This window comes from Promicromonospora sp. NPDC110617, from assembly GCF_055598465.1.
Window position 1 is genome coordinate 114,197 of sequence record NZ_JBVKBM010000007.1, and the last position, 56,049, is coordinate 170,245.

Consider the following 56,049-nt stretch of genomic DNA (forward strand, 5'->3'; position numbering starts at 1 on the left):
GCGCCCGGGTGACGGCCGTGGACCGCGGGGACAAGGCCGGCCACCTGCTCCGGCTCGGCGCCGACGACACCATCGCGTACGAGCGCTGCGACTGGGCCGACCAGCGCGACCGGTACGACCGCGTGGTGGACCTGGTCGCCTCCCGCTCGCCGTACCGGGTGCACGGGGCGCTGCGGACCGGCGGCTCCTATCTCATGGTCGGCGGCAGCACCCGCGTGCTGCTGGCGACGTTCGCCGCCGCCCCCGTGCTCCGCGGTACCACCGGCAAGCGGGTGGGCGTGCTGATGGTGCCCCAGTCGCGCGCCGACCTGGAGGAGGTCACCGCGCTGGTGGCCGACGGCGCCGTCGTGCCCGCGATCGACGCGGTCTGCCCGCTGGAGGAGGCGCCCGCCGCGTTCGCGCGGCTGGCGGCGGGGGACAACCTGGGCAAGCTCGTCGTCGAGGTGCCCTGACCGGCGTCGGCAGGCCGGCCGCCGGCCTACAGCAGGTCGGCGTCCGACAGGTCCTCGACCCCGGACGGGACCGTACCCTCGAACAGCACGCCGATCCCGTACGGGTCCGCCATGGCGAGGCCGGACTCGGCGAACCGCAGCAGCCAGGTCCCGTCGGCCCAGACCACGGCCGCCGGCTCGGCGAACGGCGGCGCGGCGGCGTCCAGCACCGCGAGCTCGGTGCCGCTCAGGCCGAAGGCCGGTTCCCGGAGCCGTCGCCGCAGGTAGTCGGCGCCGAGCTCGGCGAACTCGTCGAACCGGGCCAGGACGACCGCGGCCAGGCCTGACGCCCGCCGGTCCGGCGCGGCGGCCGGCTCCGTCACGACGCTCACGGGCGGAGGGTCACCGGCGGCGTCGGGCCCTGCGGTCGCCGTCCAGCAGGCGATCGTCCCGGGCGACTCGACGCGCGCGAACGCGGTCCCCGCGATCTCCAGCCGGTCGGGCAGGGCCGCCGCCCGGCTCACAGGTGCAGCTTTCCCTCGGCCACGACGATCCCGGAACCGCTGATCGTGACGAGCGGCCCGTCGACGCCAAGGGTGATCAGGCTGGGGCGACCGAGCTTGCGGCCCTGCTCGACGACGATCCGCGCGGGGTCGGCCGCGAGCCCGTCGCGCACCAGGACGGCGGCGAGCGGACCGGCGGCGGTGCCCGTCGCCGGGTCCTCGGCGATGCCCACGGTCGGGTTGAAGAACCGGGCGTAGGCGCTGACTCCGGCCGTGCCGTCGGCCACGGTGTACAGGTAGCAGCCCTCGGCGCCGGCGTCGGCCAGCAGGGCGCGCAGCCCGGCCGTGTCCGGCTGGGCTGCGTCGACCGCGGCCGCGTTCCGCAGGGGCACGAGCAGGTGCTCCGCGCCGGTGGAGACCACCTCGGCGACCCGGTCGGCGTCGAGGTCCTCGGTGCCCAGCCCCAGGACGGCGGCCAGCGCGGTGTGGTCCTCGACGCTGCCCAGGAACTGCGGGGCTGACTGCTCCATCGAGACCTCGACGCCCGACTGCGGCCGCCCGGACACCCGCACGTTCAGCAGGTCGTCGCCGATCTGCTGCACGAACGTGTCCCGGTCCGGGTCCAGCCGGCCGGACAGGGCGAGCCAGATCCAGGCGCCCATCGCGTTGTGCCCCGCGCCGAAGACCTCGACGCCGCCGGGCGTGAACGAGCGCAGGCGCTGGTCCGCGCCGGGGCGGTCGGGCCGCACCAGGAAGGTCGTCTCCGACTGGTTGAGCTCCCGCGCGATCGCGCCCATCGTGCGCTCCGGCAGGGCGTCCGCGTCGGGGACGAGGGCGAGCGGGTTGCCGGTCAGCGGCGTGGCCGCGAACACGTCGACCCAGAAGAACGGGACGTCCATGGAGGGCTCCTTGTCGGCGGCGACGATCAGTGGCCACATGCTAGGGCGCGCTCGGCCCCCGTGACACAAGTCACGGGTCGCGGGTGACAACTTCCCAGGAGCCGGTGACGTCCCGTCACTGTGGCGCGTACCGGGCCCGCGCCGAGACTGGTCGGACCGACCTCGGGGGCTGGTCGACCTGCACTGACGGCTGCTCCCGGAGGTGAAGCCGCTCCGCAGGAGGAAGGGTCACGATGCCAGACCACGCGAAGCCGTCCCGAACCGAGGACGAGCCCGCCACACCTGTACCGGACGAGTCCGGGTCCCGGCGCCCGAGGCGGCGCCGACCGTCGCGCGGGATCGCCGTACTGCTGACGGTGGGCCTGACCGCCTCGGTGAGCGCCGCCGCGGGCCTGCCCGCCATGGCCGAGGACCGGCCGGCCACGACGGCGCAGGCGCCCACCCCGGCGCCGGCGGAGTGGGGCGAGTGCCCCGCCGACGTCGCCGTGGCGGCCCTCCCTTACGTGCTGGAGTGCGCGACCGTCCAGGTGCCCCTGGACTACGCCGCGCCCGACGGCCGGCAGATCGACCTGATGATCTCCCGGATGGCCAGCACCAACCCGGAGAAGCGTCGCGGGATCCTGCTGCTGAACCCGGGCGGCCCGTCCGGGTCCGGGCTCACGCTGTCCACCGTGCTGGCGGCCAAGGGTCTGCCCAAGAGCGTGCGGGACGCCTACGACATCATCGCGATGGACACCCGCGGCATCGGGCACTCGACGGCCGCGCGCTGCGGGTTCACCGCGGAGACCCCCCACTTCGGCAACCTCCCGCCGTACGCGGTGGACGACGCCGCCGTGGACGCGCAGGCGAAGATCGTCCAGGACATCGCCGAGCAGTGTGCCGCGTCGCCCGACGCCGAGCTGCTGCAGCATCTGAACACGCCCAGCACGGCGCGCGACCTCGACCAGATCCGCGTCGCGCTGGGCGAGGAGAAGGCCAGCTACCTGGGCTACTCCTACGGCAGCGGGCTGGGTGCCACGTACGACGCGATGTTCCCCGAGCGGGCGGACCGCGTGGTGCTGGACAGCAACATCGGGGACACGCACCTGAACCAGGACGTCATCCGGTTGTTCGGTCCCGGCATGGAGGAGACGTTCCCCGACTTCGCGAGGTGGGCCGCGAAGCGGCACGGCACCTACGGGTTCGGCCGCACACCGGCCCAGGTGCGGGCCACCTTCTTCGAGCTGGCGGAGCGGCTCCACGAGGAGCCGCTGGCCGGGGTGGACGGCACGATCTTCCGGATGGGCACCTTCGGGTTCCTCTACAGCCCGGCGGGGTACCCCAAGATCGCCGAGCTCTGGGAGTCGGTCCTGACCGGCGACGAGGCTGCGGTCGCGGAACGGCTGGCAGCGGGTGTGCCGGCCGGTGCGCTGCCGGGCGTTCCGGCCGTCGCGGCCGACGTCGAGGAGCCCTGGGAGTTCGACAACGCCCTGACGGTGTTCCTCTCGGTGAGCTGCAACGACTCCGAGTGGGCCGAGGACGTGCGGCACTACCAGGACACCACGGCCGCGGACCGCGCGGAGTTCCCGATGTTCGGTGCCGCGGGGGCCAACATCACGCCGTGCGCCTACTGGCCGTACGAGCCTGCCGAGCAGGCGGAGATCTCGCAGGAGGGCAGGCGGAACATCCTGATCGTGCAGAACGAGCGGGACCCGGCCACGCCGCTTCGTGGTGGTGAGCTCATGCGGGAGCAGTTCGGCGACCGGTCGCGCCTGGTGACCGTCGACAACAGCGGGCACGGCGCCTACGTGCTGCACGACAACGCCTGTGCCCTGGAGACCACCACGAACTTCCTCGTGGACGGCACCTTCCCGAGGCGGGACGTGTCGTGCCGGGCCGGCTGATGTCGCTCTGAGCACGCGGGGCCCGCGGCCGCCGGCCACGGGCCCCGCGTGGTCACACCGCGCGTCTCACTGCACGCCGCGGACCGTGCCGCCGTCGACGCGCAGGGACGCGCCGCTGATGTAGTCGGCCAGCGGGCCGCACAGGTAGGCGACGGCGCCGGCGATCTCGTCGGGGCGGCCGAACCGGTCGGTGTCGTTCGGCACGAGCTCGCGCACCGAGGCGGCCTCGATCTCGGGCCAGGTCTCGCCCCACCCGCGCTCGGCGGCGATGCCGGTCAGCAGCTCCCGGACTGCCGGCACGAGGATTGCCCCGGGCGCCACCACGTTCGAGGTGACGCCGGTGCCCCGGAGCTCGCGGGCGAGCGAGACGGCGAGGTTGTGCCGGGCCGCGAGGGTGGCGTTGTACTGCGGGTGGCTGTTCATCGGCTGGCCGCCCAGCCCGCCGCCGATGGTGATGACGCGGCCCCAGCCCCGCTCCCGCATCGCGGGGACGAGGCGCTGGATCATCCGGACGCCGGAGATCACGTTCTGGTCGTAGGTGACCGCCCAGTCCTCCGGCGAGGCGTCCGCCCAGCTCAGGTGCTCGTAGGCGCCCGCGTTGTTGACCAGCACGTCGACCGGCCCGCCCGCGAGGGCGGCCTCGGCGACCGCGTCGGCTCCCTCGTCGGTGGTCAGGTCCCCGACGGCCACGGACGCGCGGCCTCCGCCGCGGATGATGTCGTCCGCGATCGCCCGGGCCCGCCCGGCGTCGCGACCGTGCACGACGACGGCCGCACCCTCCGCCGCGAGCATCCGGGCGGTCGCCTCGCCCAGGCCCGACGTCGAGCCGGTGACCAGTGCGCGTCGTTCTGCGAGGTGCAGATCCATGAGTTCGTTCCTTTCCCCGTATGTCTACGCTCGTAGACTTACGCTTCGAGTATACACACGTAGACTTGGCGCATGGACACGAGCCCCGCACGCTCCCGCAATGCCGCCGCCACCCGCCAGGCGATCCTGTCGTCCGCCCTCGTCGCGTTCACCCGCCGCGGGTACGACGGCGTGGGCGTCCGGGAGATCGCCGCCGACGCCGGGGTCACGGCGATGCTGGTGAACCGGTACTTCGGGTCCAAGGAGGGGCTGTTCACGGAGGTCGTCGAGGCCGCCTTCGAGCCGGCGACGATGGTCCCGGCCGACGCCGGGCGACCCGCCGACCTGGCCCGGGCCACGGCCGAGGCACTGGTCGAGCGAACCGGCCCCGGGGCCGAGCACCTCGGCCCGTTCGAGCTGATGCTCCGCTCGGCCGCCAACCCGCGGGCCGCCGAGATCGTCCGTGCCGGCATCGAACGCCACGTCGGCGCCCGCTTCGCGGGTGCGCTCCAGGGGCCGGACGCCGACGAGCGGGCCGAGCTCGGCCTCGCGCTCCTGGCCGGCGTCTGGCTGATGCGCACGGTCCTCACCACGCCCGCGCTGCGGGACGCGCCGCCGGCCCTGCTCGCCGAGCAGGTCACCGCGATGCTCTCGGTCGTCGTCGAGCCCTGAGCCCGCCCGGCCCGGGACCAACGCCGCCGGGTGGCGGGACCTTCGGCTCGTGCCCACCGGCGGCGGCCCGGCGGAGACTGGGTGCAGGACGGGCTCGGCACAGCGTGGGCCCGACGGAGGTGAGGGCCGTGCAGGACGAGACGCTCGTGATCATCCTCTGGCTGGTCTGCGGGGCCGCGACCGTCGTCGCCGGCCTGCTGGCGTACCGGAGCGCGGTGGCCCGGTACGTGGGGCGCGGCGCCGTCGGCGTCCTGTTCCTCCTGGGCGGCGCGGTCGTGCACCTGGTCAACCTCGTCACCGGCGTCGACTACGCCGACTTCGCGGACCCGGCCTTCTTCGGCTGGGTGACCGACACGTGGCACCAGGTCGTGGCGCCCGACCAGGTCCTGTTCATCGGCCTGCTGGCGGCGTTCGAGGCGGTGGTCGGGGTGCTGGCGATGTGCGGCGGCCGGTTGACCCGGTTCGCGTACGGGTGCGTGATCGTCTTCTACCTCGCCCTGTGGCTCTTCGGGTGGATGGAGCTGGCGTGGGTGCTGCTCATGCTCCCGCCGATGTTCCTGCTGCTGCGGGCGGAACGGTGGGCGGCCGCCGAACCCGCCCGGGCCGGCTGAGCGCCGGGGCTCGGCCGGTCCGGGTGCCGGTCCTAGGCGCGCGCCACCGCGATGTTGGTGTTCCCGCGCTGGCCGGCCTCGTAGAACATGTACAGCCGGCCGCCCTCCTCGGCGAAGCTGGGGGCGGCGGCCCGCGTGGCCACCGGCTCGGTGTAGAGCACCCCGAGGTGGTTCTCCCGGTCGAAGCTCGTGCCGACGTCGGCCACGTGCATGCTGCCGGAACCACCGTGGTAGACCACGTGCCCGCCCCCGTTGCGCGACCAGTAGTGCGCGCCGGAGAGCTGACCGCCCTCGCCCGCAGCCGGGGAGATCAGCGGTTCGGGCTTGAACTGCCAGCCCGAGGCGAGCCGGTTGGACCAGCCGACGAAGATCTTGCGGGTCCCGGCCTGCATGCCCATGAAGAGCATGATCTGCGTGTCGGACTTCGTGGGGTGCGGGAACACCCGCGCGTAGGACGTCTCGGTGACGTTCGACGGCATCATCGCGGTGGTCAGCACCGTGCTCTCGTAGGTGAAGCTGCGCCCGTCGGCCGAGGAGGCGACGCGGGTGGTCGTGTTCTCCCCGTGGAAGTACAGGTAGAGGCGGCCGTCGGCGGCGTTCCAGACGGCGTGCGGGCTGGAGACGTGGCTCACCGAGTAGTGCGGTGACCAGGTGCGGGAGATGACCGGGTTGCCCGAGTACTCCGGCCACGGGCCGTCGAGGGAGTCGGCGTAGGCCAGGCAGATCCCGCCGGGCGCGTCGTGCGGCGCGTAGTACATGTACCAGCTGCCCAGGGGGTTCTGGACCCGGCCGGCGACGTTGCGGATCGACGGGAAGATGAGCTCGCCGGTCGGGTTGTAGGCCAGCGCCGACTTGTCCAGCGCGGCGCCGACCCGGTTGAAGGTGGGGAAGCCCGGTATCGCCGCGGCCGCGCGGGGCGGCGCCGTGACGCCGAGGGCGGCCGCCGAGCCGAGCACCGCCGAACCCACGAGCAGGCTGCGCCGGTCGAGCACGAGCTTTCGGTCCGATGCCATGGTGACTCCGCTCAGGCCCGGCGGTCGCCGCGCTCCGGTGCGCGGCGGCGCGGATGCCGCCCGGGCCGTTCGGGGTCGAATCTCGTGCGTGCGCCGTGCGGGGGTCAAGGTGATCATGCGACCTATCAACCCGGGCGGCGTTCACCTCGCGGCCACGGCCCGGCCACGCATGCCTCGTAGCGTCGCGGCCGCACCGATTTCCGACCCGGGGAGAAGAACCGATGTCATCCGCACCCGTACCCCTTCGACGGTTGCTCGCTGCCGTCGCCGCCGGCGCGACGGCAGCCGCGACGCTCGCCGCGCTGGCCGCCGCACCCGTGGCCGCCGCGGCCGAGCCGGGGCTCACCCTCGACCGGGCCGCCATCGCGGTCGACGAGTCCGTCTCGATCACGTTCGACGCCGGCGACGCCGTGCACGACCGCAACTGGATCGGCATCTACCGCGACGGCGCGACGCCGGGCGGCCCGGCGTCGCTGGACTGGCGGTACGTGCCCGACGCGACCGGCACGGTCGCCTGGGGCCCCGCGGACCGCGCCGGCTGGACGCACAACGCGGCCTCGATCGGTGCGGGGGAGTACGACGTCTACCTGCTGGAGGACGACGGCTACGACGTGCTCGCCGGACCGGTCGACCTCACCGTCACGGGCGGCGAGACCGTGCCGCCCGCGGAGCCCAAGCCCGAGGTGGACGGCGTGAGCGAGCTGAACGTGCTCACGTTCAACGTGTGGCACGGCGGCACCCAGGTCGACGACGGCGCGCGCGAGATCGCCGACATCCTGCAGGAGACCGACGCCGACGTGACGTTCCTGCCGGAGCAGGGCGACGCCCCGCGCCAGGTCGCCGCGCTGCTCGGCTACGACCACGTGATCGCGACCGACACCGGCATCGTCTCGCGGTACCCGATCCTGGAGACCAGCACCGTGGACCGCTGGTGGACCAAGGCCGTGCTCGACGTGAACGGCACCGAGGTCGTGGCCTACGGCGGCCACCTGGAGTACCGCTGGTACGCGACGTACCTGCCGCGCGGCTACGGCGGCGCCGTCCAGGGCGACTGGCCCGACGGCTGGGACACGTGGGACAAGCTGCCCGGCGGCCCGGTCACCGACGTGGACGCGATCCTGGAGGCCAACCGGCAGTCCGGCCGCCCGGCCACGGCCGCCGCGCTGGTCGAGGACGTTCAGGCCGAGCGCGCGGCGGGCCGCATCGCCGTCGTCGGTGGCGACTTCAACGAGCCGTCGGTGCAGGACTGGACCGCGGCGACCGCCGACCTGCAGGACCACAACGGCCTCGTGATCCCGTGGCAGTCGACGCAGACGCTGCTCGACGGCGGGCTCGTCGACGCGTTCCGCGAGGTCCACCCCGACCCGGTCGCGAACCCGGGTGTCACGTGGCCGTCCGACAACCCGCTGTTCCCGACGACGGACCTCACCTGGGCGCCCGAGGCCGACGAGCGCGACCGCATCGACTACGTGTTCGTGACGCCCGACGAGCGGGTCTCGATCGACGCCGCCGCCGTGGTCGGGCCGCAGTCGACGATCGTCCGCAACGAGCGGGTCGACGACGACAGCGCCGACGAGATCCTCACCCCGGACGCCGTCTGGCCGTCCGACCACAAGGCCGTGCTGGCCTCGTTCAGCGTGTGCGACGACGGCTGCGCGCCGGCCGCGCCCGCCTGGGACGCGTCCGCGGTCTACACCGCGGACGACGAGATCGCGTACGACGGCTCGACGTGGCGGGCGGCCTGGTGGACGCGGGGCCAGGAGCCGGGCGCCCCCTACGGGCCGTGGCAGCAGATCGTCGAGCGGGACGGCGTGGCGGGGTGGACGCCGTCGCGCATCTTCGAGGCCGGGTCCGTGGCCGTGCACGACGGCCAGACGTACGAGGCGCAGTGGTGGACCCGCAACGAGAAGCCCGGGACGCCATGGGGGCCGTGGCGGGCGCAGGGGTAGCCGCTCTTCGGTGACAAAATTGTCAACAAGATTGTTGATGGACTACGGTGCCGGGACACGCCTCATGGAGGAGGAGCGCAGTGACCGCCACCGATGGCCCGTCCCACCGCCGTGCCCGCACGACGGGATCGCAGACCGCCGTGCCCGCCCTCGTCATGCGGGGCGGCACCTCGCGCGGCCTGTTCTTCGACGCCCGGACGCTGCCCGCCGACACCGCCGCGCGTGACGCGGTGCTGCTGGCGGCCATGGGCTCGCCCGACGCCCGCCAGATCGACGGCCTGGGCGGCGCGCACCCCCTGACCAGCAAGGTGGGGATCGTGTCGCCCGGGTCCGGCGACGTGGACGTCGAGTGGACGTTCGCGCAGCTCCAGCCGGCGTCGGACACCGTGGACACCACGCCGAACTGCGGCAACATGCTCGCCGCGGTGCTGCCGTTCGCGATCGAGACGGGCCTGCTGACGCCGGACGGCGAGACGACCACCGCCCGGGTGCTGACCCGCAACACCGGCGCGGTCGCCGAGATCACCGTGCCCACGCCGGCCGGGCCCGACGGCGTCCGGTACGTCGAGTACGCGGGCGACGCCCGGATCGACGGCGTGCCGGGTACGGCCGCCCCCGTGCGCATCGCGTTCCTCGACACGGCCGGCTCCGTGACCGGCAGCCTGCTGCCCACCGGCAACGTGCGCGACACCGTCGTCGTGCCGGGCCTCGGCGACGTCGAGGTGACCCTCATCGACAACGGCCAGCCGCTCGTGATCGTGCGCGCGGAGCGGCTCGGCGCGCGTGGCGACGAGACCCCCGTCGAGATCGACGGCGACGCCGACCTCAAGGACCGCGTCGAGCGCCTGCGCCTGGTCTGCGGTCAGGCCATGGGGCTCGGCGACGTGACCGCGAGGAACTACCCCAAGATGACCCTCGTGTCGGCGCCCCGGGCGGGCGGAGGCATCACCACCCGCTCGCTCATCCCGCACGTGGCCCACCAGTCGATCGGGGTGCTCGCGGCCGTCACGGTCGCGACGGCGTGCGTGCTGCCCGGGAGCGTGGCGCACGAGGTCGCGGGCGGCGACGGCCCCGGCGGCGACGGCGCCCGCGAGGTCACCGTCTCCGTGGAGCACCCGTCGGGCGAGTTCTCCGTGACGCTCGGGCTGGAGGCCGGCGACCCGCCCGCCGTCGTCCGCTCCGCGCTGCTGCGCACCGCCCGCCTGCTCATGACGGGCGAGGTGCTGGTGCCGCGCGCCGTCTGGGACCCGACCGAACACCAGCCCGAGGACCAGAACGAGGAGGCCACCGCGTGATCATCGACGTGCACGGCCACTACACGACCGCCCCCGAACCGCTCGGTGCCTGGCGCGACGCGCAGGTCGCCGCCCTGGCCGACCCGGGCCTGGCCCCCGACCCGGCCGGCCCGCGCATCAGCGACGACCAGATCCGCGAGACCCTGGAGGCGCACCAGCTGCGGCAGATGGACGAGCGCGGCATCGACGTCACCGTCTTCTCGCCCCGCGCGTCGTACATGGCCCACCACGTGGGCGACCTCGCCACCTCCACCGCCTGGGCGCGGATCTGCAACGACCTGTGCGCCCGCGTGGCCGGCCTCTACCCGGACCGGTTCGCGGCGGGCGCCATGCTGCCGCAGTCGCCCGGCGCCGACCCGACGACATCGGTCCCCGAGCTCGAGCGCGCCGTGACCGAGCTGGGCGCCGTCACCGTGAACCTCAACCCGGACCCGGCCGGCGGGCACTGGACCGCGCCGCCTCTGACCGACCGCTCCTGGTACCCCGTGTACGAGAAGCTGGTCGAGCTGGACGTGCCCGCGATGGTGCACGTCTCCACGAGCTGCAACCCCGCCTTCCACACCACCGGCGCGCACTACCTGAACGCCGACACCACCGTGTTCATGCAGCTCCTGCAGGGCGACCTGTTCGCCGATTTCCCGGACCTGCGGCTCGTGGTCCCGCACGGCGGGGGAGCGGTGCCCTACCACTGGGGCCGGTTCCGGGGCCTCGCCCAGGCCCTCGGCAAGCCGGAGCCGGAGGAGATGCTCGGCACCAACGTCTTCTTCGACACCTGCGTCTACCACCAGCCCGGCGCCGACCTGCTGCTCGACGTCATCCCGCGCGACGGCGTGCTGTTCGCCTCGGAGATGATCGGCGCCGTGCGCGGCATCGACCCGCGCACCGGCCACCACTTCGACGACACCCGGCGCTACGTCGAGTCCCACGCCGCCACCCGCGGGCTCGACGCCGCCGCCGTGCACGCCCTGTTCGAGGGCAACGCCCGCCGCGTCTACCCGCGGCTCGACCAGCGCCTGACCGAGAGGGGGCTGACCCGTGTCTGAGCTCGGAGTCGTCCACACCCAGATCCACCGCGCCGACCCGGCCGCCGTCGAGGCGCTGTCCCGCTTCGGCGTGGCCACCGTGCACGAGGCCCTCGGCCGCCTCGGCCTCATGCGCCCCTACCTGCGCCCTGTCTACGAGGGCGCCGCGCTGTGCGGCACCGCCGTCACCGTGCTGCTCCAGCCCGGCGACAACTGGATGCTGCACGTCGCCGCCGAGCAGGTGCGCCCCGGCGACGTGGTCGTCGCCGCCTGCACCACCGAGAGCGAGGACGGCTTCTTCGGCGACCTGCTCGCCACCTCGATGAAGGCGCGCGGCGCTCGCGGCCTGGTGATCGACGGCGGCTGCCGCGACGTCGACACGCTGCGCGCCATGGACTTCCCCGTGTTCTCCCGCGCGGTCAACGCCAAGGGCACCGTCAAGGCGACGCTCGGCTCGGTCAACGTGCCGGTCGTGTGCGCCAACGCGCTGGTCACCCCCGGTGACGTGGTGGTGGCGGACGCCGACGGCGTCGTCGTCGTGCCCGCCGCCCGGGCCGCGGAGGTGGCCGAGGCCGCCCGCCGGCGCGAGGTGAACGAGGCCGCCAAGCGGGAGCGGTTCGCCGCCGGCGAGCTCGGCCTGGACCTGTACGACATGCGCCCCCGGCTGGCCGAGCTCGGCCTGACCTACACGGACTGAGGACTCACGACATGACCGACAAGGACGTCACCCCCGGCTGGCTGCACTGGTACCAGGGACCGACCAAGCCCACCTTCACGCTGCCCGACGGCGCCGTGGACGCGCACTGCCACGTGTTCGGCCCGGCGGAGCGGTTCCCGTTCGCACCCGAGCGCAAGTACACGCCCGTCGACGCCTCGGCACAGCAGCTCTTCGACCTGCGTGACCACCTGGGTGTGAGCCGCAACGTCATCGTGCAGGCCACGTGCCACGGCGCGGACAACAGCGCCCTGGTCGACGCCCTGGAACGGTCCGAGGGCCGCGCCCGCGGCGTGGCGACCGTCCGCGCCGACGTCACCGACGGCGAGCTGCGTCGCCTGCACGACGCCGGGGTGCGCGGGGTGCGGTTCAACTTCGTCAGGCGGCTGGTCGACGCCGTCCCGACCGCGGCGCTGGCGGCTATCGCCGCGAAGATCGCGCCGCTGGGCTGGCACGTCGTCGTCTACTTCGAGGCCGCCGACCTGCCCGGCCTGAAGGACTTCTTCGCGACCCTCCCGGTGCCGCTCGTGGTGGACCACATGGGCCGCCCCGACGTCACGACGGACCCGGACGGGCCGGAGTTCGCGGAGTTCCTCGACTTCGTGGCCGCGAACGACGTGTGGGTCAAGGTCTCCTGCCCGGAGCGACTGACCGTCACCGGCCCGGCCGCCCTGGACGGCGAACGTCACGCGTACACCGACGTCGTGCCGTTCGCGCGCAAGGTCGTCGAGCGGTTCCCCGACCGCGTCCTGTGGGGCACCGACTGGCCCCACCCCAACCTCAAGCACCACATGCCCGACGACGGGCTGCTGGTGGACCACATCCCGCACATCGCACCCACCCCCGAGCTGCAGCAGGCCCTGCTCGTGGACAACCCCCGCCGCCTGTACTGGCCGACGGAGGCCTGATCACCCCGGGCGACGACGCCCGCGGAAACAGAGGAGTTCCCGCAGTGACGACCCAGACCAACGCGGCCAACCGGATCGACCGGCTGCCGATCTCGAGATTCCACAAGACCACGATGGCCGCCCTGGCCTTCACCTACTTCTTCGAGTTCGCGGACATCAACACGTTCGCGATCACGGCGCCCGTCATCCGCGAGCAGTGGGGGGCGAGCGTCAACCACGTGGCGTACGTGACGTCCCTGTCGTTCGTCGGCATGTTCATCGGGTCGATCGTGGCCGGCGGGCTCGCCGACCGCCTCGGCCGCAAGCGCACGCTGGTGGCGACCACCGTGTGGTTCAGCGTGTGGTCGTTCGCCACGATCTTCGCCTGGGACATCTTCTCGATGGGGCTGTTCCGCGTCATGACCAGCGCGGGCCTGTCCGCGATGACGGTCGTGGCCGTGGTGTACATCAACGAGCTGTTCCCCCGCGCCAAGCGCGGCAAGTACCAGGCGTACGTGATCATGATCGGCATCTGCGGCACGCCCGCCACCAACCTGATCGCCTCGTTCGTGGTGCCGATCAACGACTGGTCGTGGCGGCTGGTCTACCTGTGGGGCTCGCTCGGCGTCCTCTTCCTGTTCTTCGTGCGCCGGCTCGCCGAGTCCCCGCAGTGGCTGGAGTCCCGCGGCCGGCACGACGAGGCGGACGCGGTGCTGCGCGACCTGGAGGCGCAGGCGACCGCCCAGCACGGCACGCTGCCCGACGTCGCGGCGCCCGTCGAGACCGGTCCCGCCACCCGGGCCGGGCTGGCCATGCTCAAGGACAAGAAGTTCCTCTACCCGACCATCCTGCTGTCGGTGCTGTGGATCACCCAGACCATCGGCTTCTTCGGGTTCTCGTCCTGGGCGCCCACGCTCCTGGCCGCCGAGGGGATCAGCGTCGAGGACTCCATCTTCTTCGTCGCCCTGACGACCGTGGGCGCGCCGCTGGGCTCGTTCCTCGCCGCGCAGGTCACCGACCGGTTCGAGCGCAAGTGGTGCCTGGTTGTGTTCGCCCTGGTCATCGCCGGGTCGGGCCTGCTGTACGGGCTCACGTTCACGCCCGTGCTGATCGTCGTGTTCGGGTTCCTGGTCAACCTGTTCGAGCGCGGCTACACGGCGCTGGCCTACGCGTACTCGCCGGAGCTGTACGACACCAAGGGCCGCTCGCTCGGCACCTCGGTCTCGTACGGGCTCGGCCGCCTGTCCAACGCCGTCGGGCCGCTGATCATCGCCGGCCTGTACAGCGGGCACGGGTACCAGACCGTCTTCTACTTCATCGCGGGCACCTGGGTGGTGGGGGCGCTGGCCCTGGCGATCTTCGGTCCCGCGACGCGCAAGGCCCGCCTGGCGGCCCAGGCCGCGGCGGAGGTGGGCGTGGCCGGTACGCGCTGACGCGACGCCGCAGGTCCCGACGGTCCGCGGCACCCATCGGGTGCCGCGGACCACGGCGTTCGGCGGGTACGCTGCTCATATTGTTGACAATCGCTTCGCGCCCGGGGGCGGCGGACGACGACGCTGAGAGGGACGTGATGGTGGACGACGCCCAGGTGCGGGACGAGCTGCGAGCGGCGATCCTGCGGGGTGACTTCTCGCCCCGTCAACGGCTCGTCGAGGCCGACCTGTGCGAGCAGTTCGGCGCGCGGCGTTTCGCGGTGCGCGCCGCGCTCCAGGACCTCGTGGCCGAGGGGCTGGTCGAACGCCAGCCGAACCGGGGCGCGCGGATCCGCGAGATCAGCCTGGACGAGGCCATCGAGATCAGCGAGATCCGCCGTGTCGTCGAAGGGCTGGTCGCCGCCCGGGCCGCCGAGCGGCTCACCGCCGCGGACGAGACCCGGCTCACGGAGATCGGACGCCGGATGCGCGAGGCCGTCGACGGGGGCGAGGCGGCCGTGTACAGCGACCTCAATGCGGAGCTGCACGCCACGCTGCGCGAGATCGCCCGGCACGAGACCGCCAACCGGATCGTGGCGCAGCTCCACGGTCAGATGGTGCGCCACCAGTTCGCGCTCTCGCGCGTGCCCGGCCGGTCGGCGGTCTCGCTGGCTCAGCACGAGGCGGTCATCAAGTCCGTCGTCGCGCGCGAGCCCGAGGCGGCCGAGGCCGCGATGCGCGAGCACATCACCTCCGTCATCGAGGCGCTGCGCTCGCTCGGCTGAAGCGTCGGACCAGGGCCGTCACCGAGAACCGCGTCGCGACCAGGGGGCAGGCGAGCAGCAGGGCGCCCAGGGCGACCATGACCGGGTACGACGCCGTGAGCTGGTCCGCCGACCAGTAGGTCATCAGGGTCAGCACGCCCGCCAGCGCCGCGGGCAGGGTCAGCACCCCGACGATCAGGGCGACGCCGAGGCCGGTCTCCAGCAGCGGCATCAGCACCCCGAACAGACCGGGCGCCGCGCCCAGCACGTGCTCGGCGAAGACCTGGAAGAAGCCCGGCACCCTGCTGTTCGCGGCGGCGCCGTCCACGACGAGCTGGATGTCCGCGGCCCCGAAGCCCGCCCGGTACTTGATCAGGCCCTCGTTCAGCCACAGGACGCCGAGGGCGACCCGCGCCGCCGTCAGGACGACGGCGGCGAGGGTGCTGGCGGCGGGGAGCCGGGTGTCGGGGAGGCTCATGCCAGGGGCGCGGCGCCGAAGACCGCCTTGGCCTTGTCGCAGTGGATGACGACGGTGTCGTAGTCCGCCACCTCGACGCCGTCCAGCGAGAAGGTCTGGGACGCCTCGTCGAACGCGACGACGTCGATCTCGGTGCCCGCGGCGACCGCGGCCTCGTCCGTGCCGTTGGTGAGGTAGACGTGCAGGTCGGGGCCCTCGTCGGAGGAGTAGCCCGACAGGACCAGCTCGGTGTCGCTCACCTCGACCGTGCCGGCGACGGCCTTGTCGTTGAGGCCCTCGAACGTCCCGGTGCGGGCCACCATGTCCATGTCGTCGGCCATGTCGTCCGGCTCCTCGGACATGTCGTCCGTCATGTCGTCGGTCATGTCCTCGGACTGCTCCTGCGACGAGGCGGTCTGGTCCGACATCGCGTCGTCCGACCCGGCGTCGGAGGTGCCGCAGGCCGTGAGCATCAGGGTGGCGGTCAGGATCGCCGCGCCGGCGAGTGCTGTCGTGCGCATGAGAAGTGCCTCTCTGTCGGGTTCGTCGGAGCCGTCGGCGGCGGGTGTCGCCGACGTCGTCGAACCTAGGCAGGGCGGGCTCGCGGACGCGGGAGTCTTGCAGAGGCGTAACAACTCGACCGGGCCGCGCGCGGTTACGCTGCCGGACATGGGAGCACGCGTCGAGGTCATGATCGTCGAGGACGACGAGACCGTCCTGGCCGTGGTCTCCGACTACCTGGGTGGCCGCGGGTACGCCGTCACGGCCCTCAGCGACGGGCTCGTGGCCCGCGACGCGCTGCGCACGGCGCGGCCCGACGTGCTGGTCCTGGACCGGATGCTGCCCGGCGTCAGCGGCGACGAGCTGTGCCGGCAGGTCCGCGCGGCCGCGCCGCGCACGCCGATCATCATGCTCACCGCCCTGGACGCCGTCGAGCAGCGCATCGACGGGCTGGAGCACGGCGCCGACGACTACGTGGTCAAGCCGTTCGCGCTGCGGGAGCTCCAGCTCCGGATCGACGCCCTGGTCCGGCGCAGCCGCGGGCTGCACGTGGCGCCGTCGCCGTTCACGCTGGGGCCGTTCCGCGTCGACCCCGCGCACCGCCGCATCTGGGCGGCCGACGCCGAGATGACGCTCACGTCCCGGGAGTACGAGCTGTTCCTCTTCCTGCTGCAGAACCCGGACCGCACCCTGACGCGGGACGACCTGCTGCGCGAGGTGTGGGGCTGGAACTTCGGCGAGGTGTCCACCGTGACCGTGCACGTGCGGCGGCTGCGCGAGAAGATCGAGCCCGAGCCGCGGTTCCCGCGCTACCTGCTCACCGAGTGGGGACGCGGATACCGCTTCACCGTCGGGGCCGCCGCATGATGCTCACCCTGGTCGACCTGCTGCTCATCCTCGCGACCGCGGCGGTGTGCACGGCGGCGATCACGCTGGTCGCGCTCCTCGTCCTGCGCCGCCGCCGGCAGCGCTCGGTCACCGCGCCGTTCGTGGTCCTCGTGGTCGCGGCGATCGCGTCGATCGTCTGCTCGACCCTCGCGATCGCGGCGCTGATGTACCTCTCGCTGCACGACCTGCAGGTGCTCCTGTGGGTGGTCGGCCTGTCCGCGGTCCTGAGCCTGACCGCGACCCTGCTCACCGCCCGTGCCGTGAGCCGGTCGTTCGCCCACCTGGGGGAGGCGGTCGAGCGCGTGGGCCGCGGCGCCGTCGTCGGACCGGAGGCGTACGCGGGCCGGGAGCTCGCCGACCTGTCCGCGCAGCTCGCCGTGGCGTCGGAGCGGCTCGCCGCGGCCCGCGCCGAGATCGAGCAGCTCGACGCCGCGCGCCGCCAGTTCTTCGCCTGGATCTCGCACGACCTGCGCACCCCGCTGACCGGTGTCAGCGCCCTCGCCGAGGCGCTGGACGACGGCGCCGTCGCGGACCCGGCCGACTATGTGCGGCGCATCCGGGTGCAGGTCGCCACGATGAACCGGCTGGTCGACGACCTGTTCGAGCTGTCGCAGATCCAGAGCGGTGCGCTGCGGCTCCGCCGGGAGGACGTCGCGCTGCTGGACGTCGTGTCCGACGCCGTGGCCGACGTGCACCAGCTCGCCGTCGCGAAGCGGATCCGCATCGAGCACGCGGGCGTCGCGGGCCGGACGGTGCGCGCCGACCCGCACGAGCTGACGCGGGTGGTCGTGAACCTCCTGACCAACAGCATCCGCCACGCCCCGGCCGGGTCCGAGGTCCTGGTCTCCGCCGACCGGCGCGGCGACCGGCTCGTGCTCTCCGTGCTCGATCAGGGCAGCGGCGTCGACAGCGAGGACCTCACGCGGATGTTCGAGATCGGCTGGCGGGCCAGCGCCGCGCGGACGCCCGAGGCCGGGCCGGCCGGCGCCGGGTCGCCCGCCGCCGGGTCGCCCGGCGCGGGGCTCGGGCTGGCGATCGTCCGCGGCATCGTCGAGGCGCACGGCGGGGACGTGCGGGCCGCGCACGTGCCGCAGGGTTTCCGGCTCGACGTCGCGCTGCCCGCCCCGGTGTCCTGAGCGGGCCGGCGCGCCAGCCGGCGTGGGCGGTTCGGTACGCCTCGAATCGATCTGATAGAACGTGCGCCATGACGTCTCCCCAGATCGGTGTCGTGCTCCCGCGCGACCTGCCCGCCGCCCAGGTCCTCCCGTACGCGCGCACCGCGGAGCGACTCGGCTTCGACGAGCTCTGGGTCGTGGAGGACCTGGGCTTCCGCGGAGGGCTGGTGCAGGCCGCCGCCGTGCTGGGCGCGACCGAGCGCCTCCGCGTCGGCATCGGGATCCTGCCCGCGGCCGTGCGCAACCCCGCCTTCGCGGCGATGGAGATCGCCACGCTGGAGCAGCTCCACCCCGGCCGCACCGACGTCGGCGTCGGACACGGGATGCCCGGCTGGATGCGGCAGGCGGGCGTGTGGCCCGAGCGGCCGCTGACCTTCCTCGCGGAGTATCTGACCACGCTCCGGACCCTGCTGGGCGGTGGGGCTGTCGGCGACCTGCGGCCCGACCCCTCGGCCGTGCCCGACGCCGTGCCGCCCCTGCTGCTGGGCGTGCGCGGGCCGCGGTCCCTGGCGGCGTCCGGCCGGGTGGCCGACGGGACCGTGCTCGCGGAGCCGGTCGCGCCCCAGTACGCGGCCGCGGCGCTGGACGCGGTCGCCGCGGACGGCGAGCACCGGCTGGTGGCCTACAACATCGGCGCGGTCGACGACGACGAGGCTGCTGCCCTGCGGACCGCCCGGCCCGGCCTGGAGTGGATCGGCGAGCCCGACTGGGCGCCGCACGTCGCGCCGCTCCCGTTCGCCGACCAGTTCGCGGCGCTGCGCGCGGGCTCGGCGTCGCGCGCGGAGTTCGTCGAGCGCCTGCCCGACGAGTGGGTCGCCCGCCTCGCGCTGGCGGGCACGCCCGCCCAGGTGCGGGCCCGGATCGACGAGCTCGGACGCGCCGGCGTGACCTCCAGCGTGTTCATCCCCGCCGGACCCGACCCCCTGGCGGCGCTCGCCGCGCTGGCCCGCGTCCTGTGACCGCGCACCTGACGCCGTCGGCGCAACGCCGGCGGGCCGCCCTGTTCGTGTCCTTCTTCATGACCGGCGTCTCCATGGCCACGTGGGTGTCCCGCACGCCCGCCATCCGCGACGCGACCGGCTCGACCACGGCCGAGATGGGGCTCATCATCGCGGGGCTGTCCGCGGGCTCCATGGTGGGCATCGCGCTGGCCGGCACGCTGGTGGCGCGGCGAGGTGCCCGGTTCGTCGTGCTGTGGGGCATGGCCGCGATCGTGGCCGGCGTCGCGGTGGTGGCGCTCGGCACGGCGACCGCGCAGGGCTGGCTCGTGGCCGTCGGACTCGCGTCGTTCGGGTACGGCATGGGTTCGGGCGAGATCGGCCAGAACGTCGAGGGGGTCGACGTCGAGCGGGCGCTGCGGCGCACCGTGGTGCCGAGCCTGCACGGCAGCTACAGCCTCGGCGTCTGCGTGGGCGGGCTCGTCGGCCTGGGCGCGAGCGCTGCGGGCGTGCCGGTGCTGGCGCACCTGCTGGCGGTGGCTGCGCTGACCGCGATCGCCACGGCGGGCCTGGTGGCCAACCTGGCCCACGACGTCGGGCGGGAGGACGCCGACGCGGGGCAGCGCCGTCGTCCGCTCGGCGAGACCGTCGGCGCCTTCCTCGCGGTCTGGCGGGAGCGGCGCACGCTCGCCATCGGGGTGATCGTGCTGGGCATGGCGTTGGCCGAGGGGTCGGCGAACGACTGGCTGCCGCTGATCATGGTTGACGGCTTCGACCTGTCGGCCGCGACGGCGTCGCTGGTCTACGCCTTCTTCGGCCTGTCCATGGCGATCGGGCGGTTCAGCGGCGGGTTCTTCCTGGACCGGTTCGGACGGGCGCCCGTCATGGTGGTCAGCGCCGCGCTCGCGATCGTCGGTATCGGCCTGGTGTCGTTCGCGCCGACGGCGGTGCTGGGCGCGGTGGGCGTCATGTTCTGGGGGATCGGCGCCTCGCTCGGCTTCCCGGTGGCGCTGTCGGCCGCGGGCGACGACCCGCTGAACGCCGCGCGCCGCGTCAGCGCCGTGGCGACAGCCGGCTACACCGCGTTTCTGGTGGGGCCGCCGGTGCTCGGCTTCGTCGGGGAGCACTTCACGCTGCGGCTCGCGATCCTGCTGGTCATGGTGCTGGTCGCGATCTCGGCGTGCTTCGCGCGCGCGGTCACTCCGCCGGCGGGCACGGCCCGCCGGTCCTAGCGTCAGGTGGGGTGGGTCCAGGAGAGGTCGAGGCGACGGCCCCGGGCTGCTGCCCGGCGCGGCGGTTGGTGTGCCGAGTGTGGTTGCCGGGGCGGTGGGCTCGGCCGGTAGGCGATCGCGCCGTGCGCGGGCGTGGTCCAGCAACCGATCGAGTAGCGGCTGCGTGGTGCGCGGTCGGTCTCACCGGCCGCCGGTCCGCCCCTGGGCGCGTTGGAGTGCTGGCGGGAGTCCGTGTCGCCAACCGTTGTGACGCCTCGCGGTGATTCTGCCCTGACTGGTGTCGGTGGTTCCGGCGCGACCGATACGTACGTGTGCCCTGTCGGGGTGGTGGTCTCGACCGCGTGAAGTCCGTTGACCTGGGTGGTCTTCTGTCGCCAGCCCGGTCCTTGCTTGGCGTGGTTGCACCTCGCGCACAGGCCTTGGCCGTTGTCGAGGCTGGTCGGGCCGCCGTCGGCGTGCGGGGTGACGTGGTCCGTGTGTCGGACCGGGGCGTCGCACCAGGTGGTGGCGCAGATGCCCTGTTCGCGGGCTCGCAGCAGGCTCGACAGTCCCTGGGGGTGAAATCGGGACGTGGATGTCGTGGCCAGCAGGCGGCCGTGCGGGTTGACGTAGATGCTCCGCAACCAGGCAGTGTCGGTGTCGATGGCGTGGGCAGCGAGGTTGCGGGCGACCGGTGCGGGGATCACGCCAGCACCGGCGGGGGCGCCCTCGACCACTACAGCGGGCTGGCCACCGCCCGCGAGAAGGGTGTCGTCTGAGACCAGCAGGTTGATCGTGACTGGCACGTCGTTCGCGTGCCCGGGTTCACGGGTGGTGATGCGTTCGATGAGGGTGTCGGCCATGATCTGGCCGACCCCACGCTCATCCCCACCCGCCTTGGCGGTCTCGGCGTGGGTCTTGAGCTGGGCGTAGGCCTGCACGCCCTGTGCCATCGGGACCAGCGCGGTCAGGTAGACCATCAGGTCGGGGGCCGGGCGGATCGAGACTCGACGCTCCGAGACGGCCTTCGCGTTGCGCTTCACGCACGCGTGCACGTCCAGCTTGGCGGCGATCTCCTTGATCCGGGCCACGAGACGGCGCGTTCCCATCTTCGCCAGCTCCGCCAGGTGCGCCGGCCCGCAGATCTCCTCGTCGATCAGGGCGCGGTGCTCCAGCGACAGGTGCGAGGTCTCGCGGACCAGAAGCGTCGCCCGCCACTGGGACAGGACCCCGGCCTGCAGGGCGGCGAACGTGTGGGGCATCTGGGTGACCCAGACCCGGGACGTGCCCACGAATCCTGCCCCGGCGTGCGGGCTGACCCGCAGCGCCGCACCGACCTGGTTGGGGACACCGCGCCCGCGCCGTTCGGCGCGGATGCTCTGCCGGGCCTCGTCAGCCCGGGTCGCCTCGTCCAACGCAACAGTGAGCCTCGCCTGGGTCGCGGTGATCGCGTTCTTTACGGCCTCCAGCTCACCGAGCAGATCCACCCACTCCGCCTGCACCGCACCCGGGACACCCTCACGTCCAGACCCGATGTCAGTGGCACCAGGCAAGATCATCTCCGCCAGGGCCTGCCGTACCGCCCGCACACCTGCCACATCGACGGCCCCGCCGGGTGCGGCCGCGCTGGACGTCCCGGCGCCATCGGGCAGCACCGATCGAGCGGGCTGTTCGCCTGCTCGTCCTGGTACCTCACCCTTTCGCCTCATGCCATCAACATATGGCACACCCGTACGCACCGCTCGCCGACCCGACCCGCTCTGCCGACAGCAGAATCCGGCCGCGGGCCTTGTGGACAAGCAGCGGCCAGCAACCTGGATGTGCTTGCCCGTCCTGTCGATCGCCCCAGACGCTCGTCGCGGGTGCCGGAACCTCACGAAAGCCCGCACCAGCCCGCCGCCCACTCCTGGCGGACAGAATCACTGGTTCTTCAGCAGGTCCCTGGCCGAACGCCCTGGACAGCGCGCGCCAGGCCCCTACGGTGGGGCCATGGCGAGACTTCACGACGTGGTGTTCGACTGCCGCCACCCCGCACCCCTGGCCCGGTTCTGGGCCGTCGTCCTCGACGGTTACGCGGTGGCCCCCTACGACGACCAGGAGCTGGCGCGACTGCGCACCCTCGGCGTCCACGACCCGGAGGACGACCCGTCCGTGCTGGTCGAGGGCCCGGCCGGTGCGCCGCGCCTGTTCTTCAACGCGGTACCCGAGCGCAAGACGGTCAAGAACCGCGTGCACCTCGACGTCCGCGCCCCCGACCGGGACGCCGAGGTGGCGCGCCTGGTCGGGGCGGGCGCGTCCGAGGTCGGCCGGCACGAGGACTGGGTGGTCCTGGCCGACCCCGAGGGCAACGAGTTCTGCGTCTTCCCCGAGTAGCGGCCCCCAAGGACACGCGCCGGCCTAAGCAGCAGTGGGCAGGAGCGCGTCCCGGAACGCCGCGACCGCCGCGCCGCACGCCCAGTCGATGAACGTGTGCCGCCGCACCACCAGCCGGCAGTTGGCCGCGGCGCCGAACGCGTGCGCCGCGAACTCCTCGCGGATCCGGCGCTCGTACAGGTCGTACTCCATGACGCCCTCGCCCGCGATGACCACCACCTCCGGGTCCACCAGGTTCGCGGTCACGGCCAGCGCCGCCCCGATGGCGGTGCCCGCGCGGTCGAACGCGTCGACGGCGGTGCGGTCGCCCGCGTGGGCGAGGGCCACGGCGTCGGCGAGCGTGAGCGTGGGGTCGCCGTGGCCGGCGCGGACGGCGTCGCGGATGGCGCCCGACGACGCCACCGCCTCCACGCAGCCGCGCCGGCCGCACACGCACACGGCGTCGGGGGAGGCCAGGGGCAGGTGGCCGATCTCGCCGACCACGCCGTGCGCGCCGACCACGACGTCGCTGTTGACGTAGATGCCGCAGCCGATGCCCGCGCCGATCGTGACGATGGCGAAGCTCTCCGCCTCTACGCCGAGCCCGAACCATTGCTCGGACCGGGCGAGGGCGCGCACGTCGTTCTCGACGACCACCGGCAGGCCGACCTCCCGCGCGACCGCCGCGCCCAGCGGCACGTTGGCCCAGCCCAGCAGCGGGGAGTGGCGCACCACGCCGGAGCCCGTGTCGACGTCGCCCGACGCCGAGACACCGAGGCCGACGAGCCGGTCGGCACTGTCGCCGAGCTTGTCGATCAGTCGCCGCGCGCAGCGGACGATCTCACGCGTGACGGTCTCGGGGTCGTGCCGTGGCAGCGCGCGCCGGGTGGAGGTGAGCACCTCGTTGCCGATGCTCACCGCGACGGCCACGATCTCGTCGACGTTGACCTTGACGCCGATGGCCAGCATGGAGCGGGGCACCACGCTCAGCGGGTAGACGGGGCGGCCCGGGGACGAGCTCTCGGCGTGCTCGCCGACGGTCACGAACCCGTCGCGGATCAGCGGGCTGACCGTCTTGGTCACCTTCGCCTGGGACAGGCCGGTCAGCCGGCCGATCTCGATCCGGCTCACCGGGCCGTGCGTGATGATGCGCGTGAAGATCTCCGCCGACGTCGTCGTGCGCAGCTTGGGGCGGTGCGGCGGCGTCGGGGGCGGCGTGGCACTCATGAAAAACCTCGTCCTCGGACTGGGCGCGGCACGCGAGGCGCCGCGCCCAGTCCGGCCGGTACTACTTGGAAAGGATCTCCTGGGCCTTGTCCGCGGCCTCCTGCCAGACGTCGTCGTCACGCTGGTGGCTGTAGTACGCCTCGAACAGGGGCTGGAGCTCCGACTTGAGCTCGGCGCCGTTGCGGTAGGCCAGCGACGGCTCGAGCTCCTCGTTCTTCGCGTAGTCCACGAAGACGCTCAGGTCGATGCCCTTGTCGAGCTGGTCCGCGGCGAGCGCGTCCATGGCCGACGGGATGGACGGGAAGAACGAGCCCGACGTCAGCGCGGCGCTCTCCTGGCACTCGGCCGTGCCCATGAACGACATCCAGTCCCAGGCCGCCTGCTTGACCTTGCTGCCGGACCAGAGCATGTTGCCGTTGGAGTTGCTCATCACCACGCGGGTCTCGCCGTCCGGGCCGAGCACGTTGGGCGCGATGCCGACCGACATGTCGGGCAGCTTGGCGAACGTCGTGGCCGACCACGAGCCGCCCGAGATCATCGCGACCGAGCCCGAGCCGAGCTGCTCGGTGTCCCCGACGGTGAACTGGCCGAACTCCGGGGCGAGGCCCCGGTCGGACAGGCCGCGCAGGTAGTCCATGGTGTCGGTGAACGTGGGGTCGGCGAAGGCGAAGGACGTCGGCCAGGCCGCCGGCTCGCGCATCGTCCAGTCGGACGCCGCGGCGAACTGGTACCAGGTGGTCTGCCCCAGGTAGTCGGCCGTGCCGAGCGCCCCGATGCCGTAGACCGCGACCTTGTCCTTGTCGAAGCCCTTCTCGTCGCCGCGCTTGCCGTTCTCGTCGACGGTGAGGCGCGCGACCACCTTGTCGAAGGTGCCCCCGTCCTCGGGGTTCCAGGTCATGTTCTGGACGTCGTCCTCCGTGAGGCCCGCGTCCTTGAGCATGTCCTTGTTGTAGTAGAACGCCGAGCCGGCCCAGTCGAGCGGCAGGGCGTACTGCTTGTCGTCCGTGTACGTGAAGGCGGGGACGCCCACGTTGAACACACCCAGGTCGTAGTCCGACGCGGCGATGTAGTCGTCGAGCGGTTCGAGCTGACCCTGCTTCGCGTACGAGTCGAGGAACTCCACGCTGTTCTGGAATGCGTCGGGGGCGTTGCCGGCGACGAAGCCCGCCGTCAGCTTGGTGAAGTAGTCGTCCACCGCGTACTGGGTGATGTTGACCGTGATGTCGGGGTACTTCTCCTGGAACGCGGGCAGGCAGGTCTTGTACGACTCCGCCTGCTTCTCGTCCCAGGTCCACCAGTTGACGGTGCCCGCGTGGGCGCCCTCCTCGGCCGCTCCGCCGTCCGAGCCGCTCGCGCAGGCGGCCAGCGACAGGGTGACGGCGGCTGCGGCGACGATGCCCAGCATCTGCTTCGATTTCATGATTCCTCTTCGATCAAGGGACCGGATGGGTTGAGGTGGCCTGCGGTGGCCCCGAGGACACGGCCGAGCACGTCGAGCGCGCCCAGCCGGTCGAGGCTGCCGCCGGCGTCATGGCCGTTGGCCGGCCAGACGGTGATGTCGTGCTGCGCCGCGTATTCGTTGTGCGCGGCGAACACGGTTTCGGGGGGAGTGACGTCGTCCACCAGCCCGCACGAGAACCACGCAGGGGCATGGGCCAGGCGGGCGAAGTTCACGACGTCGACGTAGCGCAGCGTCGCCAGCGCACGCTCGCGGCGCGGCCGGTCCCGGGCGAACAGGTCGGCCAGCTCGCGGTAGGGCCCCTGGGCGGCCAGCGCGAGCGCGCCGGGCAGGTCGGCCAGGAACGGGGCCTGGGCGAGCACGGCGGCGACGTCGTCCGCGAGGTATCCCGCGGCCAGCGCGATCCCCGCGCCCTGGCTGTTGCCGAGCACTGCCACGCGGGAGGGGTCGACGCCGGGCAGGCGCCGGACGGCGTCGACGGCCCGGGCCGCGTCGGTGAGCACGCGCCGGTAGTAGTACCCGGCCGGGTCCGCGAGGCCGCGCGTGATGTAACCCGTGCTGTCGCCCCACGGCCCGTCGGGCGTCGACCCGTCGCCCTGGCCGCGGGTGTCCATGACCAGGTGGGCGTAGCCCGCCGCGGCCCAGGTCAGGTCGTCGATCGCGTGCCCGCGGCCCGCGCCGTACCCGGTGAAGTGCACCACCGCGGGCAGCAGGCCGTCGCGGCGCCGCGGCAGGCGCAGCCACGCGTGCACCGGCTCGCCGCCGAACCCGGGGAAGGTCACGTCCAGCACGTCGATCGCGCCCAGCGGGGTCTCCACGGGGACGGCGGACGGCGGCGCGTCGTGCCGCCGGGCCTGCGCGAGGGTGTCGCGCCAGAACGCGGCGAAGTCGTCCGGCAGCTCCTGCGTCGAGCGGTAGGCGCGCAGGGCGGGCTCGCGGGGGTCCGACGTCGCGCCGGGCGCGCGCAGGTCCACGGCCGGGGCGGACGTCGTCATGACGCCTCCCCGAACAGGTCGGCGCCGTCGACGCTCAGGCCCGCGGGCACCGTCCGGGACCGCCCGGCGAAGTCGACGGTCACGTCCCGCTGACCGGCGCCCACGACGTCGTGCAGGCGCAGCGCGACCGGGCGGCCGCCCCGCCAGTCGAGGTCCACCGCGACGCCGCCGCGGGTGCGCACGCCGGTGATCCGGCCGTCGGGCCACGCCGCCGGCAGGGCGGGCAGCAGGCGGACGGGGCTGTCGGGTGTGCCCTCGCCGGTGCCGACCAGCATCTCGGCGATCGCCGCGGCGAGGCCGAAGTTGCCGTCGATCTGGAACGGTGGGTGCGTCGAGAACAGGTTCGGCAGCAGCCCGCCCCACTCGGAGCCGTCCACCGGCGAGTCGACGTCGGGGTCGCCGGGGTAGGCGCGGGCCGCCTCGCGCAGCAGGGCGCGGGCGGTCTCGCCGTCGCCCAGCCGGGCGCGCATCGCGATCTTCCACGACCAGGACCAGCCCATGGCGCCCGGACCGCGCACGTCCAGCGTGCGGCGCGCGGCCTCGGCGAGCCCGGGCGTGCGCTCGACGTCGATCACGTCGAGCGGGTGCAGCCCGATCAGGGGCGACAGGTGGCGGTGCTGCGGGTCGGCCGGGACGGCGTCGTCGCCCCACTCGGCCAGGGTGCCGTCGCCGGCGACCCGCAGCGGCGCGAGCCGGGGGAGCGCGGCGCGGATCTCGTCCAGCAGCGGGTCGTCCGCGCCCGTGGCCCCCGCGGCGGCGAGCGTGCGCTCGAACGTCGCGCGGATGAGCGTCAGGTCCATCGCCGACGACGTCGACACCGCGCCCAGCGACCTGTCGGCCCGGCGGAACCAGTTCTCGGGCGACGTCGACGGCGAGGTGCCGAGCCCGCCGTCCGCGTCGGTCACCAGCCAGTCCAGGGCGAACGCGCTCGCGCCGAGCAGCAGCGGCAGCACGCGCCCGGCCAGCTCGTCGCGGTCGCGCCCGTACTCCCAGCGCTGCCACAGGTGGTCGGCGAGCCAGAGCCCGCCCATCGGCCAGAACGCCCACGACGTGTCGCCGTGGCCCGCGCCGACGGGCAGCGCCCAGCCCCACGGGTCCGTGTTGTGGTGCGCCACCCAGCCGCGCGTCCCGTACAGCGCGGACGCCACGGTGCTCCCGGTCTGCGCCACCCGCTCGATCAGGTCCAGCAGCGGCTCGTGCAGCTCGCCCAGGCCGGTGCGCTCGGCGAGCCAGTAGTTCATCTGGGTGTTGATGTTGATCGTGTAGTTGGACGACCACGGCGGCCGCATCGACGCGTTCCAGATGCCCTGCAGGTTGGCCGGCGGTGAGCCGGGCCGCGACGACGAGACGAGCAGGTAGCGGCCGTACGCGTAGAGCACGCGGGCCAGGGCGCGGTCGTCCGCGTCGGCCAGGAGGGTAGCGACGTCGACGGGCTCGTCATGGCCCGGGAAGCTCGCGCCGGCCGCCTCGTCGGCGGGAACGCCGAGCTCCAGGCCGGACCGGCCCAGCAGCTCGCGCGCGGCGGCCTCGTGCCGGGCGCGCAGCACCCCGGCCTCGGACGCCGCGACCTCCTGCGCGCGCCGGGCCGCGTGCGCGACGAGCTCGGCACGCGGCGCCTGCGGCTCGCGCCGCCACCAGCGGCGCGCGTTGGTCTCGGTCGTGACCGCGAGCAGGACGCGGCGCGCCCTGGCGATTACCACCTCGTACGTCCCGGGCGCGACGGTCGCCGCGCCGTCGGTGCGCACCGCCACGGCGACGGCGGCGGCCGGGTCGAACCCGGACCCGGCACCCCCGTCGAATCCCGGCTCGTCCTCGCGCCAGACGTGCGCGACAGCGTCGGGCTCGTGCGACGGCGCACCGTCGACCGGCGTCTCGACCAGCAGGGACAGGTGCGCGAGGCCGCTGTCGGACACCCCGGCGTCCGAGCCCGCGACCCGCAGCGGCGACCGCAGCCGCACCACCGCGGAGACAGGGGCGTCGGCCACGAGCTCGACCACGAGCGCGCCGTCGGCCGCGGAGACCCAGGTGGCGCGCCGCACGGGCACGCCGTCCAGCAGGAAGGTCTCGTCGACCACCGCGGACGAGAGGTCGAGCACCCGCTCGTACCCTGCCGCGTCGATCCGGCCGAGGTCCAGGTCGAGGTCGCCGAGCGGCAGGAACTCCTGGCTCCACGGGCCCTCGAAGGTGCGCAGCAGGCGCTCGGTCTCGTCGTCGTCGTGCCGGGCGACGGCGTCCCGCACCTGGGCGAGGCGCTCGGGGCCCGCGCCGGCCGCGACGACGGCGTCGAGCGCGCGCCGCGGGCCGTCGGGGGTGCCCGACCACAGCGACGCGTCGTTGAGCCCGATGCGCCCGCGGGCATCGCCGACCATGCCGCCGATCTCTCCGTTGCCGACGGGGGTCGCCTCGCCCCAGCGCTCGGCGGGTGCGGTCCAGCGCAGGCGGACCGGGCGCGGTGCGGTGCTCACTTGAGCCCCGAGAAGCCGATGGAGTCCACGATCCGGCGGCCGAACGCGAGGAACAGCACCAGCATGGGCAGCGCCGCGACCAGCGTCGCGGCCATCAGGCCCGCCCAGTCCGGCGCGGCCTGCGGCGACGACTGCTTGAACACGGCCAGGGCGAGCGTGAGCGGGCGCACGCTGTCGTCGCTGGTGACCAGGAGCGGCCAGAAGTAGTCGTTCCAGGCGCCGATGAAGCCCAGGATGGACAGCGTGGTCACGGGCCCCGACGTCATCGGCAGCGTGATCTGGAACAGCACGCGCAGCCGGCTCGCGCCGTCGATCAGCGCGGCCTCCTCGATCTCGCTGCTGAGGCCGAGCATGAACTGGCGCAGGAAGAAGATGTTGAACGCCGAGAACAGCGCCCCGGGCAGGATCAGCCCGCCGAACGTGTTGAGCAGGCCCAGGTCCTTGATCAGCACGAAGTTCGGCAGGAGCGTCAGGATGCCGGGCACCATGAGCGCCGTGAGCAGGATCGAGAACACCAGGTCGCGTCCGGGCCACTGCAGGCGGGCGAACGCGTAGGCGGCGATCAGCGAGAAGAACACGACCAGGCCGGTCGAGAGCGTCGCGAAGATCAGCGAGTTCAGCGCGAAGTGCAGGATGTTGATGCTGGCGCCCGAGCCGCCCTCCGCGAGCGACTCCGCCGACGTCGCGATGCCGAGCACCCGGCGGAACGCGCCGAGCGTGAAGTCGACCGGGAGCAGCGACGACGGGTGGGTGATCAGGGCGTAGTTGTTCGAGAACGAGGTGCGCAGGATCCAGTAGAACGGGAAGAGCGTCACCAGCACGACGCCGCCGAGGTAGGTCCAGGCGACGGCGCGCCCGAGGCTCGGGCGGCGGCGGGACGGCGCCGGGCGTCCGCCGGTACGGCGGGACGGAGCGGCGGCGGGCCGGACGGCGGCGGCCGGGGGAGCGGATGCGGACATGCGTGGGTTCCTCACTGGTTCGGGGCGGCGCGGACGGGCGACGGGTCAGTCGGTGTCGGACTCGTCGGCGCGCAGCAGGCGCATCTGCAGGAAGGTGATGGCGATGAGCATCGCGAACAGGGCGAGCGACATCGTGGCGGCGTAGCCGAACTCGAACTGGCCGAAGGCCTTGTCGTAGATGTAGAGCTGCAGCACGTTCGACGCGCGGGCCGGGCCGCCCTGGGTGGTCACGGCCACGAGGTCGAAGACCTGGAACGAGCCGATCACCGTCAGCACCAGCACCATCGCCAGCACGGGCCGCAGCAGGGGCAGCGTGAGGCGGCGGAACATCTGCATCTCGTTCGCGCCGTCGATCCGCCCCGCCTCGTAGACGGTCGGCGGGATGGTCTGCAGGCCGGCGAACACGATGATCGCGTTGTACCCCATGCCCTTCCAGACGCTGATCAGCGCGATGGTGGGGATGGCCCACTTGCTGGAACCCAGGAAGAAGACGGGGTCGAGGCCGAGCTGGCGGATGGCGATGTTCACGATGCCGAGCTGGGCGTCGAGCATCCAGGACCAGGTGGTCGCGGCGACGACGCCGGAGATGAGGAACGGCAGGATGATGACGCCGCGCAGGGCCGTGGACGCCGTCAGCCGGTGCAGCACCACGGCCGTCGTGACCGACAGCGTCATGCCGATCACGACCGACAGGAGCACGAAGTACGCCGTCACGCCGAGCGAGTGCCAGAAGACCTCGTCGGCCACGAGCCGCTTCAGGTTGTCCAGGCCGGTCCACTCCGGCGGGGTGAGCACCCGGAAGTCCGTGAAGCTCAGGTAGATCCCGCGCAGCGTCGGGTAGGCCGCGAAGGCGAGGAAGCCGATGACGGCCGGGGCGACGAGGACCCAGGCCAGCCGCGCGTCCCCGCGGTGGGCGGGTGAGCCGGCGCGGCGCACCGGCCCGTTCTTGCGTGCACGTCCGGCCGCGGTCCGTCCGCGCGCCGGGGTCGTGGTGGAGATCGCCATCGGCCTCATCCCTCGTCGTCGAAGTGCAGGAGGTAGGCACCTCGCTTGCTGCCGAGAGCGTAGGGCGACTAAGTTTCTGCTGTCAAGAAAGTCGATTCGGGGTGGTGAAGATGTCTGCTGGTGATGAATACGCGGTGCTGCGCGCGGCCGGGGTGTCGCTCGTGCTCGATCTCGCGGGCGAGATGCCCCGGGTGCTCCACTGGGGTGAGGACCTCGGCGACGTCGGCCCCGACGACGTCGCCGCGCTGCGGGAGTCCGGGCTGACGGCGCGGGTCGCCAACTCCCCGGAGGCACCGCGTGCGCTCACGCTCCTGCCCGTGGAGCGGGACACCTGGTCCGGTCTGCCGGGCCTCGAGGGCCACCGCGCAGGGACGGCGACCACGCCGCGCCCCGAGCTGGTGGGTGCGCGCGTCGAGGTGCCGGCCGACGGCGTCGGCGGCGCGGTGCGCCTGGACCTGCGCGAGCCGGTCGCGGACCTCACGCTGGCGGCCGAGGTCGAGCTGGAGGCCACGGGTGTCCTCCGGGTGCGGTGGACCGTGACCGCGGGTGGTCAGGGGGCAGGCGCCTACGACCTCTCGCACGTCGTGGCGTTGCTGCCCCTCCCGGCGCGCGCCACGGAGGTGCTCGACTTCAGCGGCCGCTGGAGCCGGGAACGGCAGCCGCAGCGGCTGCCGCTGGTGGACGGCACGCACCTGCGCGAGGTGCGCCGGGGCAAGCCGGGGCTCGACTCGCCCTACCTGGTCGCCGTCGGCACGCCGGGCTTCGCCCACCGCTCGGGCGAGGTCTGGGCGGCCCACGTGGCATGGAGCGGCGACCAGCGCTGGATCGTGCAGCGCCTGTCCGAGGGCGCGGGCGCGCACGCGGCCGTGCTCGGCGGCGGCGAGCTGCTGCGGCCCGGCGAGGTCCGGCTGGGCCCGGGGGAGAGCTACGCGGCGCCCGATGTGCTGTTCGTCTGGTCGGACGCCGGGCTGGACGGCCTCGCGGACCGGCTCCACCGCCGTACTCGCGCGCGCCGTCCGCGGCAGGCACCGCAGCCCCTGGTGCTCAACACGTGGGAGGCCGTCTACTTCGACCACGACCTGGGCCGGCTCGGCGAGCTCGTGGACCGCGCGGCCCGCGTGGGTGTCGAGCGGATCGTGCTCGACGACGGCTGGTTCCGCGGCCGGCGGGACGACACGGCGGGTCTCGGCGACTGGCAGATCGAGGCGGACGTCTGGCCCGACGGGCTCGACCCGTTCGTGGCGCGGGTGCGCGAGGCGGGGATGGAGTTCGGGCTGTGGTTCGAGCCCGAGATGGTCAACCTCGACTCCGACCTCGCGCGCCTGCACCCCGAGTGGCTGCTGGCGCCGTCGGCGGGCGTGGGCCCGAGCTTCCGCAACCAGTACGTGCTCGACGTCGCGCACCCCGACGCGTACGCGTACCTGCTGGAGTCGATGTCGAAGCTCGTGGAGCGCTACGAGATCGCCTACATCAAGTGGGACCACAACCGGGAGCTGCACGAGGCGGTGGTCCGCGGCGGCGCCGCCGGGGACCGGCCCGGGGTGCGGCGGCAGACGCTGGCGCTCTACGCCCTCCTGGACGAGCTGCACCTGCGGCACCCGGGGCTGGAGATCGAGAGCTGCGCGTCGGGCGGCGGCCGCGTCGACCTCGGCATCCTGGACCGTACCGAGCGGGTGTGGACCTCGGACTGCAACGACCCCGTGGAGCGTCAGCAGATCCAGCTCTGGAGCGAGCTGCTGCTGCCGCCGGAGCTGCTGGGCTCGCACGTGGGCGCTGCGCGGGCGCACACCACGAACCGGGTCACCGACCTGTCCTTCCGGCTGGTGACGGCGGCGTTCGCGGCTCCGGGCATCGAGTGGGACATCACGGGCTGCACCGAGGACGAGATGGTGCGGCTCAGCGAGTGGGCCGCGTTCGTGACGTCCCGGCGGGGCCTGCTGCACGGGGGCGTGCGCGTGCACGCCGATCTCGCCGACGAGCAGACGCTGCTGCACGGCACCGTGTCCGAGGACCGCGCGCACGCGCTGTTCGCGTGGGTGCGGCTGGCGAGCTCGGCCGGGCCGCAGACGGCGCGGGTGCCGTTCCCGGGCCTCGACCGCGACCGCGACTACGTGGTGCGGGTGCCGGACGCGTTCGGCCCGGCCGCGATGCACGGCACGGAGCCTGCCTGGATCGCGCGGGCGCGCGGCGCCGAGGGCTTCCGGGTGTCCGGCGCGATCCTCGCCGGCGCGGGCCTGACGCTGCCGGTGCTCCAGCCGGCGTCGGGCCTGGTGCTCGAGCTGACGGCAGCGTGACCGTGTCAGACGCTCAGGTCCCTCGGGGGGCCTGAGCGTCTGACACGTGCGGGGGATCAGCGCGTGAAGCGGAAGCCGTCGCTCCGGATCGGCGCGTCCGAGCCGTTCACCACCACGATGCGGTGACTGCCCCGCTTGAGGCCGGACACGGAGTACAGCTCCTGCTGCGTCCGGCGGGCCGTGGAGCTCGTGTCCACGGTCTGCTTGAGCACGCCGTCCACGTAGACGTGCACGGGGCCCTGGTCGGGCGCCGTCGGCGCGACCCAGGTCACCCCGGTACCGGTGAACGTGAGGTCGGTCCAGGCCTCGCCGGAGGCCGTGTGCACGTCGTCGGCGCCGTCACCGCGGAACGCGAACGTCAGCGCGGTGTCGCCCGCGGGCAGGGCGGTGAGGAACCCGGCCGACAGCACGACCGCCCCGCCGTCCGCAGTCCAGTCCGTGCCCTGCTGCAGCACCGTGCCGCCGTGCCGGATCGCCGTGAGCTCACCCGGGTCGCGGGCCAGCTCGATGCGGGTCGCCGCGGCCTGCTCGTCGGGCACCGCGATCGCGTTCGGCGTCACCAGGTTCTCCTGCTCGACGTCGATCCGGTCGAGCAGCATGAACCGCCCGCCCTTCTTCTCGATCCGCAGCGTGTGCTCGCCGTCCGCGAGGTCCGACGTCGTCCACACGGCCTGCTGGCTCTCGCGCGGGGTCCCCGCGGGCAGTGACGCGTCGACCGTCTCGACGAGCTCGCCGTCGAGGTGGATCGCGACCTCGCCCTGCGACTCGTCGCGCTCGGTCACGTACGTCACGCCGGTGCCGCGGAAGGTGAGCTCGAAGGCGTCGCCGTCCTTCTCGGTCCAGTGCACGTCGTCCTCGTGGTCGCCCAGGCCGCGGCCGGTGCTGTGGCTCCAGCTCCCGGAGTAGGAGATCTCGGACGCGTCGTCGTTGAGCTGCTCGACGCGGGCGTCGGTGTCGCCCGGCGCGGGCGGCTCGTCGCCGTCCGCCACCACGGAGACGGCCAGGTCCTGCGACGTCGCCGCGACCTCCTGGTTCCCGTTGCGCTGCCAGTCGCCGCCGTAGCCCACCTGGAGCACGTCGTCGTTCACGGTCGACGCCGCGCGCGCCGCGGGCGTGACGCGCAGCAGCCGCACGCCGTGCGGGGGCACGTCGGTGGCCGTGAAGCCCTCGGTGAAGGTGCCGAGGTTCTTCCTCGCCCACACGTCGCGCACCTTGTGGCCGCCGTCGGTGAGCCCCAGGTCCGTCCAGTCGGCCGTGACGTCGGCGTCGGTCGAGCCGAGGTTGAAGAGCCCGACCACGTACGAACCGTCGTCCTGCAGCGAGTACCAGACCTGCCGCTTGCCCGACGTCGAGACCGGGTGCGCGGGGATCGCCGCCTGGTTGATCGCGATGACCTCCTCGTTGGTGAGCAGGCTCAGGCCGAACGTGTCGAGCTGCGTGAGGTCGTTCCCGGTGTACATCGGGGCCGCGGAGATGGCCCACAGGCTGGTCGCGGTGCGGCGCTCGTCCTGCGTCAGGCCGTCCATCCGGCCGTTGCCGACGTTGAGCGAGTCGAGGTCGCCGAACCCGCCCGGGCCGGTGTGCCGCCACCACTGCTCGGCCTTGGGGAACAGGCGCGCGATGTTCGGCCACGTGGTCAGGGCCTCGTTCTCGCAGTAGCACTCGACGTCCCAGTCGAGGCGCCAGCCGTCGGCCTTGTCCTTCCAGTAGTCCGCGTACGCCGGGTCGAGCGCCCAGGACAGCTCGAACCAGATGCCCCGGCTGTGCAGCGCGTCGGACCAGGCGGCGACGTCGCGGCGGGCGTCGAGCGACAGGTCGGAGATCCCGGAGCCGGGGGTCACGCTGTCGAACTTGACGAAGTCGACGCCCCAGTCGCCCAGCAGGGCGCCGATCGAGTCGATGTACCTGGTGGTGCAGGGGTTGTCGAAGTCGAGCGCCCAGCCGATGCCCCAGTAGTCGGCGCGGGTCAGCGGCTGCTTGACGATGTCGCCGGTGCTGCAGCCCGGCGCGTTCCAGATCGGCAGGTCGGCCTCGTAGACCTCCGGCCCGATGCCGGGGATGAAGTACAGCCCGAACTTCTGGCCGTTCTCGTGCACGTGGTCGATCACGGCCTGGAGGCCGTCGGGGTACAGCGACGTGCTCGGGGTGGGGCGGCCGTACTCGTCGACGCCGTCGTTCCAGCCCGCGTCCACGTTGATGCGGTCGTAGCCGTAACGCTGCAGCTTGGTGTGCATGGCGTCCGACTGGGCGATCAGCTGGTCGGCGTCGATCCAGCGGCCGTCGCCGCTGTAGACCTGCATGCTGAAGCTGCTCCAGCCCATGTACGGCGACGTGGCGAGGTCGCCGGGCTCGACGCGGGGAACGGCCGGCGGGGGCGTGGGGGCGGGGTCGGCGGCGGCCGTGGGGGCCGTGGCGACCGCGGGAGCGGCGGAGCCGGCGGCCACGAGGCCGACGAGGGCGAGTCCGCACAGCGCCTGCCGTAGCAGGCGTCGGGGGCTGGTCATGGGTGCTGCTCTCCATCCTTGACGAGGATGCGCGTTGGCGACGTGCGGAACGGCACTGTTCCAGGCGCGGGACGCCGCCCGGCGGGCGATACGTCCTTTTTTGACGCGATCAAATAACCACAGCCCGCACCCTCCGCGCAAGGGCTGGGCGACACTTGCTTGACAGCGGAAAGAAATTCCTGGAACGCTCGTCCCGCTCTGCCCGCTCCGAGAACCACTGGTGGCCCTCATGCTCACGCGCACCGCCGCGCCCGGTCCCTGGACCCTGCACCTCGACACCGCCGGACCTGATGCCGACGCCGCGGTCCTCGCCGGACTGCCCGTCCCGGCGACGGTCCCCGGCACCGTCCACACCGACCTGCTGGCCGCGGGGCTCATCGAGGACCCGTACCTCGACCGCAACGAGCTGCTGACGCCGTGGATCGGCCGCTCGCGCTGGCGCTACGAGACGGCGCTGCCGGCGGTCGCGACGCCGGGTGCCGAGCGCACCGACCTCGTGCTCGACGGCCTCGACACGCTCGCCACGGTCTCCGTGGACGGCGTCGAGCGCCTGCGCACCCGCAACATGTTCCGCTCCTACCGCGTGCCGCTGGACCGGGCGGACGGGGCCGCGGTCTCGGTGGTGTTCGACGCGCCCTGGGGTCCCTTCGACGAGCTGGACGACGAGGAGCGCCGCGCGTTCGACTCGCCGTCGGCCCACATCCGGAAGATGGCGTGCAACTTCGGCTGGGACTGGGGCCCCACCCTGGTCACCGCCGGCATCTGGCGCCCCGTCCGCGTCGAGTCGTGGTCGGTCGCGCGGCTCGCCGAGACGCGGGTCGAGGCGCGCGCCGAGCGGGACGGCGCCGGGTGGCGTGGCGTCGTCGAGGTGGGCGTGGAGCTCGAGCGGACCACGACGGCGCACGACGTCGAGCTGGTCGTGCGGGTGGCGGGCGCCGCGGCCGTCGTCGTCGTGCCCGCCGCCGACACCTCGGCGCGCGTCGTGGTCGAGGTCCCCGTGGCGGACGCCGGCCTGTGGTGGCCGCGCGGCGCCGGGGCCCAGCCGCTGCACGACCTGGAGGTCGAGCTGCTCGACCACGTCACGGGCGAGGCGCTCGACCGCGACGACCGGCGGGTCGGCTTCCGCTCCGTCGAGGTGCGCCGCGACCCGGACGCCGACGGCGAGTCCTTCGCGTTCGTGGTCAACGGGCGCCCCGTCGCCGCGCTCGGCTTCAACTGGATCCCCGACGACTGCTTCCCGCACCGCGTCACGCACGACGACGTCGCCGCCCGGCTGCGCGACGCCGCCGAGGCGAACGCGAACATCCTGCGGGTGTGGGGCGGCGGCCTGTACGAGTCGGACGACTTCTACGCGCAGTGCGACGAGCTCGGCTTCCTGGTCTGGCAGGACTTCGCGTTCGCCTGCGCGCCCTACCCGGAGCACGAGTGGCTGCTGGAGGAGGTCGAGGCGGAGGCACGCGAGAACGTCGTCCGCCTCATGTCGCACCCCTCGCTGGTGATCTGGAACGGCAACAACGAGAACTGGCTCGGCTGGGACGACTGGGGCTGGAAGGAGCGCCTCGGCGACCGGCCGTGGGGCGAGCGCTATTACCTGGAGGTGCTGCCCCGGGTGGTCGCCGACGTCAGCCCGCACGCGTTCTACTGGCCCGGCAGCCCGTACTCCGGCACCCCGGAGGTGTACTCGAACGACCGCTCGCGCGGCGTGGTGCACCTGTGGGACGGCTGGAACGAGCAGGGCTACCAGGTGTTCCTGGCGGACCGGGCGCGGTTCGTCTCCGAGTTCGGGTGGCAGGGCCCGCCCGCCTGGCGCACGCTGACGGACGCCGTGCACGACGACCCCCTGCTGCCCGGCTCGCCGGGCGTGCTGCACCACCAGAAGGCGGTCGACGGCTCTCTCAAGCTGTCGCGCGGCCTGGCGCCGTACTTCGACGAGCCCACGGGGATGGCCGACTGGCACTGGGCGATGCAGCTCAACCAGGCGCGCGCCCTGACCTTCGCGATCGAGCACTTCCGCTCGCTGCGCCCGGTGAACATGGGATCGATCGTGTGGCAGCTCAACGACTGCTGGCCGGTCGCGTCGTGGGCCGTGGTCGACTCCGCGGGGCGGCGCCGGCCCGCCTGGTTCGCGGTGCGCGCCGCGTTCGCGCCGCGGCTCGCGACGATCCAGCCGCGCGCCGGCGGCCTGGCGCTCGTGCTCGTCAACGACGGCGTCGAGGAGTGGGCGGGGTCGGCGACGGTCCGGCGTGTCGGCCTCGACGGCCGCGTGCTGGCCGAGCAGCCGGTCACGTTCGAGGTCGGTTCCGTCGCGGGCGCGACCCTGGCCCTGGACCCGGCGCTCGCCGAGCCGGGCGACGCCGCCGCCGAGCTCCTGGTGGCCGACGTCGACGGCGCGGCCCGCGCCTGGCGCTACTTCACGATGGACCGGGACCTCGCCTACCCGCGCCCGCGGCTCGACGTCAAGGCGGTGCCGCTGGCCGACGGCTCGGGGGACGTCGAGGTCGCGGTCACCACGGACACGTTCGTGCGCGACCTGACCCTGCACGCCGACCGGCTCGACGCCGGGGCCGCGGCGGGCGACGCGCTCGTCACGCTGCTGCCCGGGGAGTCCGCGACCTTCCGGATCGCGGGGGCGGACCCGGGGCTGGCGGAGACGATCGTCGAGACGATCCAGGGCGGGGGACCGGTGCTGCGGCACGCGGGCGACCTGGTCGCCTGACACCGGCGCCGACGTGTCAGACCCTCAGGTCACTCCGGTGACCTGAGGGTCTGACACGTTCCGGGAGCTGTCGCTCAGCGGGTCGCGGGCGCGCCCGCCGTGAACGACGCGACGAACCGGGCGACGAGCTCGCGCAGCTCGGACCGTTCGTGCACCTGGCGCCCCAGGAGCAGGGCGGCCTCCTCGCGGTGGTGCTCGGGGCAGTACGCCCGGACCTCCGCGGCCTCGAAGAGGTCCCACGACGGCATCATGTTGGACAGCCGGCCGGCGCGCACGAACGCCGTGGCCGGGGCGAGGTCGTCGAAGAACGCCCACCGGTCCGTGAGGTCGACCGCGGCCCCACGGCAGATGCGGACCTCGGCGGTCTCCAGGGCCCCGGGCAGGGCCGGCTGGTCGACGACCGCCGCGTATTCTCCGCCGCCCCCGCCCGTCCGGGCGTACCAGCCGTCGGCGACGTCCTCGCCGTAGGCGCGGCAGACGGGCGTCAGGAGATCGCCGTCGGGTGCGGTGGTGGTCAGTGCCATATCGCTCCTTCACATAGCATTGCCCGGTCCTCCTCGCGGAGTGCCGGGTGGAACTTTCATGCAAAAGCATGGAGTCCTGGTCATTTTTCACCCTGCGTGCGGAGCGATATGGGGGGTGCTTCGCCGGGGTTCGGTCGGTGTTGCGTCAAGGAGGGCCGTGCTGGCGGCTGTGCGCCCTCCGGTGGTGCGGTGCGGCCTATCCGGCGGCCACGGCGGTGGGTCCGAAACGGGCCCAGTCGACGGATGAATCCAGCATCCTGGTCAACCCGATGCGGTTGACGGGAATTTTCTCGTCCTGGATCAGATCCTCCAGTTCTTTGTCCCAGGTATCGGTCGTCGCGACCACGAGCCGGGTCGTGAACGGGGCCTTGTTCGACGCCGAGAGGAATGCGGCGACATCCGGCCTCGACAATGGCTGTGCCGGATCGTGGAACGCGCACTGCACGGCCACCAGGTTCTCGGTGTCCTGCTCGCGCGCGACCAGGCTGATCCCGTTGCCCGGACCCTCGTGGCCGGGCCATTCGTCCCACGACCACACCGTGTCGAACGCGGCAGCCCATTCCGCGTCGGAGCGCAGGAATGCCTTCATCAATTCCTCGAACTTCTCGTCCCGGTCGGTCTCCGACTCCGACCTGAGCAGGTAGTCGTCGAGGAGGTCCTCAAGTGCGGTCATGCGGTCATTCTGTCAAGGGTGCTGCGTAACCGCTCTCCGGGCAGGGGTAGTTCACCAGGCGTTTACCGCGCCGCCCGTGGTCGGTCCGGGTCGGTGGTGAGGGGTCAGTGGTCCTGTGTGGGCGCCTCGCCGGCCAGGGTCAGGTAGACCTCGCGGCGGGCCTTGTCGAGAAGCGCGGTGACGGTCGCGACCTGCTCGGCCGTGCCGGTGCGGGCGACCTGCTCGACGGCGTCCGCCAGGGCGCGCAGCTCGTGCCGGAGCTGGCGGCCGTGACCGCGGCCGACCTGTTCCCAGGGGGTGCCGAGCTCGTCCTTGTGCTGCTCGACGTAGGCGGTGCCCTCGTCGGTCAGCGTGGCGAGCTTGCGGCCGCGGTCCTCGGTGAGGGCCACGAGGCCCTCGTCGGCGAGCAGGGAGAGCGCGGGGTAGACCGCACCGGCGCTGGGGCGCCAGCGGCCGTCCGTCCGCTCCGCCAGCTCGCTGATGATCTGGTAGCCGTGCATCGGCTGCTCCGCGAGGAGCAGCAGGATCGCGGCGCGGATCTCACCGCGCCCGGCGCGGCGCGGGCCCCGGTGGCCCCGCCGTCCACCCTCGTGGTGGCCGCCGCGCGGGCCGCGGGGACCGTAGCCGCCGGGGCCGCCGGGGCCGAAGCCGCGCGGGCCCCGTTCCCTGCGGTCGTCGGCGTCGTCGCGGTCGTACGGCAGGTCCGGCCCGCCGGCCATCGCGAACGCGGGGCCGAAGCCCGGGCCGAAACCGGAGCCGTCGAACGAGGGCAGGAAGCCGCGGCCTCGGCCGCGACGTCCGGTGTGCTGGGGGTTGTCGTCGTGGGTACGCATGGTGTGTCTCCTAAGTGTCGCGGCGGGGCGAGGCGGTGCGCGATCGCGCACTACGGCGTCTCGTCAGACCCGCCGATCGGGAGCGTCTCCGCTCGACCGACGCTCTAAAGATAGATCAAAGATATATCGTTACGCAACCCCCGACTTTCGCCGGGGGCCGCGCGGCCTCGTGGGTGCGAGTGCGCGGCGCCTGCCGTAGCGTCGGGAACCGGCCGGGCGTGCCGCGCCCGGCCGACCACCTGGCGGGTCGCGGAAGGAGCCGGCATGAGCGAGAGCGAGCACGGGAGCACGGCGGCGGACGGCGGTCCGGAGCGCCGGGACCACGTCGAGGTGTCGAAGGAGGACGCCGACCGCCTCAAGGCCGAGGCAGCGGGTGCGGCGGACACCGCGATCCCCGGCGAGGACCCGGCGGGTGCGGCGATCCCGGGCGAGGACCCGGAGGACAACCCGGACCTGGAGGGCGAGGAGCGGTTCGACGCCGGCTGAGGGCTTCGACGCGGGCTGACCTGGCGCGGGACCACCCCGCACGGAATGCGGTCGGCCGCGCCCGCGTTCCCCGGACATGGACTTCAACCAGCAGATCGTCGACGCCTTCCGCGCCAACGGGGGCGAGGTCGACGAGCCCGTGCGGTTCGGCAAGGGGCTCGTGCTCGTGCACGTCCCGAGGAAGGACGGCGGCGTGCGCGTCACGCCACTCGCTGCGATCCAGGGCGACGGCGCCCGGTACGTCGTCGGCACCGCCGGCGGCTCGCCCAGCAACCCCGCGTGGGTCTACGGGCTGCGGCGCGCCGAGGAGGTCGACGTCGAGGTGCCCGGCGACCCGGTCGTGACCGTCCGGGCGAAGGTCCAGGAGCTGACGGGCGACGAGCGCGACACGATGTGGGCGCGCTTCAAGGCGTCGTCGAGCGGTTTTGCCGCGTACGAGCGGAGGGCCGAGGGGCGTGTCTTCCCGATCTTCCGGCTGATCGGCTGACCGATTGCCCGGGGCTGCCGGCTGAGGCCAGCCAAATCGCGACTAATCCGCTTGGATGGGTGAATATCCCCGATCCGACGTCAAGGAGACCCGCGCGATGACCCAGGCAGCCCAGGTCGGCACCGTCTACCAGACCAGCCAGGAGCTTCTCGACGCCGACCTGCCGCACCTCAGTGTTGCCCTGGACGCGAGCGGCTACGCGATCCAACGGGACCGGGACGGCAACTGGTACAGCGTGTCGTCCGTCGGCCCGTCCGACCTCGCGGGCGTCTACACCGTGATCCACCTGCCGGCCGAGCCGCTGCCCGGCACGTACGGGTCGGTCGTCATCACGGACAACGGCACGCCCTTCATGCGCCGCTGGGACTCGGCGACCGACGAGCGCTTCGGCGTCGAGCACTGGATCGGGCCCGACGGCGTCACCGTGACCGACGGCCACCTGCGCCACCTCGGCATCGCCCGGGCCTGGGACGCGAGCGTGCCGGGCGGCACGTCACGGCTCGGCGGCCGGCGTCGTCGTTCCCGCGCAACCACGGAGCGGGCCGAACCGGCAGGCTGACTCGGCAGGCGGCGATCGCCCGGTCAGTCTGCTGGTCCCGCGTCGCCGTCGGCGGCGTGGGCCGCGTGGGCCGCCGCGCGGGCGATGTTGCGCTGCATGCCGCCGAACACGATGCCGTGGAACGGGCTGATCGCCCACCAGTAGAGCTGCCCGGGCAGCCCGTGCGGCAGGAAGACGGCGCGCTGCCGGAACGTGGGCCGCTCGGCGGCCTCGTCCTCGACGGACAGCTCCAGCCAGGCCAGCCCGGGCAGGCGCATCTCGGCGCGCAGCCGCAGCAGGCGGCCCGGCACGATCTTCTCCACCCGCCACCAGTCGAGCGCGTCGCCGGGCGCGAGGTGGTGCGGGTGCCGCCGTCCGCGGCGCAGGCCGGGCCCGCCGAAGAGGCGGTCCATGGCGCCGCGCGCCACCCAGCCCAGGCGCCAGGAGTACCAGCCGTGGGCGCCGCCGATGCCCTCGATCACCGTCCACAGCGCCTCGCTCGTGGTGTCGACGACGCTCGACCGGTCGTCGACCAGCAGGCTCCCGCCGGCCCAGTCCGGGTCGTCGGGCAGCGGGTCGGACGGCGCGCCGGGCACCGAGGCGGACAGCCAGCTCGTGCGCACGTCGAGGTCCCGGATCCGGGCGAGCGCGAGCGCCACCGCGCCGTCGAAGTCGATGAGCCCCTCGGGCGGGTCGGGCACGTACTGCTTGATGTCGTCCTCCTGGGCCACGACCTCGTGCACGAGCGACCCCACCAGGGGTTTCGCGATACCTGGCGGCACGGGCGTCACCAGGCCCACCCAGAGGCTGGCCAGCCGCGGGGTCAGGACGGGCACGGCGCGGATCACCCGGGGGCGCAGCCCGGCGACGGCGGCGTAGCGCTGCATCATCTCGCGGTAGGTGAGCACGTCGGGGCCGCCGATGTCGAAGCCGCGGCTGACGTCGGCCGGGATGCGCGCCGCGCCCACGAGGTAGCGCAGCACGTCGCGCACCGCGATGGGCTGGATGCGGTTGTTGATCCAGCGGGGCGCGACCATGGCCGGGAGCCGCTCGGTGAGGTACCGCATCATCTCGAACGACGCGCTGCCGGAGCCGAGGATCACGGCGGCCCGCAGCACGACCGTCGGCGCGCCGCCGTCGAGCAGGATCTGCTCGACCTCGCGGCGGGACTCCAGGTGGGGCGAGAGCCGTTCGCCCTCGGGGTAGAGCCCGCCCAGGTAGACGACGCGCCCGACGCCGGTCTCACGGGCCACGACCGCGAAGCCGCGCGCCGTGGCCCGGTCGCGCTCGGCGAAACCCGGGCCGGCCCCGAGGGCGTGGATCAGGTAGTACGCGACGTCGACGCCGTCGAGCGCCCGGCGCAGGTCGTCGCGCGAGGTGGCGTCGCCCTCGACCACCTCGACGGAGCCGGACCACTCGCGCGAGGCGATCCGTTCGGGGTGGCGGGCGAGCACCCGCACGTCGTACCCGGCGGCCAGCAGCTCGGGTACCAGGCGCCCGCCGATGTACCCGGTGGCTCCGGTCACGAGGACACGGGACATGTGACGACACCCACCTTTCTCCAGAACAGGAAGCCGAGCGATTTACTAGATAGGCTAGGCATACTCGCCGGGCGGTCGCCTGCTGGGGCAGGTGCTGGGGGCCGCCCGGCCCGTCCCGAGGAGGGCTCCATGGCACAGGGCAGGTCGCACGACACGTCGCACGACCGGTTGCGGCAGATCGTCGTCACCGTCAGCTTCGTGGTCTGCGTCATCGGTTCCATGATCGGCGTCGGCGTGTTCGGTGGCACGTCGGTCAACGCTGCGGCCGGGGGGCCCTGGACACGGACGCCACGCTGCTCGCGCCGGCGTCCGCCGCGTTCTCGGTGTGGACCGTCGTCTACGTCGGGCTCGCCGGGTACACCGTGCTCCAGTGGTTCCCGGCCCCGACCGCGGAGGCGCAGGCGCGGCAGCGGCGCCTGCGCCTGCCCGTCGCCGGCACCATGCTGCTGAACGCCGCGTGGATCCTGGTGGTCCAGGCCGGGTGGCTGTGGGTGAGCGTGCTGGTCATCGCGGCGCTGCTCACGCTGCTCGTCCGGGTCTTCCTGATCCTGCTGCGCACCCGTGCGCACGGGCTGCTCGACCGGGTGCTGGTCGACGGCGTGCTCGGCATCTACCTGGGCTGGGTCTGCGTGGCCACGGCGGCCAACATCGCCGCGGCGCTGACCAGCGCGGGGTTCGACGGTGCGGGTCTCGCCGCCGACTGGTGGGCCGTCGGCGTCCTCGCGGTGGTCGGCGTGATCGGCGTCGTCCTGGCCGTGCGCGGCAACGGGCCCGTGGCGGTGGCCCTGGCCATCGCGTGGGGCCTGTCCTGGATCGCCGTCGAGCGCTGGGACGGCACGCCGTACTCGGCCCCGACGGCCGCCGCGGCGCTCGCGGCCGCCGTCGCCGTGCTCGCCGTGACGGCCGTGGTCCGCGTGCGCGCGGTGGCCCGTGCGGGAACCTCCGCCTGAGGGTCCCCGCACGGGCCGCCGGGCCGCGGCTCAGGTCGTCCGGCTCAGCCCACCCGGGTGAGCCGGAAGGTCTGCGCCGCGGACCCGGTGCACGGCTGCTGCGTGAACCGGGTCCCGTCGGCGCCGGTCGCGGGGCCGAGCGTCAGGCAGGCGCCGCTGTGCCGGGCGGTGAAGGTGACGCCGCCGCCCGTCGTCGTCGGCCGCCACTGCTGGTTGGTGCCGCCCACGTACGACCACAGGTGCACCGCCGTGCCGGCGCCGGTGGCGCCCGGGCCGCCGGCCACGTCCCAGACCTTGCCGGCGTGCTGGTTGGCCACCTGGTAGTACCCGTCCGAGGTGGGCGTGAAGCGCCAGCGCTGGTTCGCCTGCGCGGCGGGGCCGCAGGCCCACTGCTGCAGGCCGGTGCCGTCGGCGGTGCCCCAGTCGGCGGCGTCGAGGCACTTGCTGCTCGCCGACGAGCTGACCTGGTACCAGGAGGCGGGGTCCGGGTCGGCCGGGGTGGTGGTCGACTGCGGGTCCCACGTGTAGGTGGCCACCGCGCGCCCCGGCAGCGTGTGGGTCAGCGAGCGGCCCTCGTCCGTGATCGAGAACGTGCGGCTGCCGGAGGAGGCGTTGACGACGAACGCGACGCGGGTGCCGTCCGGGTTCTGGAAGACGACGTTCTGCAGGCCGCCGGACTGTTCGCTGGTGGAGCCGATGCGGCGGGCACCGGCGTCGACGAACTTGGTGAGGTGCCCCAGCACGTAGAACTCGGCGTTGCGGGTCACGGTGCCGCCCGCGATCTCGACGACGCCGTTGCAGCGGGTGCCGCAGTGGCCCTGGTGCGGGCCGCCGTTCTGGTCGAGCGCGAGGTTCCAGTTGATCGTCGTCTCCCCGCCGTTGCGCATGTTGCGCACCACGAGGTTCTCCGCGTGCCAGACCAGGGTGTCCCCGAAGGTGTTCGCCGCGTTGTCGCTGTCCGTGCCGGAGCACTCGGTGAAGTACACGCGCTTGCCCGCCGCGACCACCTGGGCCTGCGCCTCGGGGGAGCCGCCGTAGCAGTGGAACGCGGCGCCGACGACGCGCGAGATGCCCTGGGTGCCCGAGAAGACCTCCAGCGGGTAGTCCGGGCGGTCCCAGTTGTGGTCGTAGGCGAAGATCTGGGTGCCCAGACCGGCGCCGGTCAGCCGCGCGTCGAGCACCCGGAGGAACTGCGCCTGCTCGGCCGCGGACATGCTCAGCGACGGGTAGCTCGTGGCAAACAGCGGCTCGTTCGCCACCGTGAGGTCGCTGAGCGTCACGCCCTGCTGCGCGTAGGCCTGGATGGTACGCACCAGGTAGTCGGCGTACTCGTCGTAGTTCTCGGCGCGCAGGCTGCCGCCGTTCAGCGACCCGCCCGACTTCATCCAGGCGGGCGGGGACCAGGGGCTGCCCATGAACCGGATGTTCGGGTTGATCGCCAGGGCCTGCCGCAGCACGGGCAGGATCTGCTGCTGGTCGCGGGCGATGCTGAACTGCCCGGGCGTGTCCTCGTAGGTGTAGAAGCCGCCGGAGTTGAAGTCGGTGCTGCCCAGCGGCTGGCGCAGGTAGTTCAGCCCGATGCCGTCGCCGCTGCGCGAGAACAGCGACCGCAGCAGCGAGTCCCGGGTGCCGGCGGGCAGGCCGCTGATCAGGGCGGCGGACGCCTCGGTCACCGACGCGCCCGCGCCGGTGAAGCGCTGGGACACCTGGTCGGGGCTGACCCGGATGTCGGTGGCCTGCGGGCCGGTGCCGAACGCGATGGTGCCGCCGTCCGTCAGCCTGCGGCTGCCGTCGGCGGTGGTGACCCAGACGTGTGCGCTGGTCGGGGCGGCGGCGGCCGAGCTCACGGCCGGTCCGACGCCGACGGCGGCGACGGCCAGCACGCTCAGCGTGGCGAGCGCCGTCCGGACGGGCCCGGTGCGGGTGGTGCGCGTCATTGCGACTCCCTCGGTGGGTGGAATGTGGGCGCCACCCTACTCCTACCTACCAAGCACTCGGTAGGTAGTGGATCCACGTACCCGTAGACTCCCTCGGATGACACGACAAGCCGGGAGCGCCAGGACGCGGCGTCCGCCCGCGGAGCGCCGGGCGGAGATCCTGCGCATCGCCATGGAGACGTTCGCGGAGCGCGGGTACCAGAGCGCCTCGCTCGCCGAGATCTCGGCCCGGGTCGGGCTCACCCAGGCGGGCGTGCTGCACTACTTCTCGTCCAAGGCCGGGCTGCTCACCGGCGTGCTCGACCTGCGCGACTCGACCGACATCGAGGAGCTCGGCAGCGAGCGCCCTCGCGGCCTGGCGTTCCTGCGGCACCTCGTGGAGACCACGCGCCGCAACACCGAGCGCGAGGGGATCGTGCGCCTGTACACCGTGCTCGCGGCGGAGAGCGTGACGGCCGAGCATCCCGCGCAGGACTACTTCCGCGACCGGTACCAGGGGTTGCTCGCCCTCGTGGTCGAGGCGCTCGACGAGGCCCGGGACCGGGACGAGATCGCGGACGACGTCGACACCGCGACGACCGCCCAGGTGATCGTGGCGACCATGGACGGCCTGCAGCTCCAGTGGCTGCTGGAGCCCGGCTCGGTCGACATGACGCAGGCCACTCAGCTGGCGATCGTCCGCCTGATCGGCCGCGACCTGCCGCCCGCGCCGAGCCGCTAGGCGCGCGGCTCCGCGCCCTCGCCCTCGCCGGGCTCCGCGCCGTAGGACGTGGCGAGGTCCGCGACGTCGTGGGCGTAGGACACCGAGCGGTTGTAGGCGGCCAGCGCGGCCGTCCAGCCGTCGTCGGTGGTCACGTCGCCGCCGCTCTCGCACAGGTAGTGCGCCGCCGTCAGCACGGCGTCGTCGATCTGGTGCGGGTCGGCCCGGCCGTCCAGGTTCCCGTCCTGCGCGTAGTCGCCCCAGGTGGTGGGGATGAACTGCATCGGGCCGACGGCGCGGTCCCACCGGACGTCGCCGTCGAGCTCGCCCTCGTCGGTGTCGAGGATCTCCATGACCCCCTCGCTGCCGTCCAGCGCTATCCCGATGATCGGCGGGGTCACCAGCCCGTCGGCGTCCGTGCTCGCCCCGAGGTAGCTGCCGTGGATCGACTCCACCGCGCCGATGCCGGCGAGCGTGTTCCAGCCGAGGCCGCACTCCGGGAGGGTCTCGGCCAGCCGGAGCGAGGCCCCGGCGTAGGCGGCCAGCGCCCGCCGCGGGATCCCGGTGCGCTCCGCGGTGTCGCGCAGCCAGCCCGGGTCGGCCAGGTCGGCGACCGGGACGGCGTCGTCCCCGCCGGGGTCGGACCGGTCGCTCGCGGCGGTCGCGGGCACGCGCTGCGCCGGGGCGGGCGGGTAGTCCAGCTCCAGCTCCAGCGACTCGGGCCACGTCCGCTCGCTCGGGCCGCAGGCGGTCAACAGCAACGCGGCCGCGCAGACGGCGGCCCCAGCTCGTGCTCTCACGGTGCTGACGCTACGTCCGGTTCGCGCTGATCCGGTAGCCCGTGACAAGACCTCCCGCAAACGTGCGCGTCTCCGGCCCGCCGGTCACCCGGCCGCCGGGGCGTGCACCACGAGGACGGGGCACGGCGCGGCCCGTAGCACGGCGTCGGGCACGCTGCGCAGCATGCGGCCCAGCACCGTGGGGTGCCGGCGCCCGCCCACCACGACCAGCTCGTCCGGGACCAGGTCCTCCAGCAGCACCCCCGCCGGGTCGCCGCGCCGCACCGCCGTCGTGCACGTGACCTGCGGGTACTTCTCCGCCCACCGGGCCACCTGGTCGGCCACCTCGGCGCGCGCGGCCTCGTGCCACGTCGCGGCGACGGGGTCCGCCTGGTACAGCACCGAGCTGATCGGGTCGGTGCCCGTCACGTGCACCACCTCCAGCGGGCAGCCGCGCGCCGCCGCCTCGGCGAAGGCCGCACCCAGGACGTCCGGCTCGTCGTCCCGGGCGATCCCCACGCGGATCCGGCAGGGGTCGCCGGTCGTCGCGCCCGCCGGCACCACGACGACGGCCCCGGGGGACGACGCCGCGAGCGCCGACGACGTGGAGCCGAGCAGCACCCGGTCGAACACGTCCAGCCCGCGGCGGCCCACGACCACGAGGTCGCAGGTCCGGGACCGCTGGGCCAGCACGTGCGCCGCGGTGCCGGGCAGGACGAGCACCTCGACGTCGCGGCCGCCCGGCCGGCGTCCCCCGAGCCGGGTGCGGGCCGCCTCCGCGGCCCGCCGGGCCTCGTCGCGGGCGTCCCGGACCGGGTCGCCGAACCCGGGCGCGGGTGCGGGCGGCGTGGCGTGGGTCGCCACGACCGTCAGGCGCGCCTCGTGCACGTCGGCGGCGTGGGCCGCCCAGTCGAGCGCGGACAGGCTCTCCTGTGACCCGTCGACGCCGACGACAATGCCCCGGTACCAGGTGATGCTCATGATCGTGCTCCTCACGCGTCGCACTTCCTGTGCTCACCACCAGCACATCAGCCGCCCGAGGCGCCCGGCAGAGCCGGGAGGCCCCGCCACCCGGGACCAAGGTCCCGCGTGCCGCGTGCCGCGTCGCCCGCCCACGCGCTAGCGTGGGTCCACTGGAGGTGCCGATGGACCCGGTGAACGCTCCGCGGGACCGCACCGACGTGCTGCTCGAGGCGGTCGTCGGGGTCAGTCGCGGCCTGGACCTCGAGACCGTGCTGCATCGGATCGTCGAGGCCGCCGTCTCGCTCGTCGACGCCCGGTACGGCGCCCTCGGGCTGCTGGGCGCCGACAACCGGATCGCCAGGTTCCTCACGGTCGGCCTGTCCGACGACGAGGTGGCGGCCATCGGCCCGTACCCCACGGGCCGCGGCGTGCTCGGCGAGATGATCCGCCACCCCGTGCCGCTGCGGCTGCGGGACCTGTCGGCGCACGCCGCGTCCGTCGGGTTCCCCGCCCACCATCCGCCCATGCGCACCTTCGTCGGCATGCCGCTGCGGGTGCACGGCTCCCCGTTCGGCAACCTCTACCTCACGGACAAGCGGGGCGGCGGTGAGTTCACCGCCGAGGACGAGCGGGTGCTGGAGGCGCTCGCGGCCTCGGCGAGCGTGGCGGTGGAGAACGCCCGGCTGTACGACGTGGCGCGGTTGCGCGAGCGCTGGGCGCGCGCGAACGACCGGATCTCGCGGCACGTCCTGGCCGGGTCGTCGCCGCACGACGTGCTGACCCTGATCGCCAGCGAGGCGCGGGAGGTGGCGGACGCCGACGTGACGGTGACCGCCGTGCCCGATCCCACGACCGGGCGCCTGGTGCTGCAGTCGGCCGCCGGGCTCGGCGCCGAGGCGCAGGTGGGGTCGGTGCTCGCCGCCGACGGCACGTTCGCCACCCTGACGTTGCGCACGGGCGTGCTGATGGTGACGGACGACGCCACCGCGGACGAGCGGGCCAGCCTGGAGCTGGACCTCCCCGGCCCGCTCGGCCCCCTCGCCGTCTGGCCGCTCGGGCAGCCGGGCACCGCCCGGGGCGTCCTGGCCGCGGGCCGCGTCCGGGGCCGGCTGCCGTTCTCGTCGGTGGTGGTCGAGGCCCTGGGCGCGTTCGCCGCGCAGGCCGCCGTCGCGCTGGAGCTGGCGGAGGGACGTGCCGACGCCGAACGGGTCGCGCTGCTGCGCGACCGGGAGCGCATCGCGCGCGACCTGCACGACCTGGCCATCCAGCGGCTGTACGCGACGGGCCTGTCGCTCCAGCGCGTGGCCCGGGGCGCCTCCCCGGAGGTCGCCGAGCAGCTCGGCAGGACGGTGGACGACGTGGACGAGACCATCTCGCTGGTGCGCACCACGATCTACCGGCTGCAGTCGGGGGAGCAGCCCGGCGGCGCGCACGCCCGCCGGGTGGGGCTGCGCGCCCGCGTGATCGCCGAGGTCGACGCCACGGCGGCGGCGCTCGGCTTCACGGCCCGGCTGCGGTTCGAGGGGGCGGTCGACACCCTGGTGCCGCCCGACGTCGCCGAGCACGTCGTCGCCGTCCTGCGCGAGGCCCTGTCGAACGTCGCCCGGCACGCGCACGCGTCGCGGGCCGAGGTGCGGCTCGCCGTGGGGGAGGACGTGGTGCTCACGGTGAGCGACGATGGCGTGGGCATGCCGCCGGACGCGAACCGCAGCGGCCTGCTCAACCTGGCCCGGCGCGCGGCCGAGTCGGGCGGCGTGCTGCTCGTGACCCCGGTGAACCCCGAGGCGGTGCAGACCGGCACCCGGCTGGAGTGGCGGGTGCCGCTGCCGCGGGACGAGTCGCTGGAACCCTGACGCGTCCCGGGCACGCTCAGGGGTGGTGGCGCTTCTCGTGCTCCAGCCGGTCGGCGAGCACCGCGGCCTGGGCCCGCCGTTCGAGGCCCAGCTTGGCGAAGATGCTGGAGACGTAGTTCTTGACGGTCTTCTCGGCGAGGAACAGCTCGCCGCCGATCTGCCGGTTGGTCAGGCCGTGCCCGATCAGGGCGAGGATGCGCCGCTCCTGGTCGGTGAGCTGGGCCAGGGGGTCGGGCTCGTGGTGGGCGTCGGCGCGGAGCCGCTCCATGACGCGGGCCGTCGCGCGGGGGTCGAGCATCGACCCGCCCGCTGCGACGGTCAGCACGGCCTTGACCAGGTCGGTGCCGCGGACCTGCTTGAGCACGTAGCCGGCGGCTCCGGCGAGGATCGCGTCGTAGAGGGCCTCGTCGTCGGCGAACGAGGTGAGCATGAGGCAGGCGAGGTCCGGCATGCGCGAGCGCAGCTCCCGGCAGACGGTGACGCCGTCGCCGTCGGGCAGCCGCACGTCCAGGACCACCACGTCGGGCTCGGCGGCGGGCACGCGGGCCAGCGCCTCCCGGGCGGTCCCGGCCTCGCCCACGACGCGCACGCCCGGCTCGGACTCCAGCAGGTCGGCCACGCCGCGGCGGACCACCTCGTGGTCGTCCACGAGGAACACGCGCACGTCCATGTGCCCCACCGTAGCCGCGGTGCCCGTCCCGGTCGCGGCCGGGACGGGCACCGCGGGGCGCGCCGTCATCGCAGCGCGGGGAAGCGCTCGACCATGCGGCGGCGCGACCACCACTTGCCGAGGCCCATGGTGTCGCCGGCCAGGAAGGCGGCCAGGCCGATGAGCAGGACCGCGTCGACCAGGTGGTAGTCCACGAACGGGTTGTTCTCGAGCGGTAGCGAGGCCATCCACATCAGCAGCATGAGCAGCGCGCCGGTGCCGGCCGCGATCCGCATCCCGATGCCCAGGGCGAGCGCCAGGCCGATGCCGAGCAGGCCGAGCATGAACAGCCAGTCGACGACCGGGTTGCCGGCCATGGGGTTGAAGAACCCGGCGAAGGTGCCCTCGACGGAGCCGAGGAACCCCTCGGTGGGGGAGCCGCCCCTGATCCAGGCGGCGTCGGTCGGGGTCGCCATGCCCCAGCCGAAGAGCTTGTCGCCGAACGCCCACAGGAACTCGACGGCGAGCAGCAGCCGGACTCCCGCGAAGGAGTACCGGGCGACGGCCTCGCTCGTGACGTGGGTGGTGGCGGCCGTGGCTTCCCGTGCGCCCGAACCGTGCGCCCACTCGGCGGGGTTGTGGCTGACGGAGCTCATGATGTCCTCCCGGTGGATGCGCCGGACCTCTTCCGACGCCTGTCTCCACCGTCCCGCCACGCGTCGCCGCGCGGCAGAGTCGGGGGCCCCGCCCGGACGGGACCTTGGTCCCGTTTCCTCAGGTCAGGCGGTCAGCGGGTACGGTTCGCGGCCAGGATCTCCTCCTGGTACGGCGCGACGACCGACCCCGACACGCGGCAGTCCAGGAGCAGGAAGCGCCGGTCGGCGACGGGCTCGGTGGCCCAGGCCGCGACCCGGTCCAGGTCGGTCAGCGAGCGCACGACGACGCCCTCGGCGCCCACGGCCCCGGCGAGCGCCGCGAAGTCCGCCTCGGGGATGAGCATCGGCTCCTCGGTGATGCCCTGCCGGCCGTAGACGTGCACCTCGGCCCCGTAGGCGGCGTCGTTCCAGACGACGGCGAGGCCGCGGCCGCGGGCGGTGCGGACGGCGGTCTCGAGGTCGGCCAGCGCCATGAGCCCGCCGCCGTCGCCGGTGGTGAGCACCACGGCGGCGTCGGGCCGGGCCGCGGCGGCGCCGGCCACGCTGGGGAAGCCCAGCCCGATGGACTGGTAGGCGGTGCCGACCATGACCATGCGGTCGGGGGAGGCGACGGGCCAGTACATGTTGGCCCAGCCGATGAAGTGCCCGCCGTCGGAGACGACCACGCGGTCGTCCGGCAGCAGGCCGGCGAGACGGTGCGCGACCGTGCGGGGGTCGAGGCGCCCGTCGGGCGCGATCCCGTCCGCGGGGCCGGTCTCGTAGGTGCGGGCGCCGGCGACGTCGACCGTCTCGCGCCAGCCGGAGGGCTTGGCGCCCAGGGCGTGCAGCTCGTCCACCAGGGCACGGGCCACGAGGGCGGCGTCGCCCCGGACGAACCCGCCGACGTGCCGGTGGGTCGCGGCGGGCGCGATGTCGACCTGGACCACGCGCGTGCCGGGCGCGAACAGCTCGCCGAAGCGCATCGTGAACTGGTTGAGCGACGCCCCGAGCACGACGGCGACGTCGGCCTGGCGCACCAGCTCCATGGCGTCGTGGGCGCCGAACCCGCCCGCGACGCCGAGGTCGTACCGTCCGTCGGGGAAGACGCCGCGGCCGAGCGCCGTGGTGGTGGTCAGCGCACCGGTGGTCTCGGCGAGCTCGCTGAGCGCGCCGCCCGCCCCGGCGAGCCAGGCGCCGCGGCCCGCGAGCAGCAGCGGGCGCTCGGCCTCGGAGAGGTGGCGGGCCAGGTCGGTGATGGCGGCGGCGTCGAACGGCCCGGCGGGGGCCAGCGGCCGGGGCAGCACGGGTTCCGGCGCGTCCGGGATCGGCCCGGCGTCCAGCGCGGCGACGTCGTAGGGGATGGCCAGCACGACGGGCACCCGGTAGGTCAGGGAGTGCTCGATGGCGATCACGCTGGTGGCGGCGGCGTCCGCGCGGCCCACCGTATAGGTGCGTGCGCCGACGGCGGCGGCCAGGGCGATCTGGTCGACGTCCCAGGGGCGCGGGCCCGACGTCGGCTCGTCGCCCGTGAGCAGCACGAGCGGCACGCGGGCCTGCGCGGCCTCGGCCAGCGCGGTCAGCGCGTTGGTGAAGCCAGCGCCGTAGGTGGCGGTGGCGGCGGCGATGCGGCCGGACGCGCGGAAGTGCGCGTCGGCGGCGACCACGCCGCCGGCCTCGTGGCGCACGGCGGTGAACCGCGCCGTGGTCGAACGCTCCAGGGCGTCGAGGAACCAGGCGTTGCCGTTGCCCATGACGCCGAAGACGTGGTCGACGTGGCGGGCGACGGTACGGGCGACGTGTGCGGAAACGGTGGGCACGGGGCCTCCAGGGAAACAGTGACGGATGAGTGGTGCGGTCCGTATGTGTCCCGGGCGGGTCCGGCCAAGGACCCGTCGCGCGCCCCTTTTTCGAGCGCAGGCGGTGGCATCCGCCTCGACACGGCACACACTACCCCTGCGGGAGCAGCGCCTTCGCGAAGAAGTCGGCCAGCTCGCCGGTGGCGGTCAGGGGCAGGACGGCGGCCACGTACTGGTCCGGCCGCACCACCACGACGGCGCCGCCGCGGTCGATCCCGCGCAGCTCGAAGATGTCCTGGCCCGGGTCGGTCGCGTAGACCTTCTCGTGGTCGACCAGCCCGAACGGGCCGACCTTCGGCCGGAACACCTCGGGCACGTCGGCGAACTCCACGCCGAAGTGGTCCTGCTGGTAGACCACCTTGACGTCGAGGACGGCGTCCGGGTCACCGCCGGAGGGCGTGCACCGCAGCAGGGGCGAGTCCGGTGCGGTGCCCAGCCAGCTCGCCCAGTCCCGCAGCGCCGAGGGCTCGGCCGGTGCGGCGGCGTCGGCGAAGGCGTAGACGCGCCACCGCCCGTCGGCGCGGGCGTGGTGGCCCAGGTGCGCCGGGTTGCCCTCGGCGACGCGCTCCACCGGGGCGGACTTGAACCGCTTGCCGACGGGAAAGCCCGGGGCGAGCCCCTGGTGGGCGTCGTCGGCCACGATCATCGAGGGCTGGTACTGCGTCATGAAGCCGCACGGGAACTCGGCCGTCTTGACGTAGAAGTCCTCGAGGTAGGTCGGGTCGGGCAGGTCCTCGGGGCGCGTCGCCATGAGGCGCGACCACTCCCGGTCGAAGTCGATCAGCTCCTGGGCCACGACCTGTCGCTCGGCCGAGTAGGTGGCCAGCAGCGCCTCGGGGGCCCGGCCGGTGAGCACGTGCGCGAGCTTCCAGGCGATGTTCCATCCGTCCTGCATGGACACGTTCATGCCCTGCCCGGCCTTGGCGCTGTGCGTGTGGCAGGCGTCGCCGGTCAGGAACACCCGCGGCGTGCGGGTGCCGGTCTGCTCGGCGGGCACGTCGTCGAACCCGTCGGTGACGCGGTGGCCCACCTCGTAGACGCTGTGCCAGGGCACGTCCTTCACGTCCAGCGCGTAGGGGTGCAGGATGCGGTTCGCGCGCGCGATGATCTCGTCCAGCGTGGTGGCACGGACGCGGGCACCCTCGCCGGGCGGCACCTCGCCGAGGTCGACGTACCAGCGGGCCAGGAACCCGCCCTCGCGGGGGATGAGCAGGATGGACCCGCCGTCGTGCGACTGGATGGCGCACTTGGTGCGCACGTCCGGGAAGTCGGTGACGGCCAGGATGTCCATGACCCCCCAGGCGTGGTTGGCCTTGTCGCCCACGGCGGTGCGGCCGATGGCCTGCCGGACGGCGGAGTGGGCGCCGTCGGCCCCGACGACGTACCGGGCGCGGACGGTGCGTTCGCTGCCCTCGTGCGGGCCGGCCGTGTGCCGCAGCGTCACGGTGACGGGCTCGCCCGGGGCCTCGGGGACCGTGAGGCCGGTGACCTCCAGGCCGTAGTCCGGGGTGACGCGCGCGGGCGCGCGGGCCGCCACCTCGGCGAAGTAGTCGAGCACCCGCGCCTGGTTGACGATCAGGTGCGGGAACTCGCTGATCCCGTCGGGGTCGTCGGGCGGCACGGCGGCGCGCGCGATGTTGCGCGGGTCGGCGGGGTCGGGCTTCCAGAACGCCATCTCGGTGATGCGGTAGGCCTCGGCGGTGATCCGCTCGGCGAAGCCGAACGCCTGGAACGTCTCGACGCTGCGCGCCTGGATGCCGTCGGCCTGGCCCATCTCCAGGCGTCCGGCCCGGCGCTCCACGACGTGCGTGCGGAGGTCCGGGAACTGCGCGAGCTGTGCCGCCGCGATCATGCCCGCGGGCCCGCTGCCGACGATCAGCACGTCGACCTCGTCCGGCAGCTCGGCGGGCCGGTCGATCCCGTACCCGGCGGCCGGGCGGACACCCGGGTCTCCGGTCACGTAGCCGTGGTGGTGGAACTGCATCGTTCGTCCGTTCTGCCCGTGGTCGGCGACGTTGCCGGGCCCTCTCAGACCATATACGATCTGTGATACGAAGCACCAGAGAGCAAGGGAGCTCATGGGTACCGAAGCGCAGGTCGGCCCGCTCGACCACCGGCCGGGCAAGATCGTTGCCGTCCACCTCGCGTACGCCTCGCGTGCCGACCAGCGCGGACGCCGGCCCGCCGCCCCCTCGTACTTCCTCAAGCCGGCCAGCTCGCTCGGCGTGAGCGGGGGCGTGGTCGAGCGGCCCGCGGGCACCGAGCTGCTGGCTTTCGAGGGCGAGGTCGCGCTGGTGATCGGCGAGCCCGCCCGGCACGTGACCGTCGAGGACGCGTGGGGGCACGTCGCCGCCGTGACCGCGGCGAACGACCTGGGCGTCTACGACCTGCGCTGGGCCGACAAGGGGTCCAACGTGCGCTCCAAGGGGCGCGACGGGTACACGCCGCTCGGGCCCGGACTGCTCGACGCGCGGGTCGTGGACCCTGCGGCGTTGCGGCTGCGCACCTGGGTCAACGGGGATCTGGTGCAGGACGACACCACCGGCCCGGACGCGCTGCTGTTCCCGTTCGCCCAGATCGTCGCCGACCTGTCCCAG

The 56,049-nt window shown here is 73.6% G+C and carries 50 protein-coding genes (2 of these 50 only partly in view); 25 read left to right on the top strand and 25 right to left on the bottom strand.

The annotated features are described in order from the left end of the window. On the top strand, nt 1-452 hold the 3' end of the coding sequence (locus ACZ7LE_RS27090; RefSeq protein WP_470406311.1) for an NAD(P)-dependent alcohol dehydrogenase. The gene continues 505 nt to the left of window position 1, outside the view; 452 of the gene's 957 nt are visible here — the last part of the coding sequence; its start codon lies beyond the left edge, outside the window; its stop codon occupies nt 450-452. Between the two features lie 26 nt (nt 453-478). Here the strand turns inward: ACZ7LE_RS27090 and ACZ7LE_RS27095 are convergent, their stop codons facing one another. After that, entirely contained in the window at nt 479-955 is a 477-nt protein-coding gene (locus ACZ7LE_RS27095) for a hypothetical protein (RefSeq protein WP_470406312.1), read from the bottom strand. Then, on the bottom strand, nt 952-1,833 hold the full coding sequence (locus ACZ7LE_RS27100) for a PhzF family phenazine biosynthesis protein (protein ID WP_470406313.1): 882 nt from the start codon (nt 1,831-1,833) through the stop codon (nt 952-954). Before ACZ7LE_RS27100 ends, ACZ7LE_RS27095 begins: the two co-directional genes overlap by 4 nt. A 233-nt stretch (nt 1,834-2,066) precedes the next feature. Between ACZ7LE_RS27100 and ACZ7LE_RS27105 the strand changes: the two genes are divergently transcribed. Continuing rightward, complete coding sequence (locus tag ACZ7LE_RS27105; RefSeq protein WP_470406314.1) at nt 2,067-3,716, top strand: alpha/beta hydrolase; 1,650 nt, start codon at nt 2,067-2,069, stop codon at nt 3,714-3,716. A 66-nt stretch (nt 3,717-3,782) separates the two neighbouring features. Here ACZ7LE_RS27105 and ACZ7LE_RS27110 read toward each other — a convergent pair whose 3' ends face one another. Beyond that, a complete protein-coding gene (locus tag ACZ7LE_RS27110; RefSeq protein ID WP_470406315.1) occupies nt 3,783-4,583 on the bottom strand; it encodes an SDR family NAD(P)-dependent oxidoreductase in 801 nt (266 codons plus the stop codon). A gap of 72 nt (nt 4,584-4,655) precedes the next feature. On the opposite strand from ACZ7LE_RS27110, the gene ACZ7LE_RS27115 reads away from it, so the two are divergent. Further along, nucleotides 4,656-5,234 carry a TetR/AcrR family transcriptional regulator gene (locus tag ACZ7LE_RS27115; protein ID WP_470406316.1) on the top strand — a complete coding sequence of 193 codons (579 nt, stop codon included), beginning with the start codon at nt 4,656-4,658 and terminating at the stop codon, nt 5,232-5,234. 128 nt (nt 5,235-5,362) lie between these two features. Then, nucleotides 5,363-5,845, top strand: coding sequence for a hypothetical protein (locus tag ACZ7LE_RS27120; RefSeq protein WP_470406317.1), 483 nt, complete (start codon nt 5,363-5,365; stop codon nt 5,843-5,845). Between the two features lie 32 nt (nt 5,846-5,877). Here the strand turns inward: ACZ7LE_RS27120 and ACZ7LE_RS27125 are convergent, their stop codons facing one another. After that, nucleotides 5,878-6,858, bottom strand: coding sequence for a hypothetical protein (locus ACZ7LE_RS27125; RefSeq protein ID WP_470406318.1), 981 nt, complete (start codon nt 6,856-6,858; stop codon nt 5,878-5,880). Between the two features lie 221 nt (nt 6,859-7,079). Between ACZ7LE_RS27125 and ACZ7LE_RS27130 the strand changes: the two genes are divergently transcribed. From ACZ7LE_RS27130 to ACZ7LE_RS27160, 7 genes are all read left to right on the top strand, one after another. Further along, on the top strand, nt 7,080-8,807 hold the full coding sequence (locus ACZ7LE_RS27130) for an endonuclease/exonuclease/phosphatase family protein (protein WP_470406319.1): 1,728 nt from the start codon (nt 7,080-7,082) through the stop codon (nt 8,805-8,807). 80 nt (nt 8,808-8,887) lie between these two features. Beyond that, a complete protein-coding gene (locus tag ACZ7LE_RS27135) occupies nt 8,888-10,102 on the top strand; it encodes a 4-oxalomesaconate tautomerase (RefSeq protein ID WP_470406320.1) in 1,215 nt (404 codons plus the stop codon). Then, complete coding sequence (locus ACZ7LE_RS27140; protein ID WP_470406321.1) at nt 10,099-11,145, top strand: amidohydrolase family protein; 1,047 nt, start codon at nt 10,099-10,101, stop codon at nt 11,143-11,145. Before ACZ7LE_RS27135 ends, ACZ7LE_RS27140 begins: the two co-directional genes overlap by 4 nt. After that, on the top strand, nt 11,138-11,821 hold the full coding sequence (gene ligK / locus ACZ7LE_RS27145) for a 4-carboxy-4-hydroxy-2-oxoadipate aldolase/oxaloacetate decarboxylase (protein ID WP_470406322.1): 684 nt from the start codon (nt 11,138-11,140) through the stop codon (nt 11,819-11,821). Before ACZ7LE_RS27140 ends, ligK begins: the two co-directional genes overlap by 8 nt. Nucleotides 11,822-11,832: 11 nt before the next feature. Next, nucleotides 11,833-12,747 carry an amidohydrolase family protein gene (locus ACZ7LE_RS27150; RefSeq protein WP_470406323.1) on the top strand — a complete coding sequence of 305 codons (915 nt, stop codon included), beginning with the start codon at nt 11,833-11,835 and terminating at the stop codon, nt 12,745-12,747. A 44-nt stretch (nt 12,748-12,791) separates the two neighbouring features. Beyond that, entirely contained in the window at nt 12,792-14,159 is a 1,368-nt protein-coding gene (locus tag ACZ7LE_RS27155) for an MFS transporter (protein WP_470406324.1), read from the top strand. 83 nt (nt 14,160-14,242) lie between these two features. Continuing rightward, on the top strand, nt 14,243-14,923 hold the full coding sequence (locus ACZ7LE_RS27160; RefSeq protein ID WP_470406325.1) for a GntR family transcriptional regulator: 681 nt from the start codon (nt 14,243-14,245) through the stop codon (nt 14,921-14,923). Here the strand turns inward: ACZ7LE_RS27160 and ACZ7LE_RS27165 are convergent. Beyond that, the gene (locus ACZ7LE_RS27165; RefSeq protein ID WP_470406326.1) at nt 14,895-15,380 is read right to left on the bottom strand and encodes a hypothetical protein; all 486 of its coding nucleotides are present in this window, start codon (nt 15,378-15,380) and stop codon (nt 14,895-14,897) included. The genes ACZ7LE_RS27160 and ACZ7LE_RS27165 overlap by 29 nt on opposite strands. Beyond that, a complete protein-coding gene (locus ACZ7LE_RS27170) occupies nt 15,377-15,880 on the bottom strand; it encodes a DM13 domain-containing protein (RefSeq protein WP_470406327.1) in 504 nt (167 codons plus the stop codon). Before ACZ7LE_RS27170 ends, ACZ7LE_RS27165 begins: the two co-directional genes overlap by 4 nt. Before the next feature lie 148 nt (nt 15,881-16,028). Between ACZ7LE_RS27170 and ACZ7LE_RS27175 the strand changes: the two genes are divergently transcribed. The 4 genes from ACZ7LE_RS27175 (at nt 16,029) to ACZ7LE_RS27190 (ending at nt 20,093) form a co-directional block, all read left to right on the top strand. Continuing rightward, nucleotides 16,029-16,727 carry a response regulator transcription factor gene (locus ACZ7LE_RS27175; protein WP_470406328.1) on the top strand — a complete coding sequence of 233 codons (699 nt, stop codon included), beginning with the start codon at nt 16,029-16,031 and terminating at the stop codon, nt 16,725-16,727. After that, nucleotides 16,724-17,884, top strand: a complete 1,161-nt coding sequence (locus ACZ7LE_RS27180; protein ID WP_470406329.1) for a sensor histidine kinase — start codon at nt 16,724-16,726, stop codon at nt 17,882-17,884. The genes ACZ7LE_RS27175 and ACZ7LE_RS27180 overlap by 4 nt, the downstream gene beginning before the upstream one ends. A 68-nt stretch (nt 17,885-17,952) precedes the next feature. Beyond that, the gene (locus tag ACZ7LE_RS27185) at nt 17,953-18,882 is read left to right on the top strand and encodes an LLM class flavin-dependent oxidoreductase (protein ID WP_470406330.1); all 930 of its coding nucleotides are present in this window, start codon (nt 17,953-17,955) and stop codon (nt 18,880-18,882) included. Beyond that, on the top strand, nt 18,879-20,093 hold the full coding sequence (locus ACZ7LE_RS27190; protein ID WP_470406331.1) for an MFS transporter: 1,215 nt from the start codon (nt 18,879-18,881) through the stop codon (nt 20,091-20,093). Before ACZ7LE_RS27185 ends, ACZ7LE_RS27190 begins: the two co-directional genes overlap by 4 nt. A 2-nt stretch (nt 20,094-20,095) precedes the next feature. Here ACZ7LE_RS27190 and ACZ7LE_RS27195 read toward each other — a convergent pair whose 3' ends face one another. Continuing rightward, the gene (locus tag ACZ7LE_RS27195; protein ID WP_470406368.1) at nt 20,096-21,631 is read right to left on the bottom strand and encodes an HNH endonuclease; all 1,536 of its coding nucleotides are present in this window, start codon (nt 21,629-21,631) and stop codon (nt 20,096-20,098) included. 430 nt (nt 21,632-22,061) lie between these two features. Here ACZ7LE_RS27195 and ACZ7LE_RS27200 point away from each other — a divergent pair, with 430 nt between their 5' ends. After that, complete coding sequence (locus tag ACZ7LE_RS27200) at nt 22,062-22,445, top strand: VOC family protein (RefSeq protein ID WP_470406332.1); 384 nt, start codon at nt 22,062-22,064, stop codon at nt 22,443-22,445. A 24-nt stretch (nt 22,446-22,469) separates the two neighbouring features. On the opposite strand, the gene ACZ7LE_RS27205 is transcribed toward ACZ7LE_RS27200, so the two are convergent. The 6 genes from ACZ7LE_RS27205 to ACZ7LE_RS27230 all read right to left on the bottom strand — a co-directional run bounded on the left by ACZ7LE_RS27205 (nt 22,470) and on the right by ACZ7LE_RS27230 (nt 30,534). Further along, the gene (locus tag ACZ7LE_RS27205) at nt 22,470-23,651 is read right to left on the bottom strand and encodes an ROK family protein (RefSeq protein WP_470406333.1); all 1,182 of its coding nucleotides are present in this window, start codon (nt 23,649-23,651) and stop codon (nt 22,470-22,472) included. Nucleotides 23,652-23,712: 61 nt separating this feature from the next. Then, nucleotides 23,713-25,071, bottom strand: a complete 1,359-nt coding sequence (locus ACZ7LE_RS27210; protein WP_470406334.1) for an ABC transporter substrate-binding protein — start codon at nt 25,069-25,071, stop codon at nt 23,713-23,715. Then, the gene (locus ACZ7LE_RS27215) at nt 25,068-26,105 is read right to left on the bottom strand and encodes an acetylxylan esterase (protein WP_470406335.1); all 1,038 of its coding nucleotides are present in this window, start codon (nt 26,103-26,105) and stop codon (nt 25,068-25,070) included. The genes ACZ7LE_RS27210 and ACZ7LE_RS27215 overlap by 4 nt, the downstream gene beginning before the upstream one ends. Continuing rightward, nucleotides 26,102-28,570 (bottom strand): glycosyl hydrolase family 95 catalytic domain-containing protein, encoded by a 2,469-nt coding sequence (locus tag ACZ7LE_RS27220; RefSeq protein ID WP_470406336.1) that lies wholly within the window; start codon nt 28,568-28,570, stop codon nt 26,102-26,104. Before ACZ7LE_RS27220 ends, ACZ7LE_RS27215 begins: the two co-directional genes overlap by 4 nt. Further along, nucleotides 28,567-29,529, bottom strand: a complete 963-nt coding sequence (locus tag ACZ7LE_RS27225) for a carbohydrate ABC transporter permease (protein ID WP_470406337.1) — start codon at nt 29,527-29,529, stop codon at nt 28,567-28,569. The genes ACZ7LE_RS27220 and ACZ7LE_RS27225 overlap by 4 nt, the downstream gene beginning before the upstream one ends. 45 nt (nt 29,530-29,574) lie before the next feature. After that, complete coding sequence (locus ACZ7LE_RS27230) at nt 29,575-30,534, bottom strand: carbohydrate ABC transporter permease (RefSeq protein WP_470406338.1); 960 nt, start codon at nt 30,532-30,534, stop codon at nt 29,575-29,577. 110 nt (nt 30,535-30,644) lie between these two features. On the opposite strand from ACZ7LE_RS27230, the gene ACZ7LE_RS27235 reads away from it, so the two are divergent. After that, nucleotides 30,645-32,828: an alpha-galactosidase gene (locus ACZ7LE_RS27235; protein WP_470406339.1), complete on the top strand. Its 2,184-nt coding sequence runs from the start codon at nt 30,645-30,647 to the stop codon at nt 32,826-32,828. Nucleotides 32,829-32,884: 56 nt separating this feature from the next. On the opposite strand, the gene ACZ7LE_RS27240 is transcribed toward ACZ7LE_RS27235, so the two are convergent. Next, nucleotides 32,885-35,332, bottom strand: a complete 2,448-nt coding sequence (locus tag ACZ7LE_RS27240; protein WP_470406340.1) for a X2-like carbohydrate binding domain-containing protein — start codon at nt 35,330-35,332, stop codon at nt 32,885-32,887. A gap of 229 nt (nt 35,333-35,561) precedes the next feature. Here ACZ7LE_RS27240 and ACZ7LE_RS27245 point away from each other — a divergent pair, with 229 nt between their 5' ends. Further along, complete coding sequence (locus tag ACZ7LE_RS27245; RefSeq protein WP_470406341.1) at nt 35,562-38,048, top strand: glycoside hydrolase family 2 protein; 2,487 nt, start codon at nt 35,562-35,564, stop codon at nt 38,046-38,048. A gap of 74 nt (nt 38,049-38,122) precedes the next feature. Here the strand turns inward: ACZ7LE_RS27245 and ACZ7LE_RS27250 are convergent, their stop codons facing one another. The 3 genes from ACZ7LE_RS27250 to ACZ7LE_RS27260 form a co-directional block, all read right to left on the bottom strand. Then, complete coding sequence (locus ACZ7LE_RS27250; protein WP_470406342.1) at nt 38,123-38,572, bottom strand: hypothetical protein; 450 nt, start codon at nt 38,570-38,572, stop codon at nt 38,123-38,125. A 196-nt stretch (nt 38,573-38,768) separates the two neighbouring features. Beyond that, nucleotides 38,769-39,245, bottom strand: coding sequence for a restriction endonuclease (locus ACZ7LE_RS27255; RefSeq protein ID WP_470406343.1), 477 nt, complete (start codon nt 39,243-39,245; stop codon nt 38,769-38,771). A 104-nt stretch (nt 39,246-39,349) separates the two neighbouring features. Continuing rightward, complete coding sequence (locus ACZ7LE_RS27260; RefSeq protein WP_470406344.1) at nt 39,350-40,078, bottom strand: PadR family transcriptional regulator; 729 nt, start codon at nt 40,076-40,078, stop codon at nt 39,350-39,352. A gap of 264 nt (nt 40,079-40,342) precedes the next feature. Between ACZ7LE_RS27260 and ACZ7LE_RS27265 the strand changes: the two genes are divergently transcribed. The 3 genes from ACZ7LE_RS27265 to ACZ7LE_RS27275 all read left to right on the top strand — a co-directional run bounded on the left by ACZ7LE_RS27265 (nt 40,343) and on the right by ACZ7LE_RS27275 (nt 41,610). Then, a complete protein-coding gene (locus ACZ7LE_RS27265) occupies nt 40,343-40,564 on the top strand; it encodes a hypothetical protein (protein ID WP_470406345.1) in 222 nt (73 codons plus the stop codon). A 76-nt stretch (nt 40,565-40,640) separates the two neighbouring features. Beyond that, nucleotides 40,641-41,051: a nitroreductase family deazaflavin-dependent oxidoreductase gene (locus ACZ7LE_RS27270; protein WP_470406346.1), complete on the top strand. Its 411-nt coding sequence runs from the start codon at nt 40,641-40,643 to the stop codon at nt 41,049-41,051. Between the two features lie 97 nt (nt 41,052-41,148). Further along, complete coding sequence (locus tag ACZ7LE_RS27275) at nt 41,149-41,610, top strand: hypothetical protein (protein ID WP_470406347.1); 462 nt, start codon at nt 41,149-41,151, stop codon at nt 41,608-41,610. 23 nt (nt 41,611-41,633) lie between these two features. On the opposite strand, the gene ACZ7LE_RS27280 is transcribed toward ACZ7LE_RS27275, so the two are convergent. After that, nucleotides 41,634-43,130, bottom strand: coding sequence for an SDR family oxidoreductase (locus tag ACZ7LE_RS27280; protein WP_470406348.1), 1,497 nt, complete (start codon nt 43,128-43,130; stop codon nt 41,634-41,636). Between the two features lie 323 nt (nt 43,131-43,453). On the opposite strand from ACZ7LE_RS27280, the gene ACZ7LE_RS27285 reads away from it, so the two are divergent. After that, on the top strand, nt 43,454-44,080 hold the full coding sequence (locus ACZ7LE_RS27285; protein WP_470406349.1) for a tryptophan-rich sensory protein: 627 nt from the start codon (nt 43,454-43,456) through the stop codon (nt 44,078-44,080). Nucleotides 44,081-44,124: 44 nt separating this feature from the next. Here ACZ7LE_RS27285 and ACZ7LE_RS27290 read toward each other — a convergent pair whose 3' ends face one another. Continuing rightward, nucleotides 44,125-46,017, bottom strand: coding sequence for an RICIN domain-containing protein (locus ACZ7LE_RS27290; protein WP_470406350.1), 1,893 nt, complete (start codon nt 46,015-46,017; stop codon nt 44,125-44,127). Between the two features lie 97 nt (nt 46,018-46,114). On the opposite strand from ACZ7LE_RS27290, the gene ACZ7LE_RS27295 reads away from it, so the two are divergent. Continuing rightward, nucleotides 46,115-46,738, top strand: coding sequence for a TetR family transcriptional regulator (locus ACZ7LE_RS27295; protein WP_470406351.1), 624 nt, complete (start codon nt 46,115-46,117; stop codon nt 46,736-46,738). On the opposite strand, the gene ACZ7LE_RS27300 is transcribed toward ACZ7LE_RS27295, so the two are convergent. Together ACZ7LE_RS27300 and ACZ7LE_RS27305 are read right to left on the bottom strand one after the other, a co-directional pair. Then, nucleotides 46,735-47,517, bottom strand: a complete 783-nt coding sequence (locus tag ACZ7LE_RS27300) for a lytic transglycosylase domain-containing protein (RefSeq protein WP_470406352.1) — start codon at nt 47,515-47,517, stop codon at nt 46,735-46,737. The genes ACZ7LE_RS27295 and ACZ7LE_RS27300 overlap by 4 nt on opposite strands. Nucleotides 47,518-47,601: 84 nt before the next feature. After that, nucleotides 47,602-48,477: a universal stress protein gene (locus ACZ7LE_RS27305; RefSeq protein ID WP_470406353.1), complete on the bottom strand. Its 876-nt coding sequence runs from the start codon at nt 48,475-48,477 to the stop codon at nt 47,602-47,604. Between the two features lie 164 nt (nt 48,478-48,641). Between ACZ7LE_RS27305 and ACZ7LE_RS27310 the strand changes: the two genes are divergently transcribed. Continuing rightward, complete coding sequence (locus tag ACZ7LE_RS27310) at nt 48,642-50,312, top strand: sensor histidine kinase (RefSeq protein WP_470406354.1); 1,671 nt, start codon at nt 48,642-48,644, stop codon at nt 50,310-50,312. Between the two features lie 16 nt (nt 50,313-50,328). On the opposite strand, the gene ACZ7LE_RS27315 is transcribed toward ACZ7LE_RS27310, so the two are convergent. The 4 genes from ACZ7LE_RS27315 to ACZ7LE_RS27330 form a co-directional block, all read right to left on the bottom strand. Then, a complete protein-coding gene (locus tag ACZ7LE_RS27315) occupies nt 50,329-50,982 on the bottom strand; it encodes a response regulator (RefSeq protein ID WP_470406355.1) in 654 nt (217 codons plus the stop codon). A gap of 65 nt (nt 50,983-51,047) precedes the next feature. Next, a complete protein-coding gene (locus tag ACZ7LE_RS27320) occupies nt 51,048-51,617 on the bottom strand; it encodes a hypothetical protein (protein WP_470406356.1) in 570 nt (189 codons plus the stop codon). A 131-nt stretch (nt 51,618-51,748) separates the two neighbouring features. Next, nucleotides 51,749-53,413, bottom strand: a complete 1,665-nt coding sequence (locus ACZ7LE_RS27325; RefSeq protein ID WP_470406357.1) for a thiamine pyrophosphate-binding protein — start codon at nt 53,411-53,413, stop codon at nt 51,749-51,751. A 130-nt stretch (nt 53,414-53,543) separates the two neighbouring features. Next, nucleotides 53,544-55,436 (bottom strand): FAD-binding monooxygenase, encoded by a 1,893-nt coding sequence (locus ACZ7LE_RS27330; RefSeq protein ID WP_470406358.1) that lies wholly within the window; start codon nt 55,434-55,436, stop codon nt 53,544-53,546. A 94-nt stretch (nt 55,437-55,530) separates the two neighbouring features. On the opposite strand from ACZ7LE_RS27330, the gene ACZ7LE_RS27335 reads away from it, so the two are divergent. Next, nucleotides 55,531-56,049, top strand: the 5' portion of a protein-coding gene (locus ACZ7LE_RS27335; protein WP_470406359.1) for a fumarylacetoacetate hydrolase family protein. 963 nt of this gene lie beyond the right edge of the window; the window shows 519 of its 1,482 coding nt (coding positions 1-519); it begins with the start codon at nt 55,531-55,533; its stop codon lies beyond the right edge, outside the window.

Bases quoted from the DNA above. Each gene is read 5' to 3' on its own strand.
- ACZ7LE_RS27100 (WP_470406313.1), bottom strand. From the start codon at position 1,833: ATGGACGTCCCGTTCTTCTGGGTCGACGTGTTCGCGGCCACGCCGCTG.
- ACZ7LE_RS27105 (WP_470406314.1), top strand. From the start codon at position 2,067: ATGCCAGACCACGCGAAGCCGTCCCGAACCGAGGACGAGCCCGCCACA.
- ACZ7LE_RS27110 (WP_470406315.1), bottom strand. From the start codon at position 4,583: ATGGATCTGCACCTCGCAGAACGACGCGCACTGGTCACCGGCTCGACG.
- ACZ7LE_RS27115 (WP_470406316.1), top strand. From the start codon at position 4,656: ATGGACACGAGCCCCGCACGCTCCCGCAATGCCGCCGCCACCCGCCAG.
- ACZ7LE_RS27125 (WP_470406318.1), bottom strand. From the start codon at position 6,858: ATGGCATCGGACCGAAAGCTCGTGCTCGACCGGCGCAGCCTGCTCGTG.
- ACZ7LE_RS27130 (WP_470406319.1), top strand. From the start codon at position 7,080: ATGTCATCCGCACCCGTACCCCTTCGACGGTTGCTCGCTGCCGTCGCC.
- ACZ7LE_RS27150 (WP_470406323.1), top strand. From the start codon at position 11,833: ATGACCGACAAGGACGTCACCCCCGGCTGGCTGCACTGGTACCAGGGA.
- ACZ7LE_RS27165 (WP_470406326.1), bottom strand. From the start codon at position 15,380: ATGAGCCTCCCCGACACCCGGCTCCCCGCCGCCAGCACCCTCGCCGCC.
- ACZ7LE_RS27170 (WP_470406327.1), bottom strand. From the start codon at position 15,880: ATGCGCACGACAGCACTCGCCGGCGCGGCGATCCTGACCGCCACCCTG.
- ACZ7LE_RS27175 (WP_470406328.1), top strand. From the start codon at position 16,029: ATGGGAGCACGCGTCGAGGTCATGATCGTCGAGGACGACGAGACCGTC.
- ACZ7LE_RS27180 (WP_470406329.1), top strand. From the start codon at position 16,724: ATGATGCTCACCCTGGTCGACCTGCTGCTCATCCTCGCGACCGCGGCG.
- ACZ7LE_RS27185 (WP_470406330.1), top strand. From the start codon at position 17,953: ATGACGTCTCCCCAGATCGGTGTCGTGCTCCCGCGCGACCTGCCCGCC.
- ACZ7LE_RS27195 (WP_470406368.1), bottom strand. From the start codon at position 21,631: ATGATCTTGCCTGGTGCCACTGACATCGGGTCTGGACGTGAGGGTGTC.
- ACZ7LE_RS27200 (WP_470406332.1), top strand. From the start codon at position 22,062: ATGGCGAGACTTCACGACGTGGTGTTCGACTGCCGCCACCCCGCACCC.
- ACZ7LE_RS27205 (WP_470406333.1), bottom strand. From the start codon at position 23,651: ATGAGTGCCACGCCGCCCCCGACGCCGCCGCACCGCCCCAAGCTGCGC.
- ACZ7LE_RS27210 (WP_470406334.1), bottom strand. From the start codon at position 25,071: ATGAAATCGAAGCAGATGCTGGGCATCGTCGCCGCAGCCGCCGTCACC.
- ACZ7LE_RS27215 (WP_470406335.1), bottom strand. From the start codon at position 26,105: ATGACGACGTCCGCCCCGGCCGTGGACCTGCGCGCGCCCGGCGCGACG.
- ACZ7LE_RS27225 (WP_470406337.1), bottom strand. From the start codon at position 29,529: ATGTCCGCATCCGCTCCCCCGGCCGCCGCCGTCCGGCCCGCCGCCGCT.
- ACZ7LE_RS27230 (WP_470406338.1), bottom strand. From the start codon at position 30,534: ATGGCGATCTCCACCACGACCCCGGCGCGCGGACGGACCGCGGCCGGA.
- ACZ7LE_RS27235 (WP_470406339.1), top strand. From the start codon at position 30,645: ATGTCTGCTGGTGATGAATACGCGGTGCTGCGCGCGGCCGGGGTGTCG.
- ACZ7LE_RS27240 (WP_470406340.1), bottom strand. From the start codon at position 35,332: ATGACCAGCCCCCGACGCCTGCTACGGCAGGCGCTGTGCGGACTCGCC.
- ACZ7LE_RS27245 (WP_470406341.1), top strand. From the start codon at position 35,562: ATGCTCACGCGCACCGCCGCGCCCGGTCCCTGGACCCTGCACCTCGAC.
- ACZ7LE_RS27250 (WP_470406342.1), bottom strand. From the start codon at position 38,572: ATGGCACTGACCACCACCGCACCCGACGGCGATCTCCTGACGCCCGTC.
- ACZ7LE_RS27255 (WP_470406343.1), bottom strand. From the start codon at position 39,245: ATGACCGCACTTGAGGACCTCCTCGACGACTACCTGCTCAGGTCGGAG.
- ACZ7LE_RS27260 (WP_470406344.1), bottom strand. From the start codon at position 40,078: ATGCGTACCCACGACGACAACCCCCAGCACACCGGACGTCGCGGCCGA.
- ACZ7LE_RS27265 (WP_470406345.1), top strand. From the start codon at position 40,343: ATGAGCGAGAGCGAGCACGGGAGCACGGCGGCGGACGGCGGTCCGGAG.
- ACZ7LE_RS27270 (WP_470406346.1), top strand. From the start codon at position 40,641: ATGGACTTCAACCAGCAGATCGTCGACGCCTTCCGCGCCAACGGGGGC.
- ACZ7LE_RS27275 (WP_470406347.1), top strand. From the start codon at position 41,149: ATGACCCAGGCAGCCCAGGTCGGCACCGTCTACCAGACCAGCCAGGAG.
- ACZ7LE_RS27280 (WP_470406348.1), bottom strand. From the start codon at position 43,130: ATGTCCCGTGTCCTCGTGACCGGAGCCACCGGGTACATCGGCGGGCGC.
- ACZ7LE_RS27290 (WP_470406350.1), bottom strand. From the start codon at position 46,017: ATGACGCGCACCACCCGCACCGGGCCCGTCCGGACGGCGCTCGCCACG.
- ACZ7LE_RS27295 (WP_470406351.1), top strand. From the start codon at position 46,115: ATGACACGACAAGCCGGGAGCGCCAGGACGCGGCGTCCGCCCGCGGAG.
- ACZ7LE_RS27305 (WP_470406353.1), bottom strand. From the start codon at position 48,477: ATGAGCATCACCTGGTACCGGGGCATTGTCGTCGGCGTCGACGGGTCA.
- ACZ7LE_RS27310 (WP_470406354.1), top strand. From the start codon at position 48,642: ATGGACCCGGTGAACGCTCCGCGGGACCGCACCGACGTGCTGCTCGAG.
- ACZ7LE_RS27315 (WP_470406355.1), bottom strand. From the start codon at position 50,982: ATGGACGTGCGCGTGTTCCTCGTGGACGACCACGAGGTGGTCCGCCGC.
- ACZ7LE_RS27320 (WP_470406356.1), bottom strand. From the start codon at position 51,617: ATGAGCTCCGTCAGCCACAACCCCGCCGAGTGGGCGCACGGTTCGGGC.
- ACZ7LE_RS27330 (WP_470406358.1), bottom strand. From the start codon at position 55,436: ATGCAGTTCCACCACCACGGCTACGTGACCGGAGACCCGGGTGTCCGC.